The following is a 40,864-nucleotide window of genomic DNA, read 5'->3' on the forward strand; positions in this document are numbered from 1 at the left end:
GAGGGTCGGTTGATGTCGTCGAAGGGCAGGACGGACACCTCGTAGCGGGTGGCCTCGACGAGGACGGGCGGTGTGGTGTGGCCGAGGGCGGTGCGGATCTCTCTCATCGTCATGGCGGGGCGGGCGGGCTGCTCGGGCATGTGGGTCTCCTTCAGACGGCGGGGGTGCGGGGGCGGCGAATGGCGGCTTCGAGGGCGGCGCGGTGCTCTGCCGCCTTGGGGTCGGGTCCGGGCTTGCGCTTGGTCTTGGTGCGGGCGCCACCGAACGTGCCGTCGGGGACGGCTTCGGCGAGGAGCCGGTCGAGGGGGCTCATGCGGCCATCTCCTCTGCTTCGAGGTACCGGCGGGCGTGGACGTCGGGCAGCGGGATGCCGTCGGTGTGGCAGGGGGTCCCGGGGTCGACCTGACAGTGGGGGCAGCAGGCGGTGGTTTCGGCCCATGTGGTGCGGCGGGCGGGGTGGGTGGCTGCGAGGGTGCGGCCGCTGGAGGGGACGCGGCAGGGCTTGTGCTCGTGGGCGCCGCAGTGGGGGCAGGCCACGGACCGGGAGGGGTGCTGGCCGGCGCGCATGAAGTGGCGGAGTTCGGTGGGCATGGGGGCGGTGTGTCGGCGGTTCATGAGCGGTCCTTTCGGTTGAAGGGGCGGCAGCCGGCGCAGCCGCAGATTTGGCCTTGGTCCATGAACTCGGGGTGATCGGTGGTGACGAGCCAGTCGCGGTAGTCCTGAAGAGCCTTCTCCCAGGCTTCTGGCGGGTGCTGGACGGCCGGTTGCTCCGGGCGCCGGGTTTCGGTCGGCCAGGCGCCTGGAGGGCGCCCTGTGGGCCTTGCGCGCGGCTTCTGGGGTTCGGGCTGGGAAGGCTTGCGCATCTGGCCGCGGAGGAAGCTGCGAAAGTCGCCCTCGCGGCGCATCGCGGCGACGTCGTCGACGTCGAAGTCATCACTCACCGCGGGCCTCCTCGCGGGCGGCCTCCTGGTTGGCGATGATCCGTTCCAGGCTGGCCAGTGCGGCCCTTCGCCTCTGCTCGATCTCCTCGGGCGTCTCCCGCGTCACGGGCTCGCCGGCTGCGGCGCGGCGTCGGGCCGGGTGGATGACCTTGCTTGCGCGGCTACGAAGAGCTGACTTGCAGGGCCGGCCGATCGGGGCGCCGCACGCCGGGACGGGGCATTCGATGCTGAGGGGGCCAGGCCGCCGCACGGCAGCCACTTCCTTGTCGTCGCCCGGCATCGGCTGGCCGAGGCTGTCGAAGCCGAACTCGTCCTGGAGGCGCTGCAGCACGTTGGGGTGGAAGCTGCCTTCGAGGGCGGGCACGTCGATGGGTCCTGCGACCCGCCCGGAAGCAACGGCCTTCATGGTGCGGCGGTAGTTGGCGAGGTACTGCTCGCCGGTCTCGTTGGGGTCGCCTTCGTAGACGAAGTTCTCGAGGCGTTCCTTGCGGATGATGTCGCGGTGGCTGCGGACGTCGTGAGGCTGGATCCACAGTCGCTGGCCAGCCTCCTTAGGCGGGGTGCCGTAGTACCGGGCGACGGCTTCGAAGCAGTCCTCGTCGAGGGGTACGTCCTTGAGAGATGTCGCCCAGGCCCGCATGGCGATCTGGGAGGGCTGACGGTTGTCGAATGCGGCGCATGCGCCAAGGAGCTTGGCTGCTTCGTCGGGGTTCACTGGTTCTCCTCTCCTGAGGCGAGGGCCAGCCAGCCGGCGACCTTGGCGTCGGTGCCGGTGAGCGCTTGGCCGTTGGGGAGCTGGATGACGTTGCTGCCACGTCGTTCGCTGGCGCGCTTGGCGGAGTCGCCGAGCCACTTGCGCCAGGCCTCATGCCAGTTGCGCTTCATGCGGCCTTCGGCCCGCCAGTAGGAGATGAACTGCTGGGTCTCGAAGTCCGGGTCGAGCTGGGGGTAGGTCGAGGCGGCGAAGCGGCGCATGGCGTCGTTCAGGTGGAAGTCATCAGGGATGAGGTGAAGGCCGTCAGGCCGCTGCTGCTCGGGCGCCGCGGCGGGTTCGATAACGACGACCTCAGCCCCCCTCTCTTCTTCTGGGGCTGGGGTAGGGGAAGGGGCAGGGGCAGGGGAATGCGCGCGTGACGCGCCCGCGCGCCCGCGCGTAGAGGCTTTCGGACCCCCCTCGGCATCCCCCTGAGAAGGGGTATCGGAGGGGGTTTCCGAAGGGGTTGCGGAGGGGGTTACGGAACCCCTTCCGGAAGGGTCAGGGGTGAGGTCGCCGAACGTCTTCCGGAGAGTCTGGATGTGGGCCGAAATCTGTGCCCGGATCGACGGCCCATCCTCGCCGCGGTACTTCGTCGGCTCGTTGCTGAGCTCTTCGAGCGGGATGCGGTCCATCTCTTCGAGGAGGGCGCGCTGCAGGTGCTTTGAGGAGATCTCCAGAGCACCCGACACCATGGCGCCCATGACCTTCGGCATGCGCCAGACGCCGTCGTTGCGGACGAAGGAGCGGATGAGGAGTTCCTCGGTGTCTTCGTCCATGACGATGAACCGGGCGCCTTCGAGGGCCTGCAGGAGCTTCTCCAGCTCGATCGAGGTGAGTCCGCGGGCCTTGCGGGACCAGCGGCGCAGGGTGAGGTCGAGCAGGCCGGCGTGGTTGAGGTTGGGCTGGGAGATGAGGAACAGGTAGAGCCGCTGCTGCCGCTCGTCGAGTGCGAGGAAGTCGGCGTCCTCCCAGATGCTGGTGAGGATCCGGCCGTGGCCACGTGCCATGGGAGGTCTGCTTCCTGGAGTGGAGTGCGGGGAGAGGAGTCGGGACGCGGACTAGGCGGCTTTGCCCATGCCGCGGATGAGGTCGTGGACGTAGTGGGTGCTCATGCCGAGCCGTTCGGCGATCTCGTGCTCGGCGACCCCATACCGGTTGAGGCGGGCGATCTCCGACTTGCGGTAGGCGGCGATGTCGTCACGGTTGACCGGGTCGGCGGGGCCGATATCGGGTGTACAGGTGGGGTCGTCGATGTCATCCCAGGCGCCCGGCAGGACCCATCCCTCGCGGGAGGCGACCCGTCGGGCGAGGGCCCTGGCGTGGGAGGGCACGCCGCCCTGCTCGGGCGTCATGAGGATGAGCCGTTTGTAGGCGGCCTTGACCTTGCGGGCGGAGCCGGCGGTGACGTGCCTGGCTCGGGCCATGTCGCCGAGGGGGCGGGAGTGGATGCCGATCTGCGGGTGAAGGGCCGTGAAGCTCCAGCCCATGGCGACCAGCGCCTGGAGCCGTCGGCGGGTGCCGGTGGCGTCCACGCGGGCCCCGTCGGGGATGGGGCAGTCCTCTGCGCGGACGGCGAGAATCGCCTTGGCGGATTCGGCTCGCATCCGCGGGTTCGGGCGCTGGGCCAGCGTGCCGTAGACGACGCGGGCAAGGGTCGCGGTGGAGACGTTGGCGGCCTTGGCGATAGCGGGGGTGCTGGCTCCGGCAGCGCGGAGTTCGGCGATGTGCGCGCGGACGGGCTCAACGTCGACGAGGGCCTGCCAGGTGCCGTATCCCACCTGGCGGTACCGGTTGCGGGTGTAGGTGTTGGCGCGGGCGCGACACTCGGGTCGCTGGCATCCGAACTGCTTGACGCAGTAGAGGTTGCGGTGGTGCGGGGCTTCTCGGCGGGCGGTGGTCACTGATCTGTCTCCTTCCGGTGGCTGGTGTCGGTGGTGGCGTCCCAGATGGCTTGGCAGGTGCGGAGGCTGTCGACGGCTTCCTGCATGCGGCGCTGGGCCCGGTAGTGGGCGACGTCGGCTTCGACCTGTGCGGGGGTGCGGACGAGGCCGCCGTGGCTGCTGGCCCAGGTGACGAGCGCGACGCCGGCGAGGAAGACGAGGCAGACCCAGGTGACGGCGGTCATGCGGCGACCTCCGTGGGGGCGCGTCGGCTGCGGCGCTGCTCGGCTATCCGCTGGCCCTTGGCGCCCAGTCGCCAGACGCCGATGCGGTGGCCGTGGGTGTTGGCGAGGGTGGAGGGGACGACCCGGCCGGTGTGCTCGATGACCCCGCCGACGCGGAGGCTGTTGATGACGGCGCCGAGGAAACCGTGGGCGAGGTCGGGCAGCACGTCACGCAAGTCGTTCGCGGAGAACTCGTCGTGGCGGGTGCCGTAGTGGAAGACGGCCTGCTCGACGAGGAAGCGGTCCCACGAGGACTGGTCGGCGATGTCCTCGAGCAGCAGGTCCTTCTCGGCGGAGGCGAGACGCTCGGCCGGGGAGAGGCGGCGGGTCATGTCTTGTCCCTTCGGTGGCTGTGCCTACGACTTAGTTCTTTGGGGGTGGCGGCGATTTGTGACGTGGGACTTTCATGGAGGGGTGGCTCGCCCCGATTGCCGCGGGGCGAGCCGCGGTGTTACTGGGCGGGGCTGTTGCGGAGCCAGTCGAGGACGGGCTTGGCTATGTCGCGGGCGCCGTCGGGCCGTTCGAGGATCTGGTTGTGGAGGGCCGGGCAGCGGGACTTGAGGAACCGCAGCCGGTTGTCGATGTTCATCTCGGCGGCGATGTCGAACTCGTACTCGATGCCCTTGCGCTGCTCGGCGCGCATGCCAACCATCACGGGCTCTCGCCGACCGCGGGCGTTCTCCTGAAGAACCCACTCGGTCTGGGACCGCATCGTGGCGACGACGTGGCCGGGGTAGGTGAGGATCGCCTCGACCATGTCGTTCTGGAGCGGAGTGCCTTCCTTCCAGCCAGCGAAGCTGTTGCCGCCGTACCGGCTGGCGGCCTTCTCGACCTGGTCGAGGGTGCCGTCGGTGCCCTTCCAGAAGTGACTGAGGGAATCGACGGTGATGACCGGGTATCCGGCCTTCGCGGCGGCTTCGAGTGCCTCGATGAGGAGGCGGGGGTCGTAGCGCTCCATTTGGAGGGTGTCGAACTGGATGCCCCGCTCGCCGACGTACAGGGAGGAAGCGCCGTTCTCGGTGTCGATGACGCCAAACCGCTTTCCTTCGGCCAGGCCCCAGGCGATGGAGAGCCCGGTCCAGGTCTTGCCGCTGCCGGAGACTCCCTGAAGGCAGATTCGGGCCTTTCGGCCGTCCTTTGTAGCCGGCCGAAACCCGGGGCTGCTTGCGGTGGTGGGCTGGTCCTGGCGGGGCTGTGCCCGACGGACGGGCGGCGGGAGCTGAGTCACGAGATCTCCTCGATGGCTTTCTTCTCGGCCCACGGCGGGAGCGAGATGTGCAGGGTGGTGGGGCTGTAGGCGGGCCACTGGCCGGTGGCCTGGCAGAGCCGGTAGGTGTGGGCGGCGCGCGCGTTGTACTCGGCGCCAATGGCGCGGGCCGGGAAGTCGAGCTCGACGACCTGGACGAGGTACGGAGGCTCCTTCTCCTGGAAGATGAACTTGAAGGAGCTGTTGGGCGGGATGAGGCCGAGCTCGATGGCGATGCGGCGGTAGTGGGCGTCCTGCTGGTGGTAGCCGTGCTCCCAGACGGTCTTGGCGATGGCGTCGGGGTGGACGGAGCGGGTGGTTTTGTAGTCGGTGATCTCGTCGTTGCGGAGCCAGTCGAAGCGGGCGCGGTGCCAGGTGCCGTGTTCGTCGGGCCAGAACGCGGACTGTTCGGCGATTCCGCTGCCGGGCTGGAGGAGGTCTGCGGCTTCGGCGTGCCGGGAGAGGACGTCGGCCATGTCATCGATCCGCTTGCGGGCTTCGGGCTTGAGGGGCACGTTGCCGGCGGCTCGTATGGCGGCGACCTTGGCTTTGGTCTCTTTGGTGTCCCACCGGTCGGCATCGACGACGACGAGCTCGGGTCCGTCGCCGAGGACGACGGTGTGGGCTGCGGTCCCGAACTCGTAGGCGGGCTTGTAGGGCTCGGGGTGGTCGAGGAAGTGCTTGAACCGGGCGGGGCAGTCGGTGAGGCGTCGGATGCCGGTGGAGGAGAGGCTGCCGCCGGGGATGGGGTCCTGGTGGTACTGCTCGGCGGGGATGTCGTACAGGCCGGGCTCGACCTCGTCCCCGGCGGCGGTCACCGGGCGCCCTTCTGCTCGGCGCAGTCTTCGCAGCGCGGGCCTTCGGGGGTGCGGACGAACGGGCCGGCGGTGTCTCCGCAGGAGCAGGTGATCACGCGGCGACCTGACCGGCGGCGATCCGCTGGAGGTGGTGGACGCCGTTCGGGTCGTACTGGATGGCTACGACGGCAGCCACGTAGTCGGGGAATCCGGCGGCGAGCTTGTCGCGGTTGGCCGGGTCGGCCATGTCGATGGCGGTGATGAGCTGCTCGGTGAAGCTGCCGGCCTGGTAGCCGCCGTCGCGGCCGTAGTGGAAGAGGACGTGCGCCGCGGTCTCGGCGGGGATCTGGTGGTCCATGTCGGTCTCCTTGAGGGTGTGGGGTGCCAGGCCACCCGGCATGGGGGCGGGGCGGGTGGCCTGGCTGGCGTGGAGCCGCAGGGCTCGACACGCCGCTTGGGGGCTAGGCGGCGTAGTGCTCGGGGTGCACGATCCGCATGACCTTGTCGAAGGCCTCGTTGAACGTGTCGGTGTCGAGGCCAGCGAACTTCGAGGACTGGGCCATCGCGCTGATGACGGCGAGCCCGTCGGTGGCGTCGCCCTCGTGGTAGGCGGCGGCCTGCCGGATCTCGTCGTCGGTGTACGTCGACGGCAACGGCTCGTAGTGCTCGGGGAGCGTGGCGCTGGCCTCGTAGCTGATGAGGAACTGCAGCTCGTCGAGGCAGGCAGCCACCTCTTCGTCGCCGCGGATGTCGTCGGCGGAGCGGGTCCAGTCGGTGAAGTCGGAGATGAGCCGGGCGGTGTCCTTGGCGTGCTGCTGGTCGCGGCAGTAGGCGAGGGCGAGGCCGGAGTGGTGGGCGAGCCGCCACTTGTTGGTGTCGGGGACCTGGTAGGTGAGGAGGCCGGGGGCGGCCTCGATGGCGTTGGCGGTGGGGCGGGTGCTGAGCATGGGGTTCTCCAAGGGGTTGTGCGCCGGGGCGGCGGGTTGGGGTCACCGCCGGCCCGGCGGGTTCAGGCGGCCTGCGGGGCGTGGATGGGGAGGAGGTGCCCGGCGGCGTAGCTGGCGCTGACCACGGGCAGGCCGTGGGTGTCGATGAGGTGGTCGGTCATCTGCTCGGCGCCGTCGCTGTGCGGTCGGGTGGCGATGCGGTGGGGGCACTGCGGCATCGGGCAGCGGTAGTACTGGTCCATCACGTCTCCTTGGAGAGGTGTCGCCCGAGGAACAGCAGGGCGAGGGATGCGGCGAGGGTGGCGCCGACGGCCCGGGCGGTGAGGAGGCGGGTCACTGGTCGCCTCGCACGCTGTCGGGGATGTCCATCAGCCCGGCGAGGATGCTGGCCCCCAGGTCGGGGTCGGTGATCCAGGCGGGCACCACGGTCCGCGGCGCCAGGTCGAGGCCGGCGAGGAGCTGGTGGCCCGCGGCGGGCGGTATCTCCGGCGCCGACAACAGCGGCGACAGGACATCCACCACCGGGCGGGTCATGAGACGGGTCCGTCGGGTGCGTACAGGAACTGGAACAGCGCCTGCTGCAGGTCCCTGTGGTCCAGGCCCTTCACGATCGGCGGGTAGCCGTGCCGCTCCAGAACCTCGGCGACGTCACGGACGAGGCCGAACGTGAACCGAGGGTCCTTGGCCGGGAGCGGACGGGTCGGGAAGGCGCGCTCGCTCACGACGCCACCGCCTTCGACTGGGCGAGCTTGGCCAGCCCGTAGCGGGTCAGCTCGTCGTAGCGGCGGATCCCCCACACGATCGCGTGGCAGGCCCAGAGGAACTCGGGCTTGTAGTCGTGGAAGTCCCACTCCCACAGGTCGCTGAAGCCGTACCCCTCGTAGGCGAAGTCCTCCAGAACCCTTCGCGCCTGGTACTCCTCACTGAGGTCGTCGTTGAGGACCCAGGTGCGGAGTTCCTTGCCGGTGCCAGCGGGCACACCGTTCCATCGGGCGTCTTCGATGAACTGCTCGACCACGCGCTGCCGGAGCAGTGTCTCGGAGTACTCGCGCACCGACCGTCGGCCGCCGCCGAGCTTCTCTGCCCAGTAGTGGGGGTTGATCCCGCCGTTCCGGCTCCGGAAGAAGGTGAGCATGTCCTCGACTCGGGTGAAGACGTAGTCCTCGCCGACGTCGCCCCGGTAGGTGAGGCTGCCGGGCCAGGTGACGATGTCGAACCAGTACTCGCTGGTGCGCGGGTTCATGAACCGCAGGTGCCGGTAGAGGCCGTCGCTATGAAGGACGGTCATGCTGTGACGTGCGGTGGCGTCGTTGAACCGGGCGACGATCTCCGGGTAGTCGCTCATCGGGTTCCTCGGGTGTAGTCGCGGCCGGCGAGGTCGGGGTCGATGTCGAGGAAGGCGTGCCACTGGTCCCAGTGGGCGCCGTCGGGGTCCGGGTTCTTGGCGCGGGCGTGGGCGCGGATCTCGGCGATCTGCCGCTCCAACTGGCGGGTGCGGCGCGCGGCGATGCGACGGTCACGCTCGGCCCACAGCCGGTCGGCCTCCGCCTGCATCTCGTCGGTCGGCACGTCCAGGCGCTCGATCGGGTTGATGCTCATCGGGCGACCTGCTTCGGGGTGACGACGAGCTTCGGGTTGTATGCGGCGAGGGTCTTGTTCGCGCGGGCCAGGTCGCCGAGCGCGTACTCGCGGGCCTCGGCGTACTCCGGCTTGCGGCAGAGCGAGACGTTGTAGGCCTGGTTCGTCGCCTCGACCTCGGCGCGAAGCACGTGCTCCGGCACCTGGGAGCCGATCAGAACCGCGACCGCGTCCGGGATCGGGACGGGCACCAAGTCGAGGTGCGCGTGGTTGAATCGAGACATGTGAAGCCTCTTCCTTGGGTTGAGTGAGGGGTGGAGCTAGGGCCGGCTGCCGGTGTGTGAGAGCCCGGCGGCGGCCCGCATAGCCGCTAAGCGGCGAGGGGGCGCGGGCTGAACTTGTGGGGCATGACCTCGCCGTTCTCGATGACCCAGCGGATGTGCTGAGCGGTGAGGCGAGGCGTCTTGCCGATGCGGGTGAACGGGATCGTGCCAAGCTGGATCTGCTCGGTCACCCAGTTCTCGGTCTTCCCGAGGTGCCGGGCCGCGTCGGCCGGCGAGTACGTGCGGATCTCGGCGTCGATCTCCACCGTGAGGTTCTCCACGGCTCGGACGAGGCGCTCCAGGAGCGAGGCGTCGAGGTTGTCGTTGTCAGGCACGGGGGCCAGGGAAGTCTTCCTGGTCACGGGTCTTCTCCCTTGTGATGGCTTCGATGGGCACCGCCAGTGAGGAGGCGATGCGGCCGAGCGTCTCGGGCGAGGCTCCGTCGTCCTCTCTCTCGATGTGGGAGAGGAATCCGGGGCTTCGCTCTATGAGGTGCGCGAGCCGTCGCAGGCTCAGTCCGCGTGCCTCACGGATGGACCTGATTGCGGCTCCGTTCGGTGTCACGACACCCAAAGTATGGGTGCCACTCCGGAAGCGCAAGTCGTTCTGCCGGTTTCTTTGGGTGTTACCCCGCCCAGGGTGGGTGTTTTTGGGTGCACTCTGTGTCGAGGGGCGGCGTGTCGCGGGGCACGCAGTGCACGCGCCGGAGCTTGAAGAGGCAACATATTTGCGCCCCAGCGCCCCGATCGTTACAGGTCAAATGGGTGCCCCGGTGGGTGTGTGTTGCCTGAACTTCGTGCATCATGGGCCCATGGGCAGGGAGTGGAAGCGCCTCGCAAGGGCCATCGAGTCAACTCGGACCGCACGCAACCTCACGCAGGTGGCGCTTGCGCAGAAGGCGGGCGTCAGCGAGTCGACGATCCAGAACCTCGAGTCAGGAGCCGAGCGCACCCGCGTGCCGGCCTCACTGCACAAGGTCGAGCGCGCCCTCGGCTGGAAGGCCGGCTCCGGCGAACGCGTCCTGGACGGAGGGGACCCCGAAATCGAGGAAGAGTCTGCGGCAGCACCGTCGGACCTCCCTCTGCGGATCGTGCAGGAGCTCCAAGACGGCCCGCTCCTCGACACCAAGGTTCTCGACCTGTCACCCCTGGGCTCCCACGCTCGGATGATCGTCGTAGTCAAGGGCGACCCGGACGCCACCCCCGAGCAGATCCGCAACGATCTCCTCGCATGGGCCAAGGCTCAGCGACACCTGGAGAACCTGACCGTCGACGACGAGACGGACGAAACCACCAACTAGTCGCCACAGTTCACACACAAAGCAGCACCGACCACTCCCCCATTCACCCGTACATGTGATGTCATGTCGGGTACCAACGAGCGGGCCAACCTCGGTGGTACATGGGGGACCTATGTCACTCAGGGTTCTTCGGGTGTCAGGCATGCCGCATGGCGTTCAGGTGTGGCTTGAAGCTCGGAACGGTAAGCGGGTTCTCTTCGTGGACGAGAGCCTTTCGACGAGTGAACGTGCGCAACTGGTTGAAGCTGCATTCAGGGCGGCCTCAAACCACAAGGATCCTGCTGCCAAGTCTGAGCTCAAGCAGGGTCACACTGGATGACGGCGACGCCGGCAACCCCCATGCGCCGGCAAGCCGTTGACCAACCTGTCCAGTGAGGTGAACGTGGCTTTCTCAGAGAAGCGCGGCAAGGGCCGGGATGGCCGCATGCGCTACCGGGGCCGTTACAAGCTCCCCAACGGGAAGTGGGGGTCGGTTTCCCGCGATGACCAGGGGAACCCGTTCTACACCGCACGCTCGGCCGAGCAGTACGCCGCGGGTCTCGAAACCGACGTCAGGCGCAAGACGTTCATCAACCCCCGCGACGGACGTCTCACCGTGAAGGAGTGGGCCGACAAGTGGCTGACGTCCATTGACGTCGGACCTCTCAGCGAGAAGGAATACCGGCTTCGCTTGAAAAACCAGATCCTTCCCGAGTGGGGGCATGTGGCAGTGGCCGACCTCTCGCCGGTGGCTGTCGCCGCTTGGGAGAAGCGCCTCCGCCAGCAGATCTCAAAGAACTACGCAGATGGCGTCGTCTCTGTCTTCCGCACGATGATGGATGACGCCGTCACCGAGAAGCTCCGCGTAGACAACCCCGTAGCCACTCGGAAGACAGGCCGGCGCGGACGGTACCAGCCCAAGCCGAAGGACGAAAAGGTCATCGCAACACCCCGCCAAGCGCTGCTCATTGCGAGGAATGCGCTCGAGATGCGCGGCCTCAACGAGTATGCGATCGTCCTCGCCAGCGCCTACACCGGCCTTCGGATCGGCGAGCTCGCGGGCGTCCACCGTGACCAGCTCAGCCTGGACGACCCTAAACTCGGGCCTCGGTTGCACTCTGTCCAGCAAAGTCAGTACGTCGACGGGGTTTTCACCGAGATCGACAACAAGTACGACTCCGGTCGAGGACTGATCCTGCCCACGTTCCTTGCGGAGCTCCTGCGACTTCTCGTCGAGTCCCGCCCTGAGAGCGAGTGGGTGTTCACAGCCCCGAAGGGGGGACGCCTCCTGCGGGGCGGCGACTGGTACCGCGAGACCTGGCACCCCATCGTGGCCGGGCGGGCGCCTCGAGGTGTCGTTCGAGGAGCAAAGGCCAGAGCCGGGATCCGGCCAGTCCTTGGTGTCAGCGGCCTCACGCCTCACGGCCTGCGACACTCGCAGAAGGTCTGGCTCGACGAGGGCAACCATCCCCGGGTGGCCGTGGAGGCTCGCATGGGGCACGCCTTGCAGGGAGTGGAAGGGACCTACTCGCATGTGACGTTGGCGATGGAGCTTGCGATCGCGGATTACCTACAGCGCCTGTGGGAGGCATCCCTGAAGGTCGTTGTCCACCGCCGCGAGCTCGGCCCTTACCCTCCGTTCCAGCCTGGCCGCAGAAAACGATCTCCCAAAAATCTCCCATCGAGCTAACACGCCATCGGGACCCCAGTGGCAAGCGCCCTCCTTGATCGAGGAGGGCGCCCCTTTCAGTTGAGGATCTACGCGCGTTCTACTGGGCCATCTTGTCAGCGGATCGGCATGCCGGAGAGGGTGCGGGCGATGACCAGGCGCTGGATCTCGCTCGTGCCCTCGAAGATGGTGTAGATGGCGGCGTCGCGGTGCATGCGCTCGACCGGGTACTCGCGGGTGTAGCCGTTGCCGCCGAGGATCTGGATGGCCTGGGCGGTGACCTTCTTGGCGACCTCGCTGGCGTACAGCTTGGACATCGAGCCCTCGGCGGAGGTGAAGGGCTTGCCGGCGGTCGCCATCCAGGAGGCGCGCCAGACGAGGAGGCGGGCGGCGTCGATCTGGGTGCGCATGTCGGCCAGTTGGAAGGCGACGCCCTGGTTGTCGATGATGGGCCGGCCGAACTGCTCGCGGGTCTTCGCGTAGTCGAGGGCGACCTCGTAGGCGGCGCGGGCGGTGCCGACGGCCATGGCGCCGACGGCGGGGCGGGACGCCTCGAAGGTGGCCATGGCGGCGTTCTTGACCCGGTCGCCGCTCTTCGCCTTCTCCCGGGCGCGGGCCAGGCGCTCGTCCAGCTTCTGCTTGCCGCCGAGCAGGCAGTGGCCGGGGACGCGGACGTCCTCCAGGACGACCTCGGCGGTGTGGGAGGCGCGGATGCCGTGCTTCTGGAACTTCTGGCCCTGGGAGAGGCCGGGGGTGTTCGGCGGGACGATGAAGGAGGCGTGGCCCTTGGAGCCGAGCTCGGGGTCGACGACGGCGACGACGACGTGGACGTTGGCGATGCCGCCGTTGGTCGCCCAGGTCTTGGTGCCGTTGAGCACCCACTCGTCCTTGGCCTCGTCGTAGACGGCGCGGGTGCGCATGGAGGCCACGTCGGAGCCGGCGTCGGGCTCGGAGGAGCAGAAGGCGGCGACCTTGACGTCGTCGGCGTCGCCGTACATCTGCGGGACCCAGGTGCCGATCTGCTCCTCGGTGCCGTTGGCGAGGACGCCGACGGCGGCGAGGCCGGTGCCGACGATGGACAGGGCGATGCCGGCGTCGCCCCAGAAGAGCTCCTCCATGGTCATCGGGATGCCGAGGCCGGTGGGGTCGAAGAACTGCTGGGCGTAGAAGTCGAGGGAATAGATGCCGAGCTTGGCGGCTTCCTGGATGATCGGCCAGGGAGTCTCCTCACGCTCGTCCCACTCGGCGGCCGCGGGGCGCATCACCTCGGCGGCGAAGCCGTGGAGCCAGTCGCGCACCTGCTTCTGGTCGTCGTTGAGTTCGAGCGTGAACTCGCCCATGGTCCCTCCCAGCGGTATGTTACTTGCGGTAACAGCAGTCTGTTACCGGTGGGTAGGGCCTGTCAACCAGCCTCGGAGCGCTTCCTCCCCGACGGCGGCCGGACGGCACGGAGTGCCGCCCGGGTGTTACGTTGCGACAGCCTCAGGAATTCGTACGGGCGGGGAGACACGCTTATGGACACCACACACCGGACCACCACCGACCAGCACCGGACCGCCGACCAGCGGCGGCGCGAGCTGCTGGAGGCGGCGGACCGCGTGGTGCTCCGCGACGGCCCCAAGGCGTCCATGAACGCGATCGCCGCCGAGGCCGGCATCACCAAGCCGATCCTCTACCGCCACTTCGGCGACAAGGGCGGCCTCTACCGGGCCCTCGCCACCCGCCACACCGACGCCCTGCTGTCCGCGCTGCGGGCGGCCCTCGACGCACCCGCGGACCGGCGGCAGCGGGTCGAGTCCACCCTCGACACCTATCTCGCCTCCATCGAGGCCATGCCGCAGGTCTACCGCTTCCTGATGCACCCCGCCGAGGAGTCCCACCAGTCCGAGCAGGGCTTCGACGTCGGCCGCCACTCCGCCCCGCTCCTGCGCCGCATGGGCGAGGAACTCGGCCAGGTCATCGCCGAGCGCATCGACCTCGGCCCGGGCGGCGAGGCACAGGCCCGCATCTGGGGCCACGGAATCGTCGGCATGATGCACGCCGCCGGCGACTGGTGGCTCGGCGAACGCCCCTGCTCGCGGGCCGAGTTGGTCCGCGCCCTCGCCGACATCCTCTGGGGCCGGCTGGCCCAGGCCCAGGACCGCCCGGACGGACCCGGCTTCTAGGCGCCCTTTTTCTCGGCCTCCTTCGCCTCCGGGCGCTTTCAGCCGGACTCACAGCCCGGACGTCTCGGGCGCCGACGAGGGCCGAGCCGCCTGTCCTCAGCCCTCCAGCACCCCCACGCCGCTCCCCCACCGCTCCTTCCGGATCGCCCGCAGCAGGCGGCGGCGGGCGCGGCCCGTGACGTGGTCCGCGTAGACGCCGCCCGCCAGGTGGTCGCACTCGTGCTGGAGGCAGCGGGCGAAGAAGCCGGTGCCCTCGACGCGGACCGGGGTGCCGTCCAGGCGGACGCCCTCGACCACCGCGCGGTCGAAGCGCGGGGTCGGCGCCTCCAGGCCCGGCAGGGACAGACAGCCCTCCGGGCCCTGGAACACGTCCCCGTCGGCCTCCACCAGGCGCGGGTTCACCACATGGCCCAGATGCCGGACGTCCTCGTCGTCCGGGCAGTCGTAGACGAAGACCCGCAGCCCCACGCCCACCTGGTTGGCGGCCAGGCCCACGCCGTTCGCCGCGTACATCGTCGCGAACATGTCCTCGACGAGCCGGGCCAGCTCGGGCCCGAAGTCGGTGACGGTCTCGCAGGGGGTGTGCAGCACGGGCTCGCCGAGGAGCGTCATCGCTCGGACGTGGCCGGAACTGCCGGGGATCAGCCGGTTTCGCATGGGCGCAAGGGTACGTTCAGGGGTCAGCCCGCTCGTGGCGCGGTGCCGCGGTTCGGGCTGCTGGCCGGATCTCGATAGGCTGAGCCCGGACCGACGCAAGGAGGAACAAGGACGATGTCAGGCAGCAACTCGGAGCCGCTGTCGCCGCGCGCCAAGCTGGCCGTGACGGCGGGCAAGGCCGCAGCCGCGGTGTCGCGAGCAGCGGGACGCGGCAGCGGATCGGTGATCGGCGGCCGGGTCGCGCTGAAGCTCGACCCCGATCTGCTGGGGCGGCTCGCGCAGCATCTGGACGTCGTGCTCGTGTCGGCGACCAACGGAAAGACCACCACGACCCGCCTGATCGCCGAGGCGCTGCGCGCCAGCGGTCCGGTCGTGTCGAACGCGCTCGGCGCCAACATGCCCGCCGGCATCACGTCCGCCCTGGCGGGCGGCTCGGACGCCCGGTACGGCGTCATCGAGGTCGACGAGAAGTACCTCGCCGGGGTCGCCCGGGACACCACGCCCAAGGCGATCGCCCTGCTCAACCTCTCCCGCGACCAGCTCGACCGCGCCGCGGAGACCCGGATGCTGGCCGAGAAGTGGCGCGAGGGCCTCAACGGCACCAAGGCCGTCGTGATCGCCAACGCCGACGACCCGCTGATCGTGTGGGCCGCCTCCTCCTCCCCCAACGTGGTGTGGGTCGCCGTCGGCCAGGAGTGGAAGGACGACGCCTGGTCCTGCCCCGCCTGCGGCGGTGTGCTCCAGCGCCCCGGCGACGACTGGTTCTGCGGCGAGTGCGGCTTCCGCCGCCCCGCGCCGAGCTGGGCGCTCAACAGCGACCACGTGCTCGACCCGCACGGCTCGGCCTGGCCGATCCACCTCCAGCTTCCCGGCCGCGCCAACAAGGCCAACGCCGCCACCTCCGCCGCGGTCGCCGCGGTCTTCGGGGTGCCGCCGCAGGTCGCCCTGGAGCGCATGTACCAGGTGCAGGCCGTCGCCGGCCGCTACGACGTGGTCTCCTTCCAGGGCCGCGACCTGCGGCTGCTCCTGGCGAAGAACCCGGCCGGCTGGCTCGAAACGTTTTCCCTGATCGACCAGCCGCCGACCCCGGTGATCCTCTCCGTCAACGCGCGCGGCGCCGACGGCACGGACACCTCCTGGCTCTGGGACGTGGACTACGGCCGGCTGGCCGGCCACCCGATCATGGTCATCGGCGACCGCAAGCTGGACCTCGCGGTCCGCCTGGAGGTCGCGGGCGTGGACTTCCGCGTGTGCGAGACGCTCGACGAGGCCGTCACGGTGGCCCCGCCCGGCCAGATCGAGCTGATCGCCAACTACACCGCCTTCCAGGACGTCCGCCGCCGCGTCGGCAACTGACCCGACTCGACCTTCGCAAAAGGACTCGCAGCATGACTGACAGCAGCCTGCGGCTGGTCTGGGTCTACCCGGACCTGCTCAGCACCTACGGCGACCAGGGCAACGTCCTCGTCGTCGAGCGCCGCGCCCGCCAGCGCGGTCTCAGCGTCGAGCGCGTCGACGTGCGCAGCGACCAGCCGGTCCCGACCTCCGGCGACATCTATCTGATCGGCGGCGGCGAGGACCGCCCGCAGCGCCTCGCCGCCGAGCGGCTGCTCCGCGACGGCGGCCTGAGCCGGGCCGCCGCCAACGGGGCGATCATCTTCTCGGTGTGCGCCGGCTACCAGATCCTCGGCCACGAGTTCGTCAACGACGTCGGCGAGCGCCAGGCGGGCCTCGGCCTGCTCGACGTGACCACGGTCCGCGGCGAGGGCGCCCGCTGCGTCGGCGACGTGCTCGGCGACATCGACCCGCACCTGGGCCTGCCCCAGCTCACCGGCTTCGAGAACCACCAGGGCGTCACCCACCTCGGCCCGACCGCCCGCCCGTTCGCCCGCACCGTGTTCGGCAACGGCAACGGCACCGGCGACGGCACCGAGGGCGCGTACAACGACACCGTCTTCGGCACGTACATGCACGGCCCGGTCATGGCGCGGAACCCGCAGATCGCGGACCTGCTCCTGAAGCTGGCGCTCGACGTGAACGCGCTGCCGCCGACGGACGACCGCTGGTACGAGGCGCTGCGCGCCGAACGCATCGCGGCGGCCACGCAGCCCGCCTGACGGCCCGTCGCCCCCGGCGTGCGGCCCCTCGCGCCGCACGTCTGAGCGCCTATACGCACAGAGGATGCGTAAGTAAAGACGGTGTCCACTCCTCGGACATCCGGTTCGGCCCCGCCACCCGGCACCGATAGGGTGGCGGGGATCCAGCCGGACGACGTGGTCCGGGAGTCGGCCCACGTTGCAAAGGTTTTTGGGCTATGCGCATTGGTGTGCTCACCTCCGGCGGAGACTGCCCCGGTCTGAACGCCGTCATCCGGTCCGTCGTGCACCGCGCGGTCGTCGACCACGGAGACGAGGTCATCGGCTTCCTCGACGGGTGGAAGGGCCTGCTGGAGGCCGACTACCGCAAGCTGGACCTCGACGCGGTGAACGGCATCCTCGCCCGCGGCGGCACCATCCTCGGCTCCTCCCGGGTGCAGCCCGCCCATCTCGTCGACGGCGTCGAGCGGGCCAGGGGCCATGTCGCCGACCTGGGCCTCGACGCGATCATCCCGATCGGCGGCGAGGGCACCCTCAAGGCCGCGAACCTGCTCTCCGAGGCCGGTCTGCCGATCGTCGGCGTGCCGAAGACCATCGACAACGACATCGCCTCGACCGACGTCACCTTCGGCTTCGACACCGCCGTCACCGTGGCGACCGAGGCCCTGGACCGGCTGAAGACCACCGCCGAGTCCCACCAGCGCGTGCTGATCGTCGAGGTCATGGGCCGGCACACCGGCTGGATCGCGCTGCACTCCGGCATGGCGGCCGGCGCGCACGCGATCGTGGTGCCCGAGCGCCCCTTCGACATCGACGAGCTGACCGCCCGGGTCGGTGCCCGCTTCGAGGACGGCAAGCGCTTCGCGATCGTCGTGGTCGCCGAGGGCGCGAAGCCCCGCGAGGGCTCCTCCATGGACTTCAAGACCGCCGGCAAGGACATCTACGGCCACGAGCGCTTCACCGGTGTGGCCAACCAGCTCTCCGTCGAGCTGGAGCGGCGCCTCGGCAAGGAGGCCCGCCCGGTGATCCTGGGCCATGTGCAGCGCGGCGGCACCCCGACCGCGTACGACCGCGTCCTCGCGACCCGCTTCGGCTGGCACGCGGTGGAGGCGGCGCACCGCGGCGACTTCGGCATGCTGACGGCGCTGCGCGGCACCGACATCGTGCTCGTCCCGCTGGCGAAGGCCGTGGAGACCCTGAAGACGGTCCCGGAGGAGCGCTACACCGAGGCCGAGAACGTGCTCTGACGACTCCCCTGCGTGACACCCGCCCCCGGTCGCCGACGCGACCGGGGGCGGTTCTAGTCTGGTGCGGACAACAAGCGCGAATCGGGCTCCAGGAGTAGACAGATGGATCACAGCGGGCACGGCATGACCATGGATCTGCCGCCGTTCACGCTGGGGCGGGCCCTGGAGTTCTCCCCCGACCTCTTCTTCCTGATCGGGTGCCTGGCCGCGCTCGGTCTGTACGGGTGGGGCGTGGCGCGGCTGCGGGGGCGCGGGGACGCCTGGCCGGTGAGCCGGACGGTGTTCTTCACGGTGGGCGTGCTGACGATCGCCCTGGTGATGTGCACGAAGCTCAACGACTACGGCATGGTCATGTTCAGCGTGCACATGGTGCAGCACATGGTGATCTCCATGCTGTCGCCGATCCTGCTGCTGCTCGGCGCGCCGGTGACGCTCGCGCTGCGGGCGCTGCCGGTGGCCGGCCGGGGGGCGACGGGTCCGCGCGAGCTGCTGCTGAAGCTGCTGCACAGCCGGTACATGCGGATCGTCACGCACCCGGCGTTCACGATCCCGATCTTCATCGCGAGCCTCTACGGGCTGTACTTCACGCCGCTGTTCGACTTCCTGATGGAGTCCAAGCCGGGTCACGTCGGGATGATGGTCCACTTCCTCATGGTGGGTCTGGTCTTCTTCTGGCCGATCATGGGCGTCGACCCGGGTCCGCACCGGCCGGGCTATGTGATGCGGATGCTGGAGCTCTTCGCGGGCATGCCGTTCCACGCCTTCTTCGGGATCGCGCTGATGATGGCGAGCGAGCCGATGGTGCGGGCGTACGCGAACCCGCCGGCCTCGCTCGGCATCGACGCGCTGTCCGACCAGCACGCGGCCGGCGGCATCGCCTGGGCGTTCAGCGAGATCCCGTCGGTGCTGGTGCTGATCGCGCTGGTCTACCAGTGGTACCACTCCGAGCAGCGGCAGGCCGTCCGCAAGGACCGGGCCGCGGACCGGGACGGCGACAAGGAGCTGGAGGCGTACAACGCGTATCTGGCCTCGCTCCAGACGCGCGGCGGCCGGTAAGCGCAGGCGCACGGTCCCAGGGGTGGCGCACGCCCCGGTCCCGGGGTCACGATGGCTTCGAGGAGGGCGGAGCGATGATGTCCGGTCCCACGAAGACGATGGGTGTGATCACCTTCGCCGCCCTGGTGCTGATCACCGCGTACACGGTGGCGCTCGGCAGCAGCGGTTGGCTCTGGTTCGCCTGGATCGTGCTCGGCGTGGCCACGGTGGGCATGGCGGCGGCGGACAGCGGCGAGAGCCGCGCGGGTCCGGTCCGACACGGACGCGCCCGGCCCCAGCCCTGAGGGCCGTCAGGCTCACCGGCCGCCGGTGAGCAGCACCCACACCTGTCCGGGGGCGAAGGTGAGCGGCGCGCCCGACGGGGTGGTGAAGGTGGTGCCCGCGTCGGCGCTCGGCCTGCTCCAGCGGGCCTCGTGGACCCGCCCGTCGCGCAGCACCTCGGCGGTGCCGGAGCCGGTGGTGACGGTGTACGGGGAGACGGCGCCGGTGAAGTCGTGGAAGCGCGATGGCCGTACGGTGACGTGCTGCACCACGACGGTGGCCGGTTTCAGCGGCCCGTCGGAGCGGCCGTCCATCGTCACGTGCCAGGCCCGCTCGGCGGGTGCCCAGGTGAAGGTGTAGCGGGCTGCGGGGAAGCGGACCGTACGGCTGTTGACGGGTGTGCCGCTCTCCGGGGCGGGGCCGAAGCGGAATCCGACGTCCTTGGCGTGGGTGGCGTCGGGCGCGGTGGTGAGTGCCCGCTCGGGCCGCAGATAGAGGTTGTACGGGGCGCTGCGGCCGCGGTCGCGCAGGAAGGCGCCGGGGGTGTCGGCCTCGGTGACCGGGTGCAGCGGGGCGGCCTTGATGAGCGGGGTGAGGGCGCTCTGGGCACCGGAGTAGGCGAGGACCGGGCGGCCGAACTGGCGCAGCAGTTCGAGGTCGGACTCGCGGGCGCTGCGGACCGGCCCGATCCGGTCGGGCAGCCGGGAGGAGTAGACGGCCATGAGGCGGGTCTGGCCGGACTCGACCTGCTCGACGTAGACGAGGTCGGCGGCGGCGAGGCCGGTGTGGGGACGGGCCGGCGGCACGTTGTCGATCTTCACGGCGAGGACCGGGCCCGACCGGGCGGGCCGGCCGGTGAGCGGGGAGATCCCCTCGGTGGTGGCGGGCGCGGGCGTCGGGGCCGGCTGCGAGGGGCCCGGGTCGGCGCAGCCGTACAGACCGGCGGCCGTCACCACGCACAGCAGTGCGGCGGTGGCGACTGCGCCGGGACTCCGGTGCCCGTGCGCTTCTGTCATCGGTCCCGCTCCTCCCCACCAGTGGACCACGGACCCGCCCACGGTTACAAAGGGCTTGCACGGGCTACAAAGGGCTTGCACGGGCCTTTTCGGGCGAGGAACGGGGATTGCCGGTGTTCTACCAGGTCTTGAAGTACGTGCTGCTCGGTCCGCTGCTGAAACTGCTGTTCCGGCCGAGGGTGGAGGGTCTGGAGCATGTTCCCGAGGAGGGCGCGGCCATCGTGGCCGGCAACCATCTGTCGTTCTCCGACCACTTCCTGATGCCGGCGGTGCTGAGCCGGCGGATCACCTTCCTCGCCAAGCAGGAGTACTTCACCGGTCCCGGTCTGAAGGGCCGGCTGACCGCCGCCTTCTTCCGCAGCGCCGGCCAGATCCCGGTGGACCGTTCGGGCAAGGAGGCGGGGCGGGCGGCGATCCGCGAGGGTCTCGGGGTGCTGGCGAAGGGCGAGCTGCTCGGGATCTATCCGGAGGGCACGCGGTCGCACGACGGGCGGCTGTACAAGGGCAAGGTGGGGGTCGCCGTGATGGCGCTGACGGCGGGGGTGCCGGTGATCCCGTGCGCGATGGTGGGGACCTTCGAGATCCAGCCGCCGGGCCGGGTCGTCCCGCGGATCCGGCGGGTCACCATCCGCTTCGGCGCGCCGCTGGACTTCTCGCGCTATGCCGGGATGGAGGGGCAGAAGGAGGCGGTGCGCGCGGTGACCGACGAGATCATGTACAGGATCCTGGAGCTGTCCGGCCAGGAGTACGTGGACGAGTACGCGGCCAAGGTCAAGGAGGCCGAATCGGCGGCCACCCCGCGGAAGTTCCCGGGGCGGGGACGCTGAGGGCGAATCCGCGCAGGGCGAAAGGTCCTGGGCGGGGCGGCCCCCGGCCCGTAGCGTCACCGTCATGACCAAGGGAAACGCGTTCGTGCTGGGAGCGACGGGACAGGTGGGACGGGCGGCCGTGAAGGCGCTCGTCGCGGACGGCTGGGAGGTGACCGCCGCCTCGCGCCGGGGCGGCCGGGACGAACGGTGGCCGGCGGAGGTCCGGTCGGTGGCGGTGGACCGCGGCGAGGAAGGGGCGCTGGCGGCGGCGCTCGGCGGGGGCACGGACGTCCTGGTGGACATCGTGGCCTACGACGCCGGGCACGGGCGGCAGTTGACGGGGCTCGCGGACCGGATCGGTTCGGCCGTGGTGATCTCCAGCGGGGCGGTGTACGCGGACGACCGGGGCCGGAGCTTCGACACTCAGGACGAGCCGGACGGCTTTCCGCGCTATCCGGTGCCGATCCCGGAGGGGCAGCCGACGGTCGCGCCCGGGCAGGACAGTTACAGCACCCGGAAGGTCGCCCTGGAGCGGGAACTCCTGGCGGCGGGCGACAAGCTGCCGACGACCGTGCTGCGGGCGGGTGCCATCCACGGCACGTACTGTCCCGGCCCGCGGGAGCTGTGGTTCGTCAAGCGGGCCCTCGACGGGCGGCCGGTGCGGATCCTCGCGGAGGGCGGCCGTTCCCGTTTCCACCCGGTGCACGTGGACAACCTCGCCGAGCTGACCCGGCTCGCCGCCGCGAAGCCGGGCAGCCGGGTGCTCAACGGCGGTGATCCGACGGCGCCGACGGTCGCGGAGATCGGGGCGGCGATCGACGCCGTGATGGGGGTGGAGAGCGAGACCGTCCTCTTGGAGGGCCCGGCGCGGGGCACGGTGGGCCTGACGCCGTGGACGACCGCGCATCCGGTGGTGTACGACATGGGCGCGGCGGAGCGGGAGTTGGGCTACCGGCCGGTGGTGGGGTACGAGGAGTCGTTGCCGGCGACGGTCGAGTGGCTGGCCGCGCAGGTGGCGGAGCGGGACTGGCGGGACGCCTTCCCGGGCCTGGTGAAGTACGGGGTGGACTTCTTCGACTACGCCGCCGAGGACGCCTGGCTGGCCGCGCGGTGAACGCGCGGGAGGGGCGGACGCCGGTCCGGCGTCCGCCCCTCCCCTGCCGCGGGTGTTACGGCTGGGGCGTGGCGTGCGGGGCGCAGGTGACGTCCCGGGCGTCCAGGGCGCCGGTCAGCAGGTAGGTCTCGACCCTGCCGTTGAGGCAGGGGTTGACCAGGTTGGTGATGCCGTGCGAGCCGGCGTCCTTCTCGGTGATCAGGCGCGAGCCCTTGAACCGCTTGTGCAGTTCGACGGCGCCGGAGTACGGGGTCGCCGCGTCGCGCTCGGCCTGGGTGATGAGCACCGGCGGCAGGCCCTTGCCGGTCCGCACCCGGGTCGGCTCCTGGCGCGGGGTGGACCAGGTGGCGCAGGGCAGGTTCATCCAGGCGTTGGCCCAGGTCATGAACGGGTACCGCTCGTGGAGCCGGGAGTTGTCCCGGTCCCACTTCTTCCACTGGGTGGGCCAGGGCGCGTCGGCGCACTCGACGGCCGTGTAGACGGCGTTGCCGTTCTCCGCCGCGATGTTGCCGGCCGTGTCGGTGAGGTCGGCGGCGGCCGCGTCGATCAGCGGCTGCGGGTCGCCGGCGGCGTAGGCGCTCCACGCCTCGGCGACCGGGACCCACATGGAGTCGTAGTACGGGGCGTTCTGGAAGAAGCCGATGAGCTCGGCCGGGCCGACCTTGCCGCCGAGCGGCTCCTTCTTGGCGGCGGCGCGCAGCGTCTCCCACTGCTGCCGGACCTCGGCGAGGGTGTCGCCGAGGTGGAAGGCGGCGTCGTGCCGGGCGACCCAGGTCATCCAGTCCTCGAGGCGGCCCTCGAAGGCGATGTCCTGGTCGAGGTTGGCCTCGTACCAGATCTTGCGGGTCGAGGGGTTCACGACGCTGTCGAGGACCATGCGGCGGACGTGGGTGGGGAACAGGGTGCCGTAGACGGCGCCCAGGTAGGTGCCGTAGGAGACGCCGACGAAGTTGAGCTTCTTCTCGCCGAGGGCGGCCCGGACGACGTCGAGGTCGCGCGCGGTGTTGCGGGTGTTGATGTGCGGCAGGATGTCGCCGCTCTTCTCGGCGCAGCCCTTGGCGTACGCGGCGGCGTGCCGGCGCTGGGCGAGCTTGTCGGCCTCGCTGTCGGGGACCGGGTCGGGCTTGGGGCCCTTGACGAACTCGGTCGGGTCGACGCAGGAGATGGGGGCCGACTTGCCGACGCCGCGCGGGTCGAAGCCGACGAAGTCGTAGGCCCTGGCGGTGTTCGCCCAGATCTTGTTCTGGGTCGTGACCCGGCGCGGGAAGCGCAGACCGGAGCCGCCGGGTCCGCCCGGGTTGTAGACCAGCGCGCCCTGGCGCTCGGCGGGGGTGCCGGTGGCGGCGATCCGGTCCACGGCGATCTTGATCTTCTTGCCGTGGGGCTTGGCGTAGTCGACCGGGACGGTGACCCAGCCGCACTGGATGGGCTTCTCCAGGCCCCAGTCGGCCGGACAGTCCTTCCAGTCGATGCCGGTGCGGGCCGCCTGCGCGGCGGCGACGGCGACGCCGACGGCCTCCGCGTCGCGCACCTGCCCGCCGCTGTCGGCCTGCGCCGCCGGCGCCGCGAGCGCGCCCGCGACCAGCGCGCCGGCTATCAGAGTGCCGGCCGAACCGAGCACTGCCGTGCCTCTCACGCGTCCTCCCCCTGTGGGTGTCGTTCCGTCCCGGGGATCCTTTCGTCAACGAGCCGTGCGGCGTAAGCCCGTACGGGTGTTTCTTTGCCGAACCCATAACCGGTGACGGAACTCCGCTGAGCGGTTAACGGGCCCGGGGATTCAGGCCGGAGCGAGCATCCGCAGGGCTTCGTCGAGGCGGCGGCGCAGGGTGAGGGCGTCGGGGGCGACGGCGGTGACGAGGGCGGCGGGTCCGGCGAGCGGGGCGAGGACGGCGTGGTCGCCCAGCAACCGCGGTTCGACCGGCCGCTCGGCGAAGTCCGGTCGCACGACGAGGAGTTGGCCGGTGGCGCGGTGGCCGGCGAGGACGGCGGGGCCGTCCCAGCCGGCCGGGGCGGCGGGGCCGTGGCCGAGTTCCTGGTCGAGCAGGGGGCGGCCGGCGCGGCGCACGGTGAGCCGGGTGAGGAGGCTGCCGGGCTCCTCGCCGTGCCGGCCGAGGATCTGTTCCTCGCGGAGCACGAGTCGTGCGCCGGCGGCGAGTTCGACGGTGGTCCGCATCCGCAGCTCGGAGCCGGCGGCGGAGATGAGCTGCTCGGGGAGCCAGCGCAGCTCGGCGTCCTCCCCGACGGTGAGCGCGATGTCGTACGCGGCGGGGGCGCCGCCGCGGCCCGGCAGGGCGACGGTCGCGGCGGCGGAGTCGACCAGGAGCCGCGCCCCGTCCCGTACCTCGGCCGTCAGGGCGAGCCGGTCGCCGCCGAGCGGGGCGCTCATCGCGCCGACGACGGTGACGCGGGTGTACGGGCCGGGGGCGCGGGTGCGGCGCAGGGCGAGCGGTCCGTCGCTCTCCAGGACGGGGAGCGAGCCGTCCACTGCGGCGACGATCCGGGCGGTGGCGGTGAGGGAGCGCGCGGTGAGGCTCATGCGGTCCATTCCGCGAGGCGGGCCCGGACCCAGTCCGCGACGGGCGCGACGCCCTCCTCCGAGCGCAGGGAGGTGAAGGCGACGGGCAGGTCGCCGCGCTGCTCCATCGCGTCGCGGGCCATTCGCTCCAGGTCGGAGCCGACGTGGGGGGCGAGGTCGGTCTTGTTGATCACGAGGAGGTCGGCTGTGGAGACGCCGGGGCCGCCCTTGCGCGGGATGTCGTCGCCGCCGGCGACGTCGATGACGAAGATCTGGGCGTCGACGAGGCCCTTGGAGAAGGTGGCGGTGAGGTTGTCGCCGCCGGACTCGACGAGGATCAGGTCGAGCGGTCCGACCGCCTCCTCCAGGTCCTCGACGGCTTCGAGGTTGGCGGAGATGTCGTCGCGGATGGCGGTGTGCGGGCAGGCGCCGGTCTCGACGGCCTGGATGCGCTCGGGCGGCAGGACGGCCTCGCGGAGCAGGAATTCGGCGTCCTCGCGGGTGTAGATGTCGTTGGTGACGACGGCGAGGGAGAGGGTGTCGCGCAGTTCGCGGCAGAGGGCGGCGACGGTGGCGGTCTTGCCGGAGCCGACGGGGCCGCCGAGGCCGATGCGCAGGGCGCGGCGGCTGCCGTCGGGCCGGTGGGCGTCGGCGGAGACGGCGGAGGCGTGCTCGTGGTCGTGACCGTGGTCGAGGTGCATGAGGGCTCCTTGCGTGCTGTGCGGGCCGGCTCGGCCGGGCTGAGGGCCGGCCGAGCGGGGTCCTGCGATCTTGGGCGGTCTGGGGCGGTCTTGGGCGGCGTTACGAGGCGAAGAGGCGGACGGGCCAGGTCGCGTGCTGTTCGGCGGTGAGGTCGAGCAGGGGGGCCGAGGCGGCGGGCAGGGCGTCCGGGTCGCCGGCGCGGGCCGCGGCCGTGGCCCGGGCCGCGACCTCGTCCATGGCGGGGGCGAGCCGGGCGAGGACGGCGGTGGCCTGGAAGGGGTCCAGGCCGAGCAGGCGCACGGCGGCGGTCGCGGGACCGCTGACCGTCTCGTACGCGACGCAGTGGGCGGCGTCCTCGGGGCCGAGTCCGGCGGCCCGGGCGGCGGCGCCGAGCACGACCGGCTGGTGGGCGCCGCGCGGGAACGCGGCGGCCAGCCGGTCGAGTTCGGGGCTCGGCCAGGCCGCGCGGGCGGCCCGCATCATCTGGCGGCCGAGCCGGCGGGCGGTGGCGCGCAGGGCGGGTGAGGGGGTGCGGGCGTCGGCGGCCTCGTCGAGGGCGTGCGGGTCGGCGCCGAGGGCCGCGGCGGCGGCGAGTCCGGCCGCGGTGAGGCCGGTGGTGTGCAGCCGGCCGCGGCAGAAGGACTCCAGGTCGGCGGCGTCCCTGAGCCGGCCCGCCTTGACGGCGGCCTCGGCGCCGCCCGAGTGGGCGTGCCCGCCGGCGGGGAACCGCCCGTCGGCGAGCACGAGGAGGGCTGAGCGTGTCATCGGGTCGGATCCGGCTCCGGGCTCAGAAGAGGAAGTAGCGCTGGGCCATGGGAAGTTCGGCGGCGGGGGCCGGTTCGACCGGTTCGCCGTCGATGGTCACCGAGAAGGTGTCGGCGTCGACCTCGACCCGGGGCAGGGCGTCGTTCTCCCGCATGTCGGCCTTGGTGATCCGCCGGGTGGAGCCGATGGGGGTGAACTCCTTGTGCAGGCCGAGCCGGCGTGGCAGGTCGTCCGCGATCGCCGCGCGGGCGACGAAGTTGACGGAGCCGGCCGCCGCGGCCCGCCCGAGGGCGCCGAACATCGGCCGGGGCAGGACCGGTTGGGGGGTGGGGATGGAGGCGTTGGCGTCGCCCATCTGCGCGTACGCGATCTGGCCGCCCTTGAGGACGACGAGCGGCTTGACGCCGAAGAAGGCCGGCTCCCACAGCACCAGGTCGGCGAGCTTGCCGGGTTCGACGGAGCCGATGAGGTGGTCCATGCCCTGGGCGACGGCCGGGTTGATCGTGTATTTGGCGACATAGCGCCGGGCCCGGTGGTTGTCGGCGGCCCCGTCGCCGGGCAGGGCGCCGCGCCGCTTCTTCATGACGTGGGCGGTCTGCCAGGTCCGCATGATCACCTCGCCGACGCGTCCCATGGCCTGGGAGTCGGAGGAGATGATCGAGATGGCGCCGAGGTCGTGCAGGACGTCCTCGGCGGCGATCGTGGAGGGGCGGATCCGGGACTCGGCGAAGGCGAGGTCCTCGGGGACGGCCGGGTTGAGGTGGTGGCAGACCATCAGCATGTCGAGGTGTTCCTCGATGGTGTTGACGGTGTGCGGCCGGGTGGGGTTGGTCGAGCTGGGCAGGACGTGCGGCTCGGAGACGACGGTGATGATGTCGGGCGCGTGCCCGCCGCCCGCGCCCTCGGTGTGGTACGCGTGGATGGTGCGGCCGGCGATGGCGGCGAGGGTGTCGCCGACGAAACCGGCCTCGTTCAGGGTGTCGGTGTGGATGGCGAGCTGGGCGCCGGTCTCCTCGCAGACGTCCAGGCAGGCGTCGATGACGGCGGGGGTGGCGCCCCAGTCCTCGTGGATCTTGAATCCGAGCGCGCCGCCGCGGAGTTGGGAGTGCATGGCCTCCCGGGACATGGTGTTGCCCTTGCCGAGCAGACCGATGTTGACGGGGAAGGTGTCCAGGGCCTCGAACATCCGGGCCATGTGCCAGGGGCCGGGGGTGATGGTGGTCGCCTTGGTGCCCTCGGCGGGGCCGGTGCCGCCGCCGACGAGGGTGGTGACGCCGGTGGCGAGCGCCTGTTCGACGACGGTCGGCGAGATGAAGTGGATGTGGGTGTCGACGGCTCCGGCGGTGAGGATGCGGCCGTTGCCGACGATGACCTCGGTCTCGGGGCCGATGACGAGGTCCGGGTGGACGCCGTCCATGGTGTCGGGGTTGCCCGCCTTGCCGAGGGCGGTGATCCGGCCGTCGCGGATGCCGATGTCGGCCTTGACGATCCCCCAGTGGTCGATGACCACCGCCCCGGTGATGACGGTGTCCGGGGCGCCTTCGGCGCGGGTGGTGCGGGACTGGCCCATGGACTCGCGGATGACCTTGCCGCCGCCGAACACGGCCTCCTCGCCCGCGCGGCCGGGGCCGCCGGAGCGGTCCTCCTCGATCTCGACCAGCAGATCGGTGTCGGCGAGCCGGACGCGGTCTCCGGTGGTGGGGCCGAACAGGTCGGCGTAGACGGCGCGGTGCAGCTCAGGCACGGTCGCCTCCGTTCGGGCCGGTGGCGGGGTCCAGGGCTCCGGCGGTCTCGCCGCGCAGGCCGGGGACGATCCGGCGGCCCGCGATCGGGACGAGCTCGACCTCGACGGGGACGCCGGGTTCGAAGCGTACGGCGGTGCCGGCGGCGATGCTCAGGCGCAGACCGCGGGCGGCGGCGCGGTCGAAGTCCAGGCCGGGGTTGGCCTCGGCGAAGTGGTAGTGGGAGCCGACCTGGACGGGCCGGTCGGCGGCGTTGAGGACGGTGAGGCGGGAGACGGGGCGGCCCTCGTTGAGGACGACCGGACCGTCACCGTAAAGGATCTCTCCGGGGATCACGGGTGCCGGTCCGCCTTCACACGATCGGGTCATGGACGGTGACGAGCTTGGTGCCGTCGGGGAAGGTCGCCTCGACCTGGACGTCGTGGATCATCTCCGGAATGCCGTCCATGACCTCGTCGCGGCTGAGCACCTTGCGGCCGGACGCCATGAGTTCGGCGACGGTGCGGCCGTCCCGGGCGCCCTCCAGGACGTGGGAGGTGATGAGGGCGACGGCCTCGGGGTGGTTGAGCCTCACCCCGCGCGCCCTGCGCTTCTCCGCCACGTCCGCCGCGACATGAATGAGCAGGCGTTCCTGCTCGTGGGGGCTGAGTTGCACGCTTCCACCTCACTGTCGTCCGCCGGGCGTCACACTCCCGGACAGCAGCGGACCTTAGCGATCTTCGACGCGGGGTCGCGTCGGCGAAGGGGCTGCCGCGTCAGACATTGCACGTTAGGGCGGAAGTTTTTCCGGCTCGTTAACTGGGGCTTTGCGTCCGCATGGACATGAGCCCGCGCACGCCCCCCTCCAGGATCTCCACGCTCATGTCGCCGAAGAGCGCCTGCTGGGCGATGCAGCCCTGGGCGATGGCGATGAGGATCCTGACCATGTGGTCGGCGGAGACGTCGGCCGGCAGCAGCCCGTTCTCCTGGTAGGCGGCGACGAGCCCGGCCCAGACCTCGCGCATGCCGTGGAAACCGGCCGCCAGGGTCGCGGCGAGCCGTTCGTCGCGCAGCGTCTCGCTCCACACCTGGAGGATCAGGCGCGGGAACGCCTGCCGGTCGGCGCCCGGGATCCGCTCCTCCAGGAAGAGCCGGAGCACCGCGCCGAGCAGCACGTCGGGGGTGGGCGGCGGGGTGGCCCGGGACGCCTCCTCGAAGGCGCCGCGGACTCCGGCGAACGCCTCCTCCGCGATGGCGGCGATCAGTTCGTCCTTGCCGCGGAAATAGCGGTAGACGGCGCCGGCCGAGAGGCCCACCTCGGTGAGGACGTCCTGCATGGACGTCGCGTGGAAGCCGTTGCGGGCGAAGCAGCGGGCGGCGCCGTCGAGGATCTGGCGGCGGCGGGCGTCGAGGTGTTCCTGGGAGACACGGGCCATGACAACAAACGTAAAACGAATATTCATTCTTGACAAGCGCGACCCTCCGCAGGACAGTGGCCACAGACGCAAAACGAACGATCCTTCTCTTTGAATCGCCTCCCGAATCGAGCTGGAGCCATGCCTGCCACAGCCACGCGCAAGACCGTCGCGGTGATGCTGCTGATCCCCGCCGTCGTCGCCTTCGCCCTCTGGGCCTTCGCCTGGCCGGCCGCCCGGACCGCCCCGCGCGACCTGCCGATCGGACTCGCCGGACCCGCCACCGCCACCGCACCCCTGGAGCAGCGGCTCGGCGCACGCGGGGACGCGTTCGAGGTGCACCGTTACGCGGACGAGGCCGCCGCCCGGGCCGCGATCGAGGACCGGGCGGTGTACGGCGCCATCGTCGTCACGCCGCGGGGCCCCCGACTCCTCACCGCCTCCGCCGCGAGCCCGGTCGTCGCCGGACTGCTGCGCGAGGCCGTCACCGGGCAACTGCCGCCCGGCACCGCACTCGAGGTCACCGACGTCGTGCCCGCCCCCGCCGCCGATCCGCGCGGCTCCGTCCTCGCGGCGGGGCTGCTGCCGCTCGCCATGGCCGGAGCCGCCTCCGGCATCGTCACCACCGTGCTCGGACTGCGCGGGGCCCGGGCCGCCCTGGCCCTCACCGGCGCCGCCGCCCTGGCGGGTCTGACCGGAGCCGCCCTCGCGGACAGTTGGCTCGGCGCGTTCGCCGGGTCCTGGTGGGCCGAGGCGGGCGTGCTCGCCCTGACCATGCTGGCCGTCGGCGCGACCCTCGCGGGACTCGCCGCGCTGATCGGCAGGGCGGGGCTCGGCCTCGGAGCCGTCCTGATGATCCTGCTCGGCAACCCCTTCTCCGGAGTGGCCGGCGCCCCCGAGCTGCTGCCCGCCCCGGTCGGCACGCTCGGCCGACTGCTCCCGCCGGGCGCGGCCGGCACGGCCCTGCGCTCGGTCGCCCACTTCGACGGGGCGGGCGCGGGAACGGCCCTGCTCGTCCTCGCGGTGTGGGCCGCGGCCGGCCTGACGGCCGTCCTGGTGGGCGCGCGGCGTGCGGCCGCCCGTGCCACCGTGACGGCCGCGTCGGCGCCCGTGCCGCAGCCGGCCGCCTGAGCCTCACCCCCGTTCCGCGCGAAGCCGTGTGCCTCCGTCCCACCGGACGGAGGCACACGGCTTTCCGCGCCTGGGGTTTCTACACGGGGTCGGGTTTCTAGGTGTCGGGGGGTTTCTACGCGTCGGGGGCGCCGGGGTCGCGGTGGTGCGCCGCGATACCGAAGCGGCGCTGTTCACCCGGAGCGGACGCGATGCTCCGGACGGTGGAGACCGAGCTGATCACCTGCTCCTCGGCCCGCTCCTCGGCCTGCGCCTCGGCCGCCTCGAGTCGTGCCAGGTCAGCGGCGGAGACCAGCGCGACAAGAGGCTTTCCGTGCCGTGTGACGACCACGCGCTCGTCGCCGTAGACGACGCGGTTGATCAGATCCGCGAGCTCTGCGCGCGCTTGCGTCACCGGAATCTCATAGGCCATGCTCCTCATCTTACGGGCTGTACGTCCTGTACATTTTTTACAGAAGGAGGAGCGTCATGCGCGGCACCATGCGATATGTCCTTCCGGAGTTCACCGAGCGCACGAGCCTCGGGACCCGCACCCTCGACCCGTACGCGAAGCTGCTGGAGGAGCGGATCGTCTTCCTGGGCACACCGATCGACGAGACCGCGGCCAACGACGTGATCGCCCAGTTCCTGCACCTCGACCACGCCGCCCCCTTCAGCGTCATCAGCCTCTACGTCAACTCCCCCGGCGGCTCGATCAGCGCCATGACCTCGGTGTACGACACGATCAGCACCGTCTCCTGCGAGGTGGAGACCATCTGCCTCGGCCAGGCCGTGGGGCCCGCCGCGGTACTGCTCGCCGCCGGCACGCCCGGCCGGCGGCTCACCCTGCCTGGCGCCCGGATCGTGCTTCAGCAGCCCACGCTCGACGAGCCGTTGCGGGGGCAGCCCAGCGATCTCGACATCCACGCACGGGAATTGCTGCGACAGCGCGCCCTGGTCGCCGGGCTGCTCGCGGAGCACACCGGCAAGGACCGCGAGCGGGTCGACGCCGACCTCGACCGGACCACCGTCCTCGACGCGGCGGGCGCGCTCGCCTACGGCCTGGTGGACCACGTGGTCGAGAGCCGCCGCGGGCCCGCCGTCGCCGGGAAGGAGTGAGCCCGCCATGCTGCCGGAACTGCCGCCGCTGCCCGCACTGACCCGCGCCGAGGGCGAGTTCGTCGACGCGTATCTCGAAGTCGTCGACCTGCTGGGCCGGATCAATCCATCCAAGGTCTCGCATACCTATGGGGCGCTGCGGGCGGCGCAGGCCCTGGTCGGGCGGGCGGCGGCGCTCCGTGACGCGCTGACGGTCATGCATATGCGGGGCGAGACCGACGTGCACACCGGCACGTTGGCGCGTGCGCTGCGGACGTTGGACGGAGAGCGGCGGTCGGGGCGCGTCACCGTCCCCGGCGAGCAGGCGAGTTGACAGGGCCGCGTGTCGTGTCGAGGTCCACTCGGGGCACACGGGGCGCGGAATCGCTCCCTCGTTCGGCGTAGTCGATGTATCGACATAGGGCTCAGGTGAGTTGCGCAACGGGTGTACACATCTGGCGGAATGGGGTGCTCCACCCCTGGTGACAGGCTCGTCGAGCAAACATCGATGATCGCGAAACCTGACTGTCCACCCGTTTGGTTCAGTCGTGAGGAGCCTCACATATCGCCGTTTCAGCTCGGATTTGGGCCAGGGTGTGGGTCAAGATCCCTGTCGACGACAAGCCCCCGCCACCCGAGGCGGGGCGGTCCGGGCGGACGCCGAGTCCTGCCGCTGTCCCGGACGTCTGGTCGACAGGAGTGGATCGGCAGGAGTGGAGGACCCGAGCAACACGGGACGTCTCGCGCAGTGAGGGACGTTCCTCGGGGTGAAGCCGCAGCCGCGGCCGGGCATCTTCGCCTGCCCGAACCCGACAGGTCATCCTTCACAGGCGGCTGACGAAGGGTTGCGCATGACTGCGCAGATTCATGTCCCGTCCCTGCTGTCCCGGGCCGGAGCCGTCTCGGCTCTCACCCTCGCCGCCGTCGGCGGCACGCTGCTCGCCCCAGGAGCGGCGCCGGAGGCCCAGGCCGCGACCTCACACGCCAACAAGGCGCTGAGCATCGCCGCCTCGAAGAAGGGATCGCCCTACAAGTACGGAGCCACGGGTCCCAGCCGGTTCGACTGCTCGGGCCTGACCCTCTACTCGTACAAGAAGGCGGGCAAGACGCTGCCCCGCACCGCGCAGCAGCAGTACAACAAGACCCGGCACATCTCCGCGTCCAGCCGGCAGAAGGGGGATCTGGTCTTCTTCCACTCCGGTGGAAGGGTGTACCACGTCGGCATCTACGCGGGTAACAACAAGATCTGGCACTCGCCCAAGCAGGGCTCGTGGGTGAAGCTCGACCGGATCTGGTCGTCGAAGGTCCTCTACGGCCGGGTCCGCTGACGTCAGCCGGGAACCGCCGCCGGCCAGGGCAGGTCGATCCACACGGTCTTCCCGCCCTCGGCCGTCGGCGTCACCGACAGCCGGCCGCCCGCCTCGGCGGTCAGGGAACGGATGATGACCATGCCGCGGCCGTTGTCCTGCTGGACCGCCGCCGGGAGGCGCCGGGGCCAGCGCGGATGGCTGTCGGTGACGCCGATGTGCAGCAGCTCGTCCCGCTCCAGGCGGATGTCGACCGTGAAGGTGGGCGACTGCCCGAAGGTGTGCTGCACGGCGTTGGTCGCCAGCTCCGAGACGATCAGCCGGACGGCGTCCGCGGTGTCGGAGCCGCTCTCCAGTCCCCAGGAGGAGAGGACCTCGGCAACATACCTCCGGGCGGCCGAGACCGCGGCGGGGTCGCTCGGCAGCGTGAGGGTTGCTTCCAGGTGGTCTGCCATGGCGCCGCTGTCCCTTTCCCGCCGGGCCGGGCCCGGATTGCGCTTCGCGTCGGAGTGCAACCGATCGTGCCGCCCCGGACGTCCTTCCACCGGGATATACGGATTTCGTCGCCCGAAGCAGTGAACCGTTCGACGGACGAGCGGATCGCTGCCGGTCGGTACCGGGGTCGCGCCGGGTCGGTGCCGGAGTCGCGCCAGGTCGGAGGCGAGTCGGCGCCGGGGGTCGCGCCAGGTCGGAAGCGAGTCGGTGCCGGGGCGGTGTCAGGGCGCGCCGGGTCGGTGTCGCGCCGGTGGCGGCCGGGGCCGGCGGCGGGCCGACCGGAGGGGGCACGGTCCGACGGGCCACGCCTGTAAGGCCGTTGAGCGGGCACACGGACCGTATGACCGTTCCCAAGACGACCGTCCTCGTCCTCGACAGCAGCGATCCCGAACCCCTCGCCCACTTCTACGCCACCCTGCTCGGCGCCACCGTCGAACCGGCCGACGGCGACCCCGACCTGCTCCTGCTCCAGTCCCCCACCGGCCCCGCCCTCGGCATCCGCCGCGACCCCGGCCAGGCACCGCCGAGCTGGCCGCGCCCGGAGGACTCCCAGCAGGCCCATCTGCACATCCTGGTCGCCGCCGACGCACTCGACGAGGCCGAGCGTGAGGCGATCTCCCTGGGCGCCCGCCCGGTCGCCGCCGAACGCAACGGCACCCGGCTGGACCGGCGCACCGACGTGCGCCGCTACACGGACCCGGCCGGCCACGCCTTCGTGCTGGCCCCGTCACGGGACGCCGAACGGCGCGTTTCACCTTGATCCGGTGGGGCAGCCGCGTACAGACCCGCCCCTCGACCCCACAGCCAGGAGGGTGATCATGAGCCACCACGAGCGCCGACGCACGCTGCCCGCCGACCGGCCGCCCCGGACCACCCCGTCGGACGCCGTCGGCGAGAGCGGCGACGCCGAGGCCCGCCGGGAGGCCGAGGAGGCCGTACGAGGCCGCCTCGGCGACGCGGCGCCCGACGACCACGGCATGGAGGCCAAGCGCCAGACCCCGGGCCTCGGCCGCGAGGAACAGCGCCGTCCGCACGGACGCAGGGGCGAGGCCGGAGAGGGCCCCGACCGCTCCGGCGAAGGACGCGGTCCCGCCGACACGGACCGCGACCACTGACGGCCGGACCACGGCGGGCCGCGGCGCCCCGGCTCGTTCCGGGCCGTCGCCGCGGCACCGGTGTCCTCGCCGGCCCCGGTCTCCCCGGGCCGCGGGCCCGTCTCAGGCCGAGACGGGCGTCCGGGTCAGGGCCGTACGCAGCGCGAAGACACCGAGCAGTCCGCCGGCCGCGAAGCGCTGAGCGGTCATCACGCGGGGCCGGGCCGCCAGGTACCCCGACACCCGTGCGGCGCCCAGCATGATCAGACCGTTCACCGTGACCCCCACGACGATCTGCACCGCGCCGAGCTGAAGCAGTTGCGACCAGGCCGGGCCCGCCTGCGGGTCCATGAACTGGGGCAGCAGAGCGGCGTACATGAGGGCGATCTTGGGGTTGAGCAGGTTGGTCAGGAGCCCCATCGAGAAGAGGCGCGCGTCGGAGACCGGAGGCAGGTCCCCGGCCGGAGCGAAGGGCGAGCGGCCGCCCGGCCTGAGCATGTCCCAGGCCAGGTAGGCCAGATACGCGGCCCCGGCGAGCTTGACCACCGTGAAGGCCAGCGGCACGGCGGCGAACAGCGCGGACAGTCCCGCGGCCGCGGCCAGCAGATAGCAGACGAAGCCCACGGCGGTCCCGCTCAGGCTGACCAGGCCCGCCCTGCGGCCCTGCGTGATGGCGCGGGAGGCGAGATGGATCATGTTCGGTCCCGGAGTCAGGGCCATGCCCAGTTCGACCAGGGCCACTCCCCCCATCGCGGCCAGGCTGATCACGGGACGACTCCGATCGTCGGCCGGGTGTCCAAAACCCCGGCGTGGGCGGCGCCCGGCGGCGCCGGACGGCTGCGACGCCTCGGCAGGGCCGGCGTCGCCCGCCTCAGAATACGGCCCTGTGCCTCCGGACCCTCCGTGCACCCCGCCCCCGGCCGGCCGACGCTCCGCTAGGAGACGAAGCCGATGACACCGAAGCCGGGGCGCGCCGCCGCGTGGCGGAGCCAGCCGGTGACGTCCATGACCGCCTCGACCACCTCGGGGTCCAGCGGCGGGGCGTGACCGTCCCGCTTGGTCTGCTCGAACTGCTCCAGCGCCGCCAGGCACTGCTCGTGCGTCCACTCGCCGCAGTTCGGCAGGTCGTAGGTGGGTATCGGGGCCGGCATGTCGTCGCCGTAACCGAAGTCGGTCATCGAGACCGCGGTGATGCGCAGGGCCTTCAGGCCCTCGTCGACGACCGCCAGCCAGTCGCCGCGGAACGGCGAGAAGCTGGAGTTGTCCAGGAAGGACCCCGTCAGGGAGCACAGGCGCTTGTAGGCGTAGCCGTACTGGAACGAGTACTGCCTCTTGCCGTCGAAGGGGCCGCCGGCCACCACGGCGCGCAGCGCCTCGGAGGCGGTGGGAGCGCCGTCGGCGATCTCGGACGAGAACCAGTCGTCGTCGCGGGCGAGATCGTCGGCGAAGCGGTCGTGGATGATCTGGAGCAACTGCTCGTCGCGCGAGCCGACGAGGGCGTGCGTGGCCTTGATGTCGAGCAGGTAGGGGCTCAGCGAAAGACTCATGTGTTCACCGTAGCCAGCGGCACTGACAGTGGGTCAGGCTCCCTGGGGCGCGGTCCGCACGATCGTCTCGACGGCCCGCTCGATCTGCGCGTCGTCGAGGTCCGCGCGGGCGGTCAGGCGGAGCCGGGAGATGCCGTCCGGGACGGACGGCGGCCGGAAGCAGCCGACGGCGAGGCCGCGTTCGCGGCAGTCGGCGGCCCACCGCAGGGCCTCGCCCGGACCCGGCGCGCGGACCGAGACCACGGCCGCGTCGGGGAGGACGGCGGTGAGTCCGGCCTCGGTGAGCAGCCGGTGGAGGGTCGTGGCGACCGTACGGGCGCGGGCGGCGAGGCCCGGTTCGGCGGCGATCAGACGCAGGCTCGCGAGGGCGCCGGCCGTGGCGGCGGGGGCGAGCCCGGTGTCGAAGATGAAGGTGCGGGCGGCGTTGACCAGGTGTTCGATCACCCGGGCCGGTCCGAGGACGGCGCCGCCCTGGCTGCCGAGCGACTTGGAGAGCGTCAGGGTCGCGACGACGTCGGGGTCGCCGGCGAGGCCCGCCGCGTGGAGGGCGCCGCGCCCGCCGTCGCCCAGGACGCCGAAGCCGTGGGCGTCGTCGACGACCAGGCCCGCGCCGTGGCTCCGGCACGCCTCCGCCAGGGCGGTGAGCGGGGCCTTGTCGCCGTCCACGGAGAAGACGGAGTCGCTGACCACCAGGGCGCGGCGGTCGGGATGGGCGCCGAGGGTCTTCGCGACGGCCTCGGGGGCGGCGTGCGGGACGACGGCCGTCTCGGCGCGCGCGAGCCGGCAGCCGTCGACGAGGGAGGCGTGGTTGCCCGCGTCGGACACGATCAGGCCGTCCCGCGCGGAGAGGGCGGTGAGCGCGGCCAGGTTCGCCGTGTAGCCGGAGGAGAAGACGAGCGCCGCTTCGAAGCCGCAGAACGCGGCCAGTTCCTGTTCGAGGCGGGCGTGCAGCCGCGTCGATCCGGTGACGAGCCGCGATCCGGTGGAGCCCGCGCCCCAGCGGCGGGCCGCCTCGGCCGCGGCCTCGGTGACCTCCGGGCGCCGGGTGAGGCCGAGGTAGTCGTTGCTCGCGAGGTCCAGGAGGTCGGACTCGGCGGCCCGGGGGCGCAGCGTCCGCACCAGGCCGGCCTCCGCGCGCTGCCGTGCGGCGGCCTCGGTCCAGTCGAACGCGGCCCGGCGGGGGTCCGTCCCCGCCACGGCGTCCAGCGGGTCCTTGGCGTACGGCGGCATGGCGCATCCTTTTGTAGGCAGCGCACAGACCCTAACGGTCCGGGGCCGACGTCAGGGTGTGGCCATACACACACTTCAAACCGCTCTGTTTGTTCTTCTCTTCCTTGGCCCGGGGGTCTGCCGTAGGTAAGGATCAGCCCTTATGGACCTGCTGAACACGCTGGTGGAGAAGGGGCTGCGGCGCGAGCTGCCGACCCGTGAAGAAGCGCTCGCCGTGCTGGCGACATCCGACGACGACCTGCTCGATGTGGTGGCCGCGGCCGGCAAGGTGCGGCGCCAGTGGTTCGGGCGTCGGGTGAAGCTCAACTATCTCGTCAACCTGAAGTCGGGACTGTGTCCCGAGGACTGCTCGTACTGTTCCCAGCGGCTCGGCTCGACCGCCGGGATCCTCAAGTACACGTGGCTGAAGCCCGACGAGGCGTCGGCCGCCGCGGCCGCCGGTGTCGCGGGCGGCGCCAAGCGGGTCTGTCTGGTGGCCAGCGGTCGCGGTCCGACGGACCGGGACGTCGAGCGGGTCGGCAAGACCATCGAGGCCATCAAGGAGCAGAACGAGGGCGTGGAGGTCTGCGCCTGCCTCGGGCTGCTGTCCGACGGCCAGGCGGAGCGGCTGAAGGAGGCCGGCGCCGACGCGTACAACCACAACCTCAACACGTCCGAGGGGACGTACGGGGAGATCACGACCACCCACACCTACGCGGACCGCGTGGACACCGTGCAGAAGGCGCACGCGGCCGGGCTCTCGGCCTGCTCGGGCCTGATCGCGGGCATGGGCGAGACCGACGAGGACCTGGTCGACGTCGTCTTCGCGCTGCGGGAGCTGGACTCGGACTCGGTGCCGGTCAACTTCCTCATCCCCTTCGAGGGCACCCCGCTCGGCAAGGAGTGGAACCTCACGCCGCAGCGCTGTCTGCGGATCCTCGCGATGGTGCGGTTCGTCTGCCCCGACGTCGAGGTGCGGATCGCGGGCGGGCGCGAGGTGCACCTGCGCACGATGCAGCCGCTGGCGCTGCACATCGCCAACTCGATCTTCCTCGGCGACTACCTCACCAGCGAGGGCCAGGCCGGCAAGGCCGACCTGGAGATGATCGCCGACGCCGGCTTCGAGGTGGAGGGCGCCGGTACGACGACCCTGCCGCAGCACCGGGTGGACGCCCTGGCGGCGGCCGCCGCGGGCGGTGGCGGCTGCGGCTCGCAGGCGTCGGCGGGCGGCGGCTGCGGTGCGCACGCGGAGGAGGGCGGCGGCTGCGGCCCGTGCGGCGGCCACGCCCAGGCCCCGGCGGCGGCCTCCGTGCCGTCCGCCTCGGAGGCCAGGACGGACCTCGTGGCGGTGCGCCGTCGCGGTGCCGGTACGGACCTCGCCCCGAACGCGTAACGGTGACCATGCGCAACGACGAACTGCTCGCCCTGGACCGGGCGCACGTCTGGCATCCGTACGGCCCCATGCCCGGCCGTACGGAACCGCTGGTCGTCGCGTCCGCGTCCGGGGTGCGGCTCCGGCTCGCCGAACCGGCCGAGGGTCAGGGCGAGTTGATCGACGGCATGTCCTCCTGGTGGTCGGCGATCCACGGCTACAACCACCCGGTGCTCAACGAGGCCGCGCGGGGTCAGCTCGACCGGATGAGCCACGTCATGTTCGGCGGGCTCACGCACGAGCCGGCCGTCCGGCTCGCCGCGCGGCTCGTGGAGATCACGCCCGAGCCGCTGCGCCATGTCTTCCTCAGCGACTCGGGGTCGGTCGCGGTCGAGGTCGCCGCGAAGATGTGCCTGCAGTACTGGCGCTCGGTCGGCCGGGCCGGCAAGCGGCGGCTGCTGACCTGGCGCGGCGGCTATCACGGCGACACCTGGCAGCCGATGTCGGTGTGCGATCCCGAGGGGGGCATGCACGAGCTGTGGTCGGGCGTGCTCCAGCGGCAGGTCTTCGTGCCGCCGCCGCCCGCCGCGTACGAGGAGTCGTACGCGGAGCTGCTGCGCGAGGAGATCGGGCGGTACGCGAACGAGCTCGCGGCGGTCATCGTCGAGCCGGTCGTGCAGGGCGCGGGCGGGATGCGCTTCCACGACCCCGCGTATCTGCGGGTGCTCCGGGAGGCGTGCGACGCGCACGACGTGCTGCTGATCTTCGACGAGATCGCGACCGGGTTCGGCCGCACGGGCGCGCTCTTCGCCGCGGACCACGCGGGCGTCTCGCCCGACGTCATGTGCGTGGGCAAGGCGCTGACCGGCGGTTATCTGTCCATGGCCGCGACGCTGTGCTCCTCGCGGGTGGCGGAGGGCATCTCGCGCGGCGAGGTGCCCGTCCTCGCGCACGGACCGACCTTCATGGGCAACCCGCTCGCCTCGGCCGTCGCGCTCGCCTCGATCGACCTGCTGCTCTCCCAGGACTGGCAGGTCGAGGTCAAGCGCATCGAGTCGGGCCTGCGGGAGGGCCTGACGGACGCCGCCGGGATCCCGGGCGTCCGGGACGTCCGTGTGCTCGGCGCGATCGGCGTCGTCCAGCTCGACCACGAGGTCGACATGGCGGCGGCGACCCGCGCGGCCGTGCGGGCGGGCGTGTGGCTGCGGCCGTTCCGCGACCTGATCTACACGATGCCGCCGTTCGTGACGGGCGACGCGGATGTGGCCCGCATCTGTACGGCGGTCCGCGCCGCGGCGCGGGCGGGCTGAGGGTCCGCCGCCCCACCGCCCCCCGGCCTCACCGCCGTACTCCCCCGGCCCCGTCGCCCGCGGCCCGGCACTCACCTGAAGAAAGGCACCCCAGCATGACCGTCATCGTCGTCAGCGGCACCGGCACCGAGATCGGCAAGACCGTGGTCACCGCCGCCGTCGCCGCCGTCGCCACCGCCGCCGGCCGTTCCGTCGCCGTCCTGAAGCCGGCACAGACGGGGGTGGGGCCGGGCGAGACGGGTGACGCCGACGAGGTGGTGCGGCTCTCCGGCGCCGTGACCGGGGCCGAACTGGCCCGGTTCCCCGAGCCGTTGGCGCCGGGGACCGCCGCCCGTCGGGCCGGGCTCGCGCCGGTCGGGCCCGCGGAGGTCGCGGAGGCGGCGCGGAAGCTGGCCGCCGAGCACGACCTGGTGCTCGTGGAGGGGGCCGGCGGGCTGCTCGTGCGGTTCGACGAGGAGGGCGGGACGCTCGCGGACGCGGCCCGGCTGCTCGGCGCGCCGGTGCTCGTGGTGGTGCCGGCCGGGCTCGGCACGCTGAACTCGACCGCTCTGACCGCGGAGGCGCTGCGGGCGCGCGGCATCGAGCAGGCGGGCGTGGTGATCGGCAGTTGGCCCGCCGCGCCCGACCTGGCCATGCGCTGCAACCTGGCCGACCTGCCGGAGTCGGCGGGCGCCCCGCTGCTCGGCGCGGTGCCCGAGGGCGCCGGCGCGCTGGACACCGAGGCGTTCCGGGCGGCGGCGCCGAGCTGGCTGGCGCCGGCGCTCGGCGGCGGCTGGGACCCGGCGGAGTTCGCGGCGAGGTTCCCGGCGGCGTTCGCCCCGGAGTCCGCCCCGGAGTCCGCCTCGGAGTCCGCCTCGGCGGCCGGGGCCTGACGCCGGGGCAGGTCGCCCGACGCGACGGCCGGGCCCCGGCTTCGTACGCTGAACCGTATGCGTACACGGGTACAGGAGATCGTTTTCGACTGCGCCGATCCGGCCGCGCTCGCGCGGTTCTGGGCGGCGCTCCTCGGCGGGGCTCCGGTCGACCGGGTCGTCACCGGGAACAAGGACGGGGTCGCCCGGGCCGCGCGGCTCGTCGCCGAC

Annotated in this window: 56 protein-coding genes and 1 riboswitch; of the genes, 20 read left to right on the plus strand and 36 right to left on the minus strand. The window is 71.6% G+C overall.

The genetic code is table 11. From position 1 onward, the window contains the following. Positions 1–151: 151 nt before the first annotated feature. From ABZ135_RS34690 to ABZ135_RS34785, 20 genes are all read right to left on the minus strand, one after another. Positions 152–313: a hypothetical protein gene (locus ABZ135_RS34690; protein WP_356701658.1), complete on the minus strand. Its 162-nt coding sequence runs from the start codon at positions 311–313 to the stop codon at positions 152–154. Beyond that, positions 310–615: a hypothetical protein gene (locus tag ABZ135_RS34695; RefSeq protein ID WP_356701660.1), complete on the minus strand. Its 306-nt coding sequence runs from the start codon at positions 613–615 to the stop codon at positions 310–312. Before ABZ135_RS34695 ends, ABZ135_RS34690 begins: the two co-directional genes overlap by 4 nt. Beyond that, a complete protein-coding gene (locus ABZ135_RS34700; protein WP_356701662.1) occupies positions 612–941 on the minus strand; it encodes a hypothetical protein in 330 nt (109 codons plus the stop codon). The genes ABZ135_RS34695 and ABZ135_RS34700 overlap by 4 nt, the downstream gene beginning before the upstream one ends. After that, on the minus strand, positions 934–1,656 hold the full coding sequence (locus ABZ135_RS34705; RefSeq protein ID WP_356701664.1) for a hypothetical protein: 723 nt from the start codon (positions 1,654–1,656) through the stop codon (positions 934–936). The genes ABZ135_RS34700 and ABZ135_RS34705 overlap by 8 nt, the downstream gene beginning before the upstream one ends. Continuing rightward, positions 1,653–2,705 carry a hypothetical protein gene (locus tag ABZ135_RS34710; RefSeq protein ID WP_356701666.1) on the minus strand — a complete coding sequence of 351 codons (1,053 nt, stop codon included), beginning with the start codon at positions 2,703–2,705 and terminating at the stop codon, positions 1,653–1,655. Before ABZ135_RS34710 ends, ABZ135_RS34705 begins: the two co-directional genes overlap by 4 nt. Positions 2,706–2,756: 51 nt before the next feature. Next, positions 2,757–3,599, minus strand: coding sequence for a hypothetical protein (locus ABZ135_RS34715; RefSeq protein ID WP_356701668.1), 843 nt, complete (start codon positions 3,597–3,599; stop codon positions 2,757–2,759). After that, positions 3,596–3,823, minus strand: coding sequence for a hypothetical protein (locus ABZ135_RS34720; protein WP_356701669.1), 228 nt, complete (start codon positions 3,821–3,823; stop codon positions 3,596–3,598). The genes ABZ135_RS34715 and ABZ135_RS34720 overlap by 4 nt, the downstream gene beginning before the upstream one ends. Next, a complete protein-coding gene (locus ABZ135_RS34725) occupies positions 3,820–4,194 on the minus strand; it encodes a hypothetical protein (RefSeq protein ID WP_356701671.1) in 375 nt (124 codons plus the stop codon). Before ABZ135_RS34725 ends, ABZ135_RS34720 begins: the two co-directional genes overlap by 4 nt. Before the next feature lie 119 nt (positions 4,195–4,313). After that, entirely contained in the window at positions 4,314–5,090 is a 777-nt protein-coding gene (locus ABZ135_RS34730; protein ID WP_356701673.1) for an ATP-binding protein, read from the minus strand. After that, the gene (locus ABZ135_RS34735; protein ID WP_356701674.1) at positions 5,087–5,926 is read right to left on the minus strand and encodes a PD-(D/E)XK nuclease-like domain-containing protein; all 840 of its coding nucleotides are present in this window, start codon (positions 5,924–5,926) and stop codon (positions 5,087–5,089) included. The genes ABZ135_RS34730 and ABZ135_RS34735 overlap by 4 nt, the downstream gene beginning before the upstream one ends. Before the next feature lie 91 nt (positions 5,927–6,017). Next, a complete protein-coding gene (locus tag ABZ135_RS34740; protein WP_356701676.1) occupies positions 6,018–6,263 on the minus strand; it encodes a hypothetical protein in 246 nt (81 codons plus the stop codon). A 103-nt stretch (positions 6,264–6,366) separates the two neighbouring features. Then, positions 6,367–6,852, minus strand: coding sequence for a hypothetical protein (locus ABZ135_RS34745; protein ID WP_356701677.1), 486 nt, complete (start codon positions 6,850–6,852; stop codon positions 6,367–6,369). Positions 6,853–6,914: 62 nt separating this feature from the next. Beyond that, positions 6,915–7,094 carry a hypothetical protein gene (locus ABZ135_RS34750; protein ID WP_356701679.1) on the minus strand — a complete coding sequence of 60 codons (180 nt, stop codon included), beginning with the start codon at positions 7,092–7,094 and terminating at the stop codon, positions 6,915–6,917. A gap of 91 nt (positions 7,095–7,185) precedes the next feature. Next, positions 7,186–7,386: a hypothetical protein gene (locus ABZ135_RS34755; RefSeq protein WP_356701681.1), complete on the minus strand. Its 201-nt coding sequence runs from the start codon at positions 7,384–7,386 to the stop codon at positions 7,186–7,188. Next, positions 7,383–7,574, minus strand: a complete 192-nt coding sequence (locus ABZ135_RS34760) for a hypothetical protein (protein WP_356701683.1) — start codon at positions 7,572–7,574, stop codon at positions 7,383–7,385. Before ABZ135_RS34760 ends, ABZ135_RS34755 begins: the two co-directional genes overlap by 4 nt. After that, positions 7,571–8,197 carry a hypothetical protein gene (locus tag ABZ135_RS34765; protein ID WP_356701684.1) on the minus strand — a complete coding sequence of 209 codons (627 nt, stop codon included), beginning with the start codon at positions 8,195–8,197 and terminating at the stop codon, positions 7,571–7,573. The genes ABZ135_RS34760 and ABZ135_RS34765 overlap by 4 nt, the downstream gene beginning before the upstream one ends. After that, on the minus strand, positions 8,194–8,451 hold the full coding sequence (locus ABZ135_RS34770; protein ID WP_356701686.1) for a hypothetical protein: 258 nt from the start codon (positions 8,449–8,451) through the stop codon (positions 8,194–8,196). The genes ABZ135_RS34765 and ABZ135_RS34770 overlap by 4 nt, the downstream gene beginning before the upstream one ends. Beyond that, positions 8,448–8,714 (minus strand): hypothetical protein, encoded by a 267-nt coding sequence (locus tag ABZ135_RS34775; protein ID WP_356701688.1) that lies wholly within the window; start codon positions 8,712–8,714, stop codon positions 8,448–8,450. Before ABZ135_RS34775 ends, ABZ135_RS34770 begins: the two co-directional genes overlap by 4 nt. 86 nt (positions 8,715–8,800) lie before the next feature. After that, positions 8,801–9,115 (minus strand): hypothetical protein, encoded by a 315-nt coding sequence (locus ABZ135_RS34780; protein ID WP_356701690.1) that lies wholly within the window; start codon positions 9,113–9,115, stop codon positions 8,801–8,803. Next, complete coding sequence (locus tag ABZ135_RS34785; protein WP_356701692.1) at positions 9,081–9,317, minus strand: helix-turn-helix transcriptional regulator; 237 nt, start codon at positions 9,315–9,317, stop codon at positions 9,081–9,083. The genes ABZ135_RS34780 and ABZ135_RS34785 overlap by 35 nt, the downstream gene beginning before the upstream one ends. Before the next feature lie 247 nt (positions 9,318–9,564). Here ABZ135_RS34785 and ABZ135_RS34790 point away from each other — a divergent pair, with 247 nt between their 5' ends. Further along, a complete protein-coding gene (locus ABZ135_RS34790) occupies positions 9,565–10,053 on the plus strand; it encodes a helix-turn-helix transcriptional regulator (protein WP_356701694.1) in 489 nt (162 codons plus the stop codon). 382 nt (positions 10,054–10,435) lie between these two features. Continuing rightward, positions 10,436–11,722 (plus strand): tyrosine-type recombinase/integrase, encoded by a 1,287-nt coding sequence (locus ABZ135_RS34795; protein ID WP_356701695.1) that lies wholly within the window; start codon positions 10,436–10,438, stop codon positions 11,720–11,722. Positions 11,723–11,817: 95 nt separating this feature from the next. Here ABZ135_RS34795 and ABZ135_RS34800 read toward each other — a convergent pair whose 3' ends face one another. Next, entirely contained in the window at positions 11,818–13,041 is a 1,224-nt protein-coding gene (locus ABZ135_RS34800; RefSeq protein WP_356701697.1) for an acyl-CoA dehydrogenase family protein, read from the minus strand. 174 nt (positions 13,042–13,215) lie between these two features. Between ABZ135_RS34800 and ABZ135_RS34805 the strand changes: the two genes are divergently transcribed. After that, positions 13,216–13,866 carry a TetR family transcriptional regulator gene (locus tag ABZ135_RS34805; RefSeq protein WP_356701699.1) on the plus strand — a complete coding sequence of 217 codons (651 nt, stop codon included), beginning with the start codon at positions 13,216–13,218 and terminating at the stop codon, positions 13,864–13,866. A 96-nt stretch (positions 13,867–13,962) separates the two neighbouring features. Here the strand turns inward: ABZ135_RS34805 and def are convergent, their stop codons facing one another. After that, on the minus strand, positions 13,963–14,523 hold the full coding sequence (gene def, locus ABZ135_RS34810) for a peptide deformylase (RefSeq protein ID WP_356701701.1): 561 nt from the start codon (positions 14,521–14,523) through the stop codon (positions 13,963–13,965). A gap of 114 nt (positions 14,524–14,637) precedes the next feature. Between def and ABZ135_RS34815 the strand changes: the two genes are divergently transcribed. The 5 genes from ABZ135_RS34815 to ABZ135_RS34835 all read left to right on the plus strand — a co-directional run bounded on the left by ABZ135_RS34815 (position 14,638) and on the right by ABZ135_RS34835 (position 19,206). Then, on the plus strand, positions 14,638–15,879 hold the full coding sequence (locus ABZ135_RS34815; protein ID WP_356701703.1) for a MurT ligase domain-containing protein: 1,242 nt from the start codon (positions 14,638–14,640) through the stop codon (positions 15,877–15,879). 32 nt (positions 15,880–15,911) lie between these two features. Beyond that, positions 15,912–16,640, plus strand: a complete 729-nt coding sequence (locus tag ABZ135_RS34820) for a glutamine amidotransferase (protein WP_356701705.1) — start codon at positions 15,912–15,914, stop codon at positions 16,638–16,640. Positions 16,641–16,837: 197 nt separating this feature from the next. Then, positions 16,838–17,866, plus strand: coding sequence for a 6-phosphofructokinase (locus tag ABZ135_RS34825; protein WP_356701707.1), 1,029 nt, complete (start codon positions 16,838–16,840; stop codon positions 17,864–17,866). 102 nt (positions 17,867–17,968) lie between these two features. Beyond that, on the plus strand, positions 17,969–18,922 hold the full coding sequence (locus tag ABZ135_RS34830; RefSeq protein ID WP_356701709.1) for a cytochrome c oxidase assembly protein: 954 nt from the start codon (positions 17,969–17,971) through the stop codon (positions 18,920–18,922). Positions 18,923–18,999: 77 nt separating this feature from the next. After that, a complete protein-coding gene (locus ABZ135_RS34835; RefSeq protein ID WP_356701760.1) occupies positions 19,000–19,206 on the plus strand; it encodes a hypothetical protein in 207 nt (68 codons plus the stop codon). A 12-nt stretch (positions 19,207–19,218) separates the two neighbouring features. On the opposite strand, the gene ABZ135_RS34840 is transcribed toward ABZ135_RS34835, so the two are convergent. Beyond that, complete coding sequence (locus tag ABZ135_RS34840; RefSeq protein ID WP_356701711.1) at positions 19,219–20,199, minus strand: DUF3048 domain-containing protein; 981 nt, start codon at positions 20,197–20,199, stop codon at positions 19,219–19,221. A gap of 113 nt (positions 20,200–20,312) precedes the next feature. Here ABZ135_RS34840 and ABZ135_RS34845 point away from each other — a divergent pair, with 113 nt between their 5' ends. Together ABZ135_RS34845 and ABZ135_RS34850 are read left to right on the plus strand one after the other, a co-directional pair. Beyond that, complete coding sequence (locus ABZ135_RS34845; protein WP_356701713.1) at positions 20,313–21,026, plus strand: lysophospholipid acyltransferase family protein; 714 nt, start codon at positions 20,313–20,315, stop codon at positions 21,024–21,026. Positions 21,027–21,090: 64 nt separating this feature from the next. After that, positions 21,091–22,122 carry an NAD-dependent epimerase/dehydratase family protein gene (locus ABZ135_RS34850; RefSeq protein ID WP_356701714.1) on the plus strand — a complete coding sequence of 344 codons (1,032 nt, stop codon included), beginning with the start codon at positions 21,091–21,093 and terminating at the stop codon, positions 22,120–22,122. 55 nt (positions 22,123–22,177) lie between these two features. On the opposite strand, the gene ABZ135_RS34855 is transcribed toward ABZ135_RS34850, so the two are convergent. From ABZ135_RS34855 to ABZ135_RS34890, 8 genes are all read right to left on the minus strand, one after another. Then, complete coding sequence (locus tag ABZ135_RS34855) at positions 22,178–23,758, minus strand: alpha/beta hydrolase (RefSeq protein WP_356701716.1); 1,581 nt, start codon at positions 23,756–23,758, stop codon at positions 22,178–22,180. Positions 23,759–23,899: 141 nt separating this feature from the next. Further along, positions 23,900–24,667, minus strand: a complete 768-nt coding sequence (locus tag ABZ135_RS34860; protein ID WP_356701718.1) for an urease accessory protein UreD — start codon at positions 24,665–24,667, stop codon at positions 23,900–23,902. Continuing rightward, entirely contained in the window at positions 24,655–25,338 is a 684-nt protein-coding gene (ureG, locus tag ABZ135_RS34865; RefSeq protein ID WP_356701719.1) for an urease accessory protein UreG, read from the minus strand. The genes ABZ135_RS34860 and ureG overlap by 13 nt, the downstream gene beginning before the upstream one ends. A gap of 100 nt (positions 25,339–25,438) precedes the next feature. Beyond that, positions 25,439–26,104, minus strand: a complete 666-nt coding sequence (locus ABZ135_RS34870; protein WP_356701721.1) for an urease accessory UreF family protein — start codon at positions 26,102–26,104, stop codon at positions 25,439–25,441. Between the two features lie 22 nt (positions 26,105–26,126). Continuing rightward, positions 26,127–27,848 carry an urease subunit alpha gene (locus tag ABZ135_RS34875; RefSeq protein ID WP_356701724.1) on the minus strand — a complete coding sequence of 574 codons (1,722 nt, stop codon included), beginning with the start codon at positions 27,846–27,848 and terminating at the stop codon, positions 26,127–26,129. After that, on the minus strand, positions 27,841–28,182 hold the full coding sequence (locus ABZ135_RS34880; protein WP_356701726.1) for an urease subunit beta: 342 nt from the start codon (positions 28,180–28,182) through the stop codon (positions 27,841–27,843). The genes ABZ135_RS34875 and ABZ135_RS34880 overlap by 8 nt, the downstream gene beginning before the upstream one ends. Positions 28,183–28,198: 16 nt before the next feature. Beyond that, positions 28,199–28,501, minus strand: coding sequence for an urease subunit gamma (locus ABZ135_RS34885; protein WP_356701728.1), 303 nt, complete (start codon positions 28,499–28,501; stop codon positions 28,199–28,201). A 139-nt stretch (positions 28,502–28,640) separates the two neighbouring features. Beyond that, positions 28,641–29,261 carry a helix-turn-helix domain-containing protein gene (locus tag ABZ135_RS34890; protein ID WP_356701730.1) on the minus strand — a complete coding sequence of 207 codons (621 nt, stop codon included), beginning with the start codon at positions 29,259–29,261 and terminating at the stop codon, positions 28,641–28,643. 120 nt (positions 29,262–29,381) lie between these two features. On the opposite strand from ABZ135_RS34890, the gene ABZ135_RS34895 reads away from it, so the two are divergent. After that, positions 29,382–30,371 (plus strand): ABC transporter permease, encoded by a 990-nt coding sequence (locus ABZ135_RS34895; protein WP_356701732.1) that lies wholly within the window; start codon positions 29,382–29,384, stop codon positions 30,369–30,371. Between the two features lie 115 nt (positions 30,372–30,486). Here ABZ135_RS34895 and ABZ135_RS34900 read toward each other — a convergent pair whose 3' ends face one another. After that, positions 30,487–30,783, minus strand: a complete 297-nt coding sequence (locus ABZ135_RS34900; protein WP_356701734.1) for a type II toxin-antitoxin system prevent-host-death family antitoxin — start codon at positions 30,781–30,783, stop codon at positions 30,487–30,489. 56 nt (positions 30,784–30,839) lie between these two features. Between ABZ135_RS34900 and ABZ135_RS34905 the strand changes: the two genes are divergently transcribed. From ABZ135_RS34905 to ABZ135_RS34915, 3 genes are all read left to right on the plus strand, one after another. Continuing rightward, complete coding sequence (locus ABZ135_RS34905) at positions 30,840–31,469, plus strand: ATP-dependent Clp protease proteolytic subunit (protein ID WP_356701736.1); 630 nt, start codon at positions 30,840–30,842, stop codon at positions 31,467–31,469. 7 nt (positions 31,470–31,476) lie between these two features. Next, positions 31,477–31,782, plus strand: coding sequence for a hypothetical protein (locus ABZ135_RS34910; RefSeq protein ID WP_356701737.1), 306 nt, complete (start codon positions 31,477–31,479; stop codon positions 31,780–31,782). Between the two features lie 314 nt (positions 31,783–32,096). Next, a riboswitch (cyclic di-AMP (ydaO/yuaA leader) is annotated at positions 32,097–32,296 on the plus strand. A gap of 3 nt (positions 32,297–32,299) precedes the next feature. Continuing rightward, complete coding sequence (locus ABZ135_RS34915) at positions 32,300–32,776, plus strand: C40 family peptidase (RefSeq protein WP_356701739.1); 477 nt, start codon at positions 32,300–32,302, stop codon at positions 32,774–32,776. Positions 32,777–32,778: 2 nt separating this feature from the next. Here the strand turns inward: ABZ135_RS34915 and ABZ135_RS34920 are convergent, their stop codons facing one another. Next, positions 32,779–33,210, minus strand: a complete 432-nt coding sequence (locus ABZ135_RS34920) for an ATP-binding protein (RefSeq protein WP_356701742.1) — start codon at positions 33,208–33,210, stop codon at positions 32,779–32,781. A gap of 380 nt (positions 33,211–33,590) precedes the next feature. Here ABZ135_RS34920 and ABZ135_RS34925 point away from each other — a divergent pair, with 380 nt between their 5' ends. Both ABZ135_RS34925 and ABZ135_RS34930 read left to right on the plus strand, forming a co-directional pair. Then, entirely contained in the window at positions 33,591–34,010 is a 420-nt protein-coding gene (locus ABZ135_RS34925; protein WP_356701744.1) for a VOC family protein, read from the plus strand. A 58-nt stretch (positions 34,011–34,068) separates the two neighbouring features. Then, positions 34,069–34,365, plus strand: coding sequence for a hypothetical protein (locus ABZ135_RS34930; RefSeq protein ID WP_356701746.1), 297 nt, complete (start codon positions 34,069–34,071; stop codon positions 34,363–34,365). Between the two features lie 102 nt (positions 34,366–34,467). Here the strand turns inward: ABZ135_RS34930 and ABZ135_RS34935 are convergent, their stop codons facing one another. The 3 genes from ABZ135_RS34935 to ABZ135_RS34945 all read right to left on the minus strand — a co-directional run bounded on the left by ABZ135_RS34935 (position 34,468) and on the right by ABZ135_RS34945 (position 37,121). Next, complete coding sequence (locus tag ABZ135_RS34935; RefSeq protein WP_356701748.1) at positions 34,468–35,112, minus strand: LysE family translocator; 645 nt, start codon at positions 35,110–35,112, stop codon at positions 34,468–34,470. 167 nt (positions 35,113–35,279) lie between these two features. Further along, complete coding sequence (locus ABZ135_RS34940) at positions 35,280–35,891, minus strand: hypothetical protein (protein WP_356701750.1); 612 nt, start codon at positions 35,889–35,891, stop codon at positions 35,280–35,282. 33 nt (positions 35,892–35,924) lie between these two features. Beyond that, entirely contained in the window at positions 35,925–37,121 is a 1,197-nt protein-coding gene (locus ABZ135_RS34945; protein ID WP_356701752.1) for an 8-amino-7-oxononanoate synthase, read from the minus strand. Between the two features lie 142 nt (positions 37,122–37,263). Here ABZ135_RS34945 and bioB point away from each other — a divergent pair, with 142 nt between their 5' ends. The 4 genes from bioB to ABZ135_RS34965 all read left to right on the plus strand — a co-directional run. Then, entirely contained in the window at positions 37,264–38,493 is a 1,230-nt protein-coding gene (gene bioB / locus ABZ135_RS34950) for a biotin synthase BioB (RefSeq protein WP_356701753.1), read from the plus strand. A gap of 8 nt (positions 38,494–38,501) precedes the next feature. Then, a complete protein-coding gene (locus tag ABZ135_RS34955; protein ID WP_356701755.1) occupies positions 38,502–39,782 on the plus strand; it encodes an adenosylmethionine--8-amino-7-oxononanoate transaminase in 1,281 nt (426 codons plus the stop codon). A 95-nt stretch (positions 39,783–39,877) separates the two neighbouring features. Beyond that, entirely contained in the window at positions 39,878–40,654 is a 777-nt protein-coding gene (gene bioD / locus ABZ135_RS34960; protein ID WP_356701756.1) for a dethiobiotin synthase, read from the plus strand. A gap of 57 nt (positions 40,655–40,711) precedes the next feature. Then, the coding region (locus tag ABZ135_RS34965) for a VOC family protein (protein WP_356701758.1) at positions 40,712–40,864 on the plus strand (153 nt) is incomplete at its 3' end.

This window comes from Streptomyces sp. NPDC006339 (genome assembly GCF_040612775.1).
Lineage (GTDB): Bacteria > Actinomycetota > Actinomycetes > Streptomycetales > Streptomycetaceae > Streptomyces.

Coding starts and splice junctions, on each gene's coding strand:
- ABZ135_RS34690 (WP_356701658.1), bottom strand. CDS start 313: ATGAGCCCCCTCGACCGGCTCCTCGCCGAAGCCGTCCCCGACGGCACG.
- ABZ135_RS34695 (WP_356701660.1), bottom strand. CDS start 615: ATGAACCGCCGACACACCGCCCCCATGCCCACCGAACTCCGCCACTTC.
- ABZ135_RS34710 (WP_356701666.1), bottom strand. CDS start 2,705: ATGGCACGTGGCCACGGCCGGATCCTCACCAGCATCTGGGAGGACGCC.
- ABZ135_RS34720 (WP_356701669.1), bottom strand. CDS start 3,823: ATGACCGCCGTCACCTGGGTCTGCCTCGTCTTCCTCGCCGGCGTCGCG.
- ABZ135_RS34725 (WP_356701671.1), bottom strand. CDS start 4,194: ATGACCCGCCGCCTCTCCCCGGCCGAGCGTCTCGCCTCCGCCGAGAAG.
- ABZ135_RS34740 (WP_356701676.1), bottom strand. CDS start 6,263: ATGGACCACCAGATCCCCGCCGAGACCGCGGCGCACGTCCTCTTCCAC.
- ABZ135_RS34745 (WP_356701677.1), bottom strand. CDS start 6,852: ATGCTCAGCACCCGCCCCACCGCCAACGCCATCGAGGCCGCCCCCGGC.
- ABZ135_RS34750 (WP_356701679.1), bottom strand. CDS start 7,094: ATGGACCAGTACTACCGCTGCCCGATGCCGCAGTGCCCCCACCGCATC.
- ABZ135_RS34755 (WP_356701681.1), bottom strand. CDS start 7,386: ATGACCCGCCCGGTGGTGGATGTCCTGTCGCCGCTGTTGTCGGCGCCG.
- ABZ135_RS34765 (WP_356701684.1), bottom strand. CDS start 8,197: ATGAGCGACTACCCGGAGATCGTCGCCCGGTTCAACGACGCCACCGCA.
- ABZ135_RS34770 (WP_356701686.1), bottom strand. CDS start 8,451: ATGAGCATCAACCCGATCGAGCGCCTGGACGTGCCGACCGACGAGATG.
- ABZ135_RS34775 (WP_356701688.1), bottom strand. CDS start 8,714: ATGTCTCGATTCAACCACGCGCACCTCGACTTGGTGCCCGTCCCGATC.
- ABZ135_RS34790 (WP_356701694.1), top strand. CDS start 9,565: ATGGGCAGGGAGTGGAAGCGCCTCGCAAGGGCCATCGAGTCAACTCGG.
- ABZ135_RS34800 (WP_356701697.1), bottom strand. CDS start 13,041: ATGGGCGAGTTCACGCTCGAACTCAACGACGACCAGAAGCAGGTGCGC.
- ABZ135_RS34805 (WP_356701699.1), top strand. CDS start 13,216: ATGGACACCACACACCGGACCACCACCGACCAGCACCGGACCGCCGAC.
- def (WP_356701701.1), bottom strand. CDS start 14,523: ATGCGAAACCGGCTGATCCCCGGCAGTTCCGGCCACGTCCGAGCGATG.
- ABZ135_RS34815 (WP_356701703.1), top strand. CDS start 14,638: ATGTCAGGCAGCAACTCGGAGCCGCTGTCGCCGCGCGCCAAGCTGGCC.
- ABZ135_RS34820 (WP_356701705.1), top strand. CDS start 15,912: ATGACTGACAGCAGCCTGCGGCTGGTCTGGGTCTACCCGGACCTGCTC.
- ABZ135_RS34825 (WP_356701707.1), top strand. CDS start 16,838: ATGCGCATTGGTGTGCTCACCTCCGGCGGAGACTGCCCCGGTCTGAAC.
- ABZ135_RS34830 (WP_356701709.1), top strand. CDS start 17,969: ATGGATCACAGCGGGCACGGCATGACCATGGATCTGCCGCCGTTCACG.
- ABZ135_RS34835 (WP_356701760.1), top strand. CDS start 19,000: ATGTCCGGTCCCACGAAGACGATGGGTGTGATCACCTTCGCCGCCCTG.
- ABZ135_RS34840 (WP_356701711.1), bottom strand. CDS start 20,199: ATGACAGAAGCGCACGGGCACCGGAGTCCCGGCGCAGTCGCCACCGCC.
- ABZ135_RS34850 (WP_356701714.1), top strand. CDS start 21,091: ATGACCAAGGGAAACGCGTTCGTGCTGGGAGCGACGGGACAGGTGGGA.
- ABZ135_RS34860 (WP_356701718.1), bottom strand. CDS start 24,667: ATGGACCGCATGAGCCTCACCGCGCGCTCCCTCACCGCCACCGCCCGG.
- ureG (WP_356701719.1), bottom strand. CDS start 25,338: ATGCACCTCGACCACGGTCACGACCACGAGCACGCCTCCGCCGTCTCC.
- ABZ135_RS34870 (WP_356701721.1), bottom strand. CDS start 26,104: ATGACACGCTCAGCCCTCCTCGTGCTCGCCGACGGGCGGTTCCCCGCC.
- ABZ135_RS34890 (WP_356701730.1), bottom strand. CDS start 29,261: ATGGCCCGTGTCTCCCAGGAACACCTCGACGCCCGCCGCCGCCAGATC.
- ABZ135_RS34895 (WP_356701732.1), top strand. CDS start 29,382: ATGCCTGCCACAGCCACGCGCAAGACCGTCGCGGTGATGCTGCTGATC.
- ABZ135_RS34900 (WP_356701734.1), bottom strand. CDS start 30,783: ATGGCCTATGAGATTCCGGTGACGCAAGCGCGCGCAGAGCTCGCGGAT.
- ABZ135_RS34905 (WP_356701736.1), top strand. CDS start 30,840: ATGCGCGGCACCATGCGATATGTCCTTCCGGAGTTCACCGAGCGCACG.
- ABZ135_RS34910 (WP_356701737.1), top strand. CDS start 31,477: ATGCTGCCGGAACTGCCGCCGCTGCCCGCACTGACCCGCGCCGAGGGC.
- ABZ135_RS34915 (WP_356701739.1), top strand. CDS start 32,300: ATGACTGCGCAGATTCATGTCCCGTCCCTGCTGTCCCGGGCCGGAGCC.
- ABZ135_RS34920 (WP_356701742.1), bottom strand. CDS start 33,210: ATGGCAGACCACCTGGAAGCAACCCTCACGCTGCCGAGCGACCCCGCC.
- ABZ135_RS34925 (WP_356701744.1), top strand. CDS start 33,591: ATGACCGTTCCCAAGACGACCGTCCTCGTCCTCGACAGCAGCGATCCC.
- ABZ135_RS34930 (WP_356701746.1), top strand. CDS start 34,069: ATGAGCCACCACGAGCGCCGACGCACGCTGCCCGCCGACCGGCCGCCC.
- ABZ135_RS34940 (WP_356701750.1), bottom strand. CDS start 35,891: ATGAGTCTTTCGCTGAGCCCCTACCTGCTCGACATCAAGGCCACGCAC.
- ABZ135_RS34945 (WP_356701752.1), bottom strand. CDS start 37,121: ATGCCGCCGTACGCCAAGGACCCGCTGGACGCCGTGGCGGGGACGGAC.
- bioB (WP_356701753.1), top strand. CDS start 37,264: ATGGACCTGCTGAACACGCTGGTGGAGAAGGGGCTGCGGCGCGAGCTG.
- ABZ135_RS34955 (WP_356701755.1), top strand. CDS start 38,502: ATGCGCAACGACGAACTGCTCGCCCTGGACCGGGCGCACGTCTGGCAT.
- bioD (WP_356701756.1), top strand. CDS start 39,878: ATGACCGTCATCGTCGTCAGCGGCACCGGCACCGAGATCGGCAAGACC.